This window comes from Halomonas sp. CnH100-B, from assembly GCF_024124605.1.
In the GTDB taxonomy this organism is placed as follows: Bacteria; Pseudomonadota; Gammaproteobacteria; order Pseudomonadales; family Halomonadaceae; genus Vreelandella.
In genome coordinates, this window is record NZ_JAMXRX010000006.1 from 57672 (window position 1) to 115342 (window position 57671).

A 57671-nucleotide genomic window follows, 5' to 3' on the forward strand; every position below is an offset into this window, starting at 1 on the left:
GCCTTGCCGCCACGCAAATCGATGTCCATCGCCGCGTGGTGGTGATGGATGTCAGCGACGATAACTCCCAACCGCTGGTGCTGATCAACCCGCGCTACGAGCCCATTGGCGATGCCAAAGAGCCGCTCTCTGAGGGCTGTTTGTCGATCCCTGAGTACTACGCCGAAGTGCCACGCTACCTGAAAGTGAAGCTCAATGCGCTGGACCGTCACGGGGAGCCTTACGAGCTGGAAGCAGATGGCCTACTGGCCCACTGCATTCAACATGAGTACGACCATCTGGAAGGTGTGCTGTTTGTGGATTACCTCTCGCCGCTCAAGCGCGATCGGGTGATGAAAAAAATGCAGAAGCGCCACAAGCTGATGAACGACGCCTAACCGGCACCTCATCACCTGGCCACTGGCCGAGCTGACACGCTGCCCCGCAGGCTTCTGCCTGCACGATAGCGCTGCCTCTCGGCCTTTGTGCGTTTCATAGATGGCACTTTCTCTCTTCTCTTAGGGGTTCTCCACCATGTCACCGTTACGCGTTGTTTTTGCTGGCACGCCAGACTTCGCCGCCTCCAGCCTTGCCGCCGTTCTCGACAGCGAACACGAAGTGGTGGCGGTTTACACCCAGCCCGACCGCCCTGCTGGTCGAGGCCGCAAGCTCACGCCCAGCCCGGTCAAACAGCTGGCACAAGCGCACGGCCTGCCGGTGTATCAACCCGTCAGCTTGAAAGACGCCGATGCGCAAGCCGAACTGGCGGCGCTGAATGCCGATGTGATGGTGGTGGTCGCCTATGGGCTGCTGCTGCCCCAAGCGGTGCTGGATACGCCACGTCTAGGCTGCATTAACGTGCACGCCTCGCTGCTGCCCCGCTGGCGCGGCGCGGCGCCGATTCAGCGCGCCATCGAAGCCGGTGATAGCACCTCCGGCGTCACCATCATGCAAATGGATGCGGGGCTGGATACCGGCGCCATGCTGTACGAAGTACGCACCCCGATCACCTCCCGCACCACGGGCGGCGACCTCCACGACCGGCTAGCTATTCAAGGCGCTAATGCGCTGGTGACCGTGCTCGACCAACTGGACAGCGGCAGCCTCGACGCCACGCCGCAGCCTGATGAGGGCGTGACCTACGCCGCCAAGCTCAGCAAAGCCGAGGCCGAGCTCGACTTTAGCCAGCCCGCTGAGCAGTTAGCGCGTAAAATTCGTGCCTTCAACCCGTGGCCGGTGGCTTGGTGCCCCCTGGGGAACGATCGTCTGCGGCTGTTGATGGCCAGCGTCGAACCTGGCGAGCAGCCGCCAGCCGCGCCTGGCACGCTGTTGGCACATGGCGACGAACACCTGCGCATTGCTTGCGGTGCCCAGGGCCAGGAAGTGCTGTGCGTCAGCCGTGCCCAGCTACCCGGCGGCAAAGCCATGGCAGTGCGTGATCTTTTGAATGCCCGCCAAACGCCCTTGAGCGAAGGTGTTCGCCTTGGACAGCCCTCACAGCCATCCTCGCAAGGAGCGCGCCCATGAGCGAGCGACCCGCCAAAAGCGGCAGCGGCTTGGACGTCCGCGCGGCGGCGGCCAGAAGTCTGGTGCCGGTTCTCACCGATAAAGGCTCCCTGGCCGGGCTCGATGAGCACAGCGTCATCGCCAGAGACCGCGCACTGCTCAAAGAGCTTTGCTACGGCACCTGCCGACGCTTGCCGCGTCTTCAAGCGCTGGCCAGCCGTCTGTTGAAGCAACCCTTCAAAAAGCGCGATGCAGATGTCCAGGCGCTGCTGCTGATCGGTATCTATCAGCTGCTCTACATGCGTACGCCTGCCCACGCCGCCGTGGGGGAAACCGCTGGCGCTGCGCGTCTGCTGGAGAAAGAGTGGGCCACCCGCGTGCTCAACGGCTGCCTGCGCCGCCTACAGCGCGAAGCCGACGCTCTGCAGGCCGAAGTCGACCGGGATGAAAGCGTAGTCCTGGAGCACCCACAGTGGCTGCTAGGCAAGCTGCGTAACGCTTGGCCAGATCAGTGGCGCGCCATTGCCCGGGCCAACAATGAGCCGGGACCGATGACGCTGCGTGTCAACCAGCGTCACAATGATCGTGAAGCGTACCTGCAGCAGCTCACTGAACAGGGCTTGAACGGCCAGCTCTGCTTGCACGCCCCCGATGGCATTACGCTGACTCATCCCTGCGATGTCTCGGTGCTGCCTGGCTTCGACCAGGGCCATGTCAGCGTGCAGGACGAAGCCGCACAGCTCTGCGCCGCGCTGCTTGGCCCAGCGCTCGCCCCACGGCCGGGTGCCCACGTCTTGGATGCCTGCTGCGCGCCCGGCGGCAAAACCGCCCACTTATTGGAGCAGTTCGATATTGCGCTGACCGCGCTGGATAGCGATAACCAGCGGCTGGCCCGCGTCGACGACACGCTCAGTCGCTTAGGGCTCAGTGCCGAGCTGAAACATGCCGATGCCACCACCCGCGACTGGTGGAGCGGCACGCCGTTTGACGCCATCTTGCTGGATGCCCCCTGCTCCGGCACCGGCGTGATTCGTCGCCACCCGGACATCAAAGCGCTACGCCGTAAAGAGGACATTCGCCAGCTCGCCAAGCTGCAGCAACAGCTGCTGGATAATCTCTGGCCGCTGCTACGGCCCGGCGGTACGCTGCTCTACGCCACGTGTTCGGTGCTTCCCGAAGAGAACGCGGCACAGATCGATGCGTTTTTGGCCCGTACCCCGGATGCCCACGCCACCACACCCCATGACGTGGCCTGGGGCGAACAGAGTGGCCAGGGGCGCCAGCTGTTTCCCGCTCAGAACAGTCACGATGGCTTTTTTTATGCCAGACTAGAGAAGCGACCGGCCTAGGCGTTTCGCCCTGTGCCACCTGTTCATGACACGCAAGGAGATAGCATGAGTCATCACACTTATAAGCATATCGAGCTCACCGGTTCATCCGAAAAAGGGATCGAGGACGCCGTGCAGAACGCTCTGGCGAAAGCCTCCGAGAGCGTTCACAACATGCGCTGGCTCGAAGTCACCGACACCCGCGGCCACATCGAAGATGGCCGCGTGGCCCACTGGCAGGTCACCGTGAAGGTGGGCTTCACGCTGGAATAATCCCTACCTGCTTTTCGACGGCGGCTGGTTTACACTGGCCGCCGTCTTTATTGCAGCGCACACCGCCAAGCGGCCATGCGCTGGCGCTTATAACGGAACCGATGCTCAGCGATGAAAATCATCATTCTTGGCGCCGGCCAGGTCGGCGGCACCCTTGCGGAGCACCTCGCCCGCGAGGAGAACGACATCACCGTCGTCGATACCGACGGCGCAAAACTGCGCGAACTGCACACCAAGCTGGATATCCGCACGGTGACCGGCGCGGGCTCCTACCCCATCGTGCTGCGCCAAGCGGGCTGCGAAGACGCCGACATGCTGATTGCGGTGACCAACACCGACGAAATCAACATGATCGCCTGTCAGGTGGCCCACACGCTGTTTCGCACGCCCACCAAAATTGCCCGGGTGCGCTCCACCGCCTACCTCACTCGTAAAGGGCTATTCGCCCATGAAGCGATCCCCATCGACGTGCTGATTAGCCCCGAGCAGGTGGTCACCGACCACGTGCGCCGCTTGATCGAACACCCGGGCGCGCTGCAGGTGCTGGAGTTTGCCGGTGGCTTAGTGCAGCTGGTGGCGGTGAAGGCCTTCTACGGCGGCCCGCTGGTGGGCCAGGATCTGGCGTTTTTGGGCAAGCATATGCCCAACGTGGAAACCCGCGTGGCGGCCATTTATCGCCGCAACCGGCCGATCATTCCCCGGGGCGACACGGTGATTGAAGCCGACGACGAGGTGTTCTTTTTGGCCGCCCGCCGGGATATTCGCGCCGTAATGAGTGAGCTGCGCAAAGTGGAGCGGGACTTCCGCCGCGTGGTGATTGCCGGGGGCGGCAATATCGGCGAACGGCTAGCAGAGCACTTAGAGCACAGCCATCAGGTCAAGATCATTGAGCATAGCCTGGAGCGCTGCACCACGCTCTCCGAGCGGCTGGATCGCACCGTGGTGCTCCACGGCAGCGCCACCAGCAAGCGGCTGTTGGAAGAGGAGAACATCGAAGACTGCGATATCTTCTGCGCGCTGACCAACGACGACGAAGTGAACATCATGTCGTCGCTGCTCGCCAAGCGGCTGGGGGCTAAGAAGGTGCTCACGCTGATCAACAACGCCGCCTACGTGGATTTGGTGCAGGGCGGCGATATCGACATCGCCATTTCCCCTCAGCAGGCCACCATCGGCAGCCTGCTGACCCACGTGCGCCGGGGGGATATCGTCAACGTACACTCCCTGCGTCGGGGCGCGGCGGAGGCCATCGAGGCCATCGCCCACGGCGATAAACAGTCGTCGAAAGTGGTGGGCCGTACGATCCGCGAGATCGACCTACCCGATGGCACCACCATTGGTGCCATCGTACGCGGTAAAGAAGTGCTCATCGCCCATGGTGACGTGCGGGTGGAGAGCGGCGACCACGTGATTCTGTTCGTGATCGACAAACGGCGCATTCGTGACGTGGAGCGCCTGTTCCAGGTCGGGCTAACGTTTTTCTAAGGAGCGCGCCAGCGTGATGACACAGCCACCACCGAGATCAACAGCGCTATGAGTTTGCGGGTCATTCTACGTATTTTGGGCCTGCTGCTGATGCTTTTCAGCCTGACGATGCTGCCCCCCATGCTCATGTCGCTCTGGTTTCGAGACGGCGTCTGGCACGCGTTCATGAGCGGCATTGGGATTACCGTCATGACGGGGCTGTTTCTCTACCTGCCCAACCGCCGTGCTCACAAAGAGCTACGCATCCGCGACGGGTTCATCATCGCGGCCATGTTCTGGACCGTACTCGCGCTGTTCGGCTCGCTGCCGTTGATGCTGTTTGGCGAAGGCTCGCTGAGCATGACCGATGCGGTATTCGAGTCGTTTTCTGGCCTGACGACCACCGGGGCCACGGTGATTACCGGTATCGACTTTTTGCCCGAATCGATCCTCTACTATCGTCAGCAGCTCCAGTGGCTAGGTGGCATGGGGATCGTCGTACTGGCCGTGGCCATACTGCCCACCCTCGGCGTCGGGGGCATGGCCCTGTATCGCACCGAAATTCCGGGGCCGCTCAAGGACTCCAAGCTCACGCCTCGGATTACCGAAACCGCCAAAGCGCTCTGGTACATTTACGCGACGCTCACGTTTGCCTGCATGGTCGCCTACATGCTGGCGGGGATGAACTGGTTCGATGCCCTAGGCCACAGTTTCTCCACCGTCGCCATCGGCGGGTTCTCCACCTACGATGCCAGTATCGGCTACTTCAATAGCGCCGCCATCGAGTTGATCTGCATCGGCTTCATGCTGATTTCGGCCTTCAGCTTTAGCCTGCACTTCATTGCCTGGCGGGAAAAGCGTCTGCTGCACTACTTCCAAGACCCCGAAGCCCGCTTTCTGATGCTGTTTTTAGCCGGGCTCACCACCATTACCGTGATCACCCTATGGCTCACCGACACCTACGACGACATCGTGGGGCTACGTCATGCGCTCTTCGAGGTGGTCTCGGTGGCCACGACCGCCGGCTTTGCCGTAGCAGACTTTTCCGGCTGGCCAGGGGCACTGCCGTTCCTACTGTTCGTAGCCGCGTTCGTGGGCGGCTGCTCGGGCTCTACCGCCGGGGGGATGAAGGTCATCCGAATCATCCTGATCCTGAAGCAGGGGATGCGTGAGGTCATGCGTCTGATTCACCCCAACGCGGTCATCGCCGTCAAGGTCGGCAAAGTGAGCGTGCCCGATAGCATCGCCCAGGCCGTGTGGGGATTTTTCTCCGCCTATGTGATGCTGTTCTTTTTAATGCTGGTGGGCGTGATGGCAACGGGCGTCGATCAGGTAACGGCGTGGTCTACCGTAGGCTCTGCGCTGAACAACCTGGGCCCGGCACTCGGTGAGGCCAGCAGCCACTATGGCGATTTACCAAGCCTCGCCAAATGGATCCTAGTGCTGGCCATGCTGCTGGGCCGCTTGGAAATTTTTACGGTACTGGTGCTGTTTACCCCGGCGTTTTGGCGGCGTTAAACGCACTGCTGGTGACTTTTTTTGAGATTTTTTAATGACTCACGATGACGCAACACCGCTGGCGCAAGAGAGCAGCACGCTTCCGACGACCAGCGGCCCTCTGAGAACCATTCAGGTGGGCGCGACCCGCTACACGCTCCTGGGCACTGCCCACGTCTCTGCCGAGAGCGCAGACGACGTTCGTCGGCTGATCGACAGCGGCCACTTCGATGCGGTGGCCATCGAACTCTGCGATGCCCGCCACCACAGCATGGACAACCCCGACGCCATGGGTGAGCAGGACCTGTTTCAGGTGTTCAAACAGGGCAAAGCGGGGATGGTCGCGGCAAGCCTCGCGCTGGGCGCGTTTCAGCAGCGAATTGCCGAGCAGTCCGGCATTCAGCCGGGAGCCGAAATGCGTGCGGCGGTGGAAGAGTGCCGTACCCGCAACCTGCCGCTGCTGCTGGTCGATAGGGATGTGGGCATTACCCTGAAACGGATTTACCGCAATGTCCCCTGGTGGCAGCGCTTCTCGCTGTTTTCAGGGCTGATTGGTAGCGTGCTCTCCCGTCAGGATGTCTCCAAAGAGGACATCGAAAAGCTCAAAGAGGGTGACATGCTAGAGGCCACCTTCAGCGAGTTTGCTGCCGAGTCCGAAGCGCTCTACTCTCCGCTGATCCGTGAGCGTGATCGCTACATGGCGCTGCGTTTGGCGGAGGAAGCGCCGCCTGGGCGCTACCAGAACGTGCTGGTGGTATTGGGCGCCGGACACTTGAAAGGCACGGGCGAGCACTTGGAAACACCGCTGCCGGAAAACCCCACGGTGGAGCGGGAGTCTCTCGAAGCCACACCGCCCCCTTCCAAACTGTGGAAAGCCGCCCCCTGGCTGATTACGGCGCTCGTCATTACCGGTTTCGTGGTGGGCTTTTCACGCAATACCGATCTGGGCTGGCAGCTGGTCATCGAGTGGTTTTTGATCAACGGGATTCTATCCGGCGGGGCCACCATTGCCGCTCTCGCCCACCCGGTGACGGTCATCGCGACCTTCTTTGCCGCGCCGCTCACTTCCCTCAACCCGACGATTGGCGCAGGCTTTGTGGCAGCGGGAGTCGAACTCTACATGCGCAAGCCCAAAGTGCGCGACTTTTCGACCCTGCGCCACGATGTGACGCAGCTCAAGGGCTGGTGGAAAAACCGCGTCTCTCGCACCCTGCTGGTGTTCATTCTCGCCACGCTCGGCTCGGCGGTGGGCACCTGGGTCGCGGGCTTTAGAATCGCCGGCGCCTTGTTCGGCAGCGGTGCTGCGTGAGTACGATCAAACAAGCCCCCTGGCAGGCCGATGCACTGCTCCTGCTGGTCACGGTTGTGGCCGCTGGCGGCTGGATATTTTCCAAGGAGGCGCTTGCGGGCATGCCGCCGCTGCTGTTTATCGGCACGCGCTTCTTACTCGCCGGGCTGATATTGCTGGGATTCTCTTGGCCTGCTCTGCGACGTATGCCGATACGCCGAATACGCCGCGGCCTGCTGGTCGGCGTTTTGTTCAGCGCCGCCATCGCGTTTTGGGTGCTCGGGCTGCACTACTCCGACCACCTGGGAGAAAGCGCCTTCATCAACAGCTTGGGCATTCTGCTGGTGCCCGTGGTAGCCCGGCTACTGTTTGGCGACCGCCCACCGCGCAGCACCTGGATCGCGCTGCCCATCGCATTGCTCGGCTTTGCCCTGCTCTCGCTCAATGCGGGGTTTCGAGTGGAAGCCAGCCAGCTACTCATGGTGTGCGCCGCGCTCTGTTTTGCACTGCTGATCAACGTCAATACCCGGGTGGTGCGTAACGTTCCCGCACTACCTCTCACCACGCTACAACTCATCTCAGTGGGCGTGGTGCTGACCAGCCTATCACTGGTAGTGGAACACCAGCCGCTGGCACTGAGTCCGTCGATTCTCGGCTGGTTAATGGCCAGCGTGCTGCTGGCCAGCTCGCTGCGCTTCTTTCTGCAGATCAAGGCGCAGGGCATGACGACCCCCAGCCATGCGGCGGTGATTCTCATGCTGGAAGCCGTTTGGACCGCGCTGTTTGCCGCCTGGTGGTTTGGCGAAACCATGACCTCGCTGCAGCTTCTGGGCTGCAGCCTGATTTTCGCCGCGCTGCTGATCAACCGCTGGTACTGGGTGCGCAAAGTCCTGTTACGCTGGTTGCCGGGCCAAACCCCTTAACGCTCTTACTGTTGTCTGTCTAGCAGCCGCTGCATCGCAGCGGTGGGCTCTTCGATCTTGCGATAGTAGCGGCTTTCCGCATAGCTATCGTTGAACACGTCAAAGTAGTCATCCAGCACGCTCGCCGCTGTTTCATCGCCACTTTGGCGTAGTAGCTCGATGGCCACCTCGGCGGTGCACAGATGCGCTTTCGAGGCGGGCTTGCGCAGCCGGTAGCGGGTTTCACGCTCGGTGCGCAGCGGCAGTACCGGCAGTACATCCAGGTAAGGGCTTTTGCGGAACATGCGCCGCGCCTGACGCCAAGTGCCATCTAAAATGATGAATACCGGTATGCGCGCCTGCTGCTTGGCGGCATGCACCGCGCCGATATCCACCACGCGGTCGGCGTAATCCGGCTGGTCGTCCGGGAAAATCACGAACGGCGCGTAGCGCGGGTCTGCCAGCAGCGCCGCCAGCGTGTCGTCCGGCGCGGTGCGATACCAGGTAAACACGCGGGTGTTAGTCAGCACGTCGCCAATCAAGCGCCCGGTGTTAGTCGGTTTGTAGTGTTCAATAGAGTGGGTCAGCAGCCACACCTGGGCGTCGCTCTCCGCCTTGACCTGATACGGACAGAGGCAGTTCAGCTCAGGCAAGTTGCAGCCTTCGCAGCGTTTGACGAAGCTGCCCCGCGCTTTGAATTCACGCCGAGGCGGGCGCGGATGCCCGGTGGCCGGGTCGCGGTCGGTCAATGCATCGTGCTCGGGGGGCAGCGAGGTCGCGTCAGGCATCTGCGCTCCAGTGGGTCGTCAAAGGGCGCAGAGTATAAAGCAGGCCATACATCCTGACGAATACTCCCTACAGTCAAGCACCATGGTAAACCAACATTATTCAAAAAGTTGACACCCTCAGCACAGCCCCGCTAGAGTCCTGTCAACTTTCAAAAGAATATAGGTTTACCCGTGACCGCTACCTCGACTACTTCTCACGCGGCGGATGCCGCGCCGCGCCACGACTGGACGCTTGACGAGATCAACGCGCTGTTTGCGCTGCCCTTTAACGACCTGCTGTTTCAAGCCCAGCAGGTGCATCGGGCGCATTTCGATGCCAACGCGGTGCAGGTCTCTACTCTACTGTCGATTAAAACCGGGGCCTGCCCGGAAGACTGCAAGTACTGCCCGCAATCGGGCCATTACAACACCCAGTTGGAAAAAGAGAAGTTGCTAGAAATCGAGAAGGTAGTGGCCCAGGCCCAAGCGGCCAAAGAGGCCGGTGCCAGCCGCTTCTGCATGGGGGCCGCGTGGCGCAGCCCGCGGGATAAAGATTTAGTGGTGGTGGAAGAGATGGTGCGCCAGGTGAAAGCGCTGGGGCTTGAGACCTGTATGACGCTGGGTATGGTCGACGGCGAGCAGGCCACCCGGCTGGCGGCGGCCGGGCTGGACTACTACAACCACAACCTCGATACCTCCCCAGATTACTACGGCGAAATCATCACCACCCGCACCTACAGCGACCGCTTAGAGACCCTAGCCACCGTGCGTGACGCCGGTATGAAAGTGTGCTCTGGCGGTATTTTGGGCATGGGCGAAGGCGCACAGGATCGCAGCGCGCTGCTGCAGCAGTTGGCTAAGCTCTCTCCACACCCCGAGTCCGTGCCTATCAACATGCTGGTCAAAGTGCCGGGAACGCCACTGGAGAACGTCGAGGATTTAGACCCGCTGGAATTCATCCGCGCCATTGCCGTGGCGCGCATCATGATGCCCCAAAGCCATGTGCGCCTCTCCGCAGGCCGCGAGCAGATGAGCGAACCCACCCAAGCGCTCGCCTTTCTGGCCGGAGCCAACTCCATCTTCTACGGCGACAAGCTGCTGACCACCGGCAACCCCCAGGCAGAGCGCGACCGTGCGCTGTTTGCCAAGCTGGGCCTGCACCCCGAGCGCCGCGATACCTGCGAAGACGATACACAGCGCGCCGAGCGGCTGGCCCAACAGGCGCAGCGTAACGCCCAGGCCGAACGCGCTGCGGCGCTGGCGGTGGATGCCAGTGTCTGAGGTGTGGCACCAGCGCTTAGCGGCAGCCCGCGATGAGCGCGAGCGCCAGCAGCGCTGGCGCAACCGCCGTGTCTCTGCCCACGGGGCACTCGACTTTGCAGGCAACGACTATCTGGGCCTTGCCCAAGACCCACGCGTACAGGCGGCTCAGGCGGAAGGCGCGAAACGCTTTGGCGCCGGGGCCGGCGCGTCGCATTTGGTCAGCGGGCATCTGGGCATTCACGATGCCTTGGAAGAGGCACTGGCGGAGTGGACCGGACGGGAGCGGGCGCTGCTATTTTCCACGGGCTATATGGCGAACCTAGGCGTGCTGCAGGCGCTAGCGGATCCCCACACCGCGATATTTCAGGACCGGCTTAATCACGCCTCGCTACTTGACGGTGGCGCGCTGAGCGGCGCCCGCTCGCGGCGCTACCACCACCGCGATGGCCACGACTTACAGCGTTTACTTGCGCGCAGCACGGCCACTCACAAGCTGGTGGTGAGCGACGGCGTGTTCAGTATGGATGGCGATATCGCTGACGTCGGAGAACTTGCCCACATCAGCCAGCAGCACGGCGCTTGGCTGATGATCGACGATGCCCACGGGCTCGGTGTGCTCGGAGAAAACGGCGCGGGCTGCGTGGAGGGATTTGATAGCCAAGCCGTGCCGATCTTGGTCGGCACCTTGGGCAAAGCGCTGGGCACCGCAGGCGCATTTGTGGCGGGCGACGCCGCGCTCATCGAGCACCTGATCCAGTTTTCCCGCAGCTATGTGTACACCACCGCCCAACCGCCCGCGATTGCCGCCGCCACGCTAGAAGCACTCACCATTGTCCAGCGGGAGCCGGAGCACCGCCAACGGCTCGCTCGCCATATTGACTACTTCCGCCAGCAAGCCATCGCCTTGGAGCTGCCCCTCGGACACTCCCACACGCCGATTCAACCGCTGCTGCTGGGCAGTGAGCAGCGCACCCTGGCCTGGGCGGCCACGTTCGATGAGCACGCTATCCAGGTAGGGGCGATTCGACCACCCACGGTGCCCAACGGCGAGTCGCGGCTGCGCATCACGTTAAGCGCCCGCCATACGCAACGGGATATTGACCGGCTCTTGGAAGTCGCCGCCGCCTGCCTAAACGAGGAGCAGCGATGAAGCTCATCCTACTCTCGGGCTGGGGCGTCGACCGCCGTATATGGCAGACGCTTTCGGAGTACTGGCCCGGCAATGTCGAACCCAGCGCAGTGGAGTGGCCCGGCTACGGCGAATCTCCAGCGCTACCTACCCCCACGAGCATTGACGCGCTCGCCGAGCGTATGGCACCCAAGCTACCCAGCGATGCCGTCTGGGTGAGCTGGTCGCTGGGTGGGCTGCTGGCCACGGCGCTGCTCAATCATCTGCCGCCGCCCAAGGCCCTGTTGCTACTGGGCGCAGGCAGCCGTTTTTGCAGTGACGGGGAAAATGGCGGTGTGACGAGCCAGGAGCTTACCAGCTTTCAGCGAGCCTTCCGCCGTGACCCCGTTGCCACGTGGCGGCACTTTCTGCGCTGGCAGGCCCAAGGTGAACCTAATGCCCGCGAGGCCCACCGCCAGCTACGAGCACAGTTAGGTGAGACTCCCCACGCCGATACCGACACGCTCGCGCAAGGGCTCATGTGGCTAGAGACGCTGGATAACCGGGCACTGCTTGCCACCCCTCCCTGCCCTATCCGCCGATTGGCAGGCGCCCACGACCCGCTGCTACCAAGCAGCACGCGCCAGCAAGCGCTTCGACTGGAAGCCGCAGGGCACTGCCCCATGCTCTCCCAGCCCGCCCAGCTGGCGGCACGGCTGGCCGAGCAGGCCACGCGGGCGCTACAGGAGCCGCGATGAACACACCGGTCACCTCGCTGCCACTGCTCCGCTGGCAGGAGCGTGTTGCTCGGGCTTTTTCACGGGCGGCACCACGCTACGATGCTCTCGCCAGCGCCCAGCGCGACATTGGCGAAACGCTCTGGCAAACGCTACCGGAGAGCGCCCAGCATGTGCTCGACCTTGGCTGCGGCACCGGCTACTGGACCCAGCGGCTGGCGAGCCACTACCCAAACGCCACCACCACCGGGCTCGACCTGGCGCCGGGTATGCTCGCCCACGCCCAAGCGCAGTATGGCGATGCCATACGCTGGCAACAGGGAGATGCCGCCGCGCTGCCGCTGGACGACGCAAGCGTGGATCTCGTGTTCTCTAACCTAGCGATTCAGTGGTGCCCGGATATCGGCGCGGTGCTGCGGGAGTTGGCGCGGGTGCTCGCCCCCAGCGGGCAGGCGCGCATCACCACGCTGCTGCCCGGCACGCTGAGCGAAGTTGCCACCGCTTGGCAGCGGCCCGAGGCGCTGCTGCAAACGCCGGATGCCAGCGCCGTACAGCGGGCGATTCAGCAAAGCGGCCTGCGCCTCATTCAGCACGCCTGCGCGCAGCGGCGTTTTTTCTACCCCGACCTGAACGCCGTAATGGCCTCTATCAAAGGCGTGGGTGCCCAAGTGGCCAGACCCAACGCTCGGCTGACCCGCCAAGCGCTTACCACCGCCCAGGCCCGCTATGAATCGCTACGCACGCCGCAGGGGCTGCCGGTGAGCTACCACTGCCTGACGCTACAACTGGAAAGTGCGATATGAATAACAGCTATTTCGTCACCGGTACCGACACCGACGCGGGCAAAACCCTGGCCACTAGCGCGCTGCTTTGCGCCGCCCGCCAGCGCCAGCTCACCACGCTAGGGTTAAAGCCCATCGCCTCTGGCAGCGAAGCCACGCCCAGCGGCCTGCGCAACCACGACGCCCTGGCGCTACAGGCGCAAAGCTTTCCGCCGGTGGAGTACCCAACGATCAACCCCTGGGCCTTTGCTCCCGCTATTGCGCCGCATCTCGCCGCTCTGGAAGCAGGTGCCATGCTTAACGTGGCAAGCGTTACTCAGGCGCTCAGCGACACGTTAACCGACACGCCACGGGATCTGACGCTAATCGAAGGCGCAGGCGGCTGGCGGGTGCCGCTGAACGAGGAGGAGGACTTTTCCGACCTGCCCCGCGCGCTCGGGCTGCCGGTGATTATGGTGGTTGGGCTGAAACTGGGCTGCCTGAACCATGCAAGGCTCACCGCTGAGGCCATCGCCGCCGATGGCTTAACGCTGGCGGGCTGGGTAGGCAGCGTGGTGGACCCCGCCTTTGCCGTCGATAGCCCACGCTTCGGGGCCAATGTGGCGCTGATAAAACGCGCCCTTCCCGCTCCCTGCTTAGGGATCATTCCCCACTTGGCCACCGCAGATGCGCCCAACGCGCAGCGCTACCTCTCCCTTGATGCACTGCTCCCCCTCGCCACCCAGGAGGCGACGCCATGAACTCCCCCGTTTGGCACCCCTATGCCCATCTCAAAACCCAAACGCCTGCGCCCAAGGTGGTCGGCGGCAGCGGCAGCTACTTTACGCTAGACAGCGGCGAGCGCCTGCTGGATGCCACCTGCTCCTGGTGGTGCATGATTCACGGCTACGGCCATCCGCGCCTCGTCGCCGCCATCCGCGAGCAGGCCGGGGAGCTTTGCCATGTGATGCTGGGCGGCCTGACCCACGACCCCGCCGATCAGCTGGCAAGGGCGCTGGTGCGCATTACCCCGCCGGGGCTGAACCATGTGTTCTTCTCCGATAGCGGCTCGGTGGGTATGGAAGTGGCCATGAAGATGGCACTTCAATTCCAGGTGCTGAGCGGCCACCCCGGCAAGCGCAAAATGCTCTCGCTCATGAAGGCGTACCACGGCGACACCACCGGCTGCATGGCGGTGTGCGACCCCGAAGAGGGCATGCACAGCCTGTTCGCCAGCCTGCTGCCTCAGCACCACTTTGCCCCAGCCCCCATGGCCCCCTTCGACGCGACGCCTGAGCAGGTTGAGCGGGACCTCGCCGCGCTGCGGGAGGTGCTAGCGCGCCACCACCATGAGATTGCTGCGCTCCTAATGGAGCCGCTGCTGCAAGCGGCGGGCGGGTTGAACATGACCTCGCCGGACTACCTGCGCGGCGCGCGAGCGCTGTGCGATGAGTTTGGCGTGCTGCTGATTTTTGATGAAGTCGCCACCGGCTTTGGCCGCACCGGCAAGCTGTTTGCCGCCGACCACGCGGGCGTCACGCCAGACATCATGGTGCTCTCCAAAGGGCTGACCGGCGGCTACTTGGGCCATGCGGCCACGCTGGCTACTGACCGGGTTCACGGGGCATTTATTGGAGACAGCGAGCACCACGCTTTCATGCACGGCCCCACCTTTATGGGCAACCCCCTGGCCTGCCGCGTGGCGCTGGAGAGCCTGAAGGTGTTCGAAGAGGAGCACTACCTGGAGAAAATTGCCGCGCTCAGTCAAACGTTACAGCGAGAGCTACTGGAAGACGTAGCGCTGCGCGCACATCCGGCCGTAGCGGACGTGCGCGTATTAGGCGCAACGGCGGTGATCGAAACCCACAGCAGCGAGGCGCTGAAGGGCGTTGCCGCGTTTGCCCGAGCGCGGGGCGTGTGGCTGCGCCCCATTGGCCGCTGGCTTTACACCATGCCCGCCTATATCGCGACGGACGCCGAGCTCACCCAGATTACCGGGGTGATGAAAGCGTGGTTTTTAGAGCAGCGTCATCCAACGTTATGAACAGGTCAGGTGAGGACGTAGAGAGCGATCCTGCCGCTTAAGGCAGTATCAAATTCCCCTGCTTACGCCACTGGTTAACCAGCGCTGGCACACCTTCCCCCGCCGTGGTATTGATCGCCAGCACGCCGGGGGGGCTAAGCTCATCGGCGTCGGGGTCCACCAGCGCACAAGGGGTGTCGTAATCGATATAAGTGAGCAGCGATGCGGCGGGCATCACCGCCAGCGAGGTGCCGACCACAAGCAGGAAATCCGCCTGGCTCACTAGCTCGCAGGCCTCTTCGAACAGCGGCACCGCCTCGCCAAACCACACCACGTCGGGGCGCAGCTGGCTGCCCTTATCGCACACATCACCCAGGGCAATCCCCCCCTTTAACAGCGGGTAGCGCAGCCGCGCATCCACCGATGAGCGCGCCTTTAAAATCTCACCGTGCAGGTGCAGCACGTGGCGCGAGCCTGCACGTTCGTGCAGGTCATCAATATTCTGGGTAATCACGCTGACCTTAAAGCCATCCTGCTCCAGCGCCGCCAGCGCTTTATGGGCGGCATTGGGCTTTGCACGACGAATCTGCTCACGGCGCTGGTTATAGAACGCCAGCACTCGCTCCGGGTCTTGCCGCCACCCTTGCGGCGTGGCGACCTCTTCCACCGGGTGATCCTCCCAGAGGCCATCGCTGGCGCGGAAGGTTTGAATGCCGCTCTCCGCGCTGATTCCCGAGCCGGTAAAAACCACCAAGTGCGGGGCTGAAGTCATGCTGTCCTCGGCTTACGTCGTCCAGTAAATGCCTAATGTACCAGTTGGCCCACGGTGCCCGCGAACCGCTGCTTGTTGCGATACGGGTAAACGTCAATCACTCGCCCATCCAGAATCGCCCTCTGTAGTGCCAGCCAGTAGTCCGGGTCGAACAGCTCCGGGTGCTGCTCTGTGAACAGTGCGCGCAGTTCCGGGTTGGCAAACATAAACGGGCCAAACTCTTCGGGGAAGATATCGTTGGGGCCAATGGAAAGGCTGGCCCCGCCATCCATGTAGCTGTCGTACCCCTGGGATTTGGGAATATGGCGGAAGCGACACTCGGTGAGATAGCTCACCTCGTCGTAGTCGTAGAAAATCACCCGCCCGTGGCGAGTGACGCCAAAATTCTTCAGCAGCATATCGCCAGGGAAAATATTCGCCGCCGCCATCTGCTTGATGGCGTTGCCGTAATCTTTTAGCACCATGACTCGTTCATCGGCGCTGCACTGCTCCAGGTAAATATTCAGCGGCGTCATCATTCGCTCGGTGTAGCAGTGCTTGATAATCACTTTGTCCTCTTTCAGCGACACCGTGGAGGGCGCGACCTCTAGCAGGTGGGCCAAACACTCCGGCTCGAAGTGGTCCTGGCGGACGATAAAGTTGGAGAACTCCTGGGTATCGGCCATCCGCCCCACCCGGTCGTGGCGTTTTACCAGCCGATACTTCTCCCGCACGATGGCGTGGGTGACCTCTTTGGCGGGGTCGAACTTATCCTTGATGATCTTGAACACGGTGCGGAAGCTCGGCAGCACAAACACCGCCATCACCATGCCCCGCACCCCCGGCGCGATCATGAACCGCTCTTCACGTTTAGCCACCTGCTGGTTCAGCGCGCGGAAAAATTCGGTTTTGCCGTGTTTGAAAAAGCCAATGGCGGCGTACAGCTCACCCTCGGGCTTGTGGGGCATGAGCTGCTTTAGGTAACCGACGAACTCCCCCGGCACCGGCACCTCTACCTGGAAATAGGCGCGGGTGAACGAGAAGATGATCGACACTTCATCGGTTTCGGTGAGGACCGTATCCAAATGCAGGCAGGGGTCGCCGCCCTGCTGCTCGCCGTACCCCTCGCCATGCAGAACAGGCAGCACCAGCGGCACCTGCTCGCCGCCGCCTAACATACGCCCGACCAGATACGCGCCTTTATTGCGGTAAAACACGCTGTTGAGTAGCTCCACCTGGGCATCCTCCGCCTGCCAAATCGCGGCAGGGAGCTGGGCTTCCAGCAGGCTAGCGCCGAGCTGGCTATCGCGTTCCAAACTGGCAAAGGAGGACTCAAACGGGGCTTCACTCAGCGCCCAAGCGAGTGCCCCCGCCCAGTCGCTGTTGACGTAATGCCTGCGGCACAGCTCGATGCCCGAACGGTGCGCGGCATCCTCCCGGGAGCTGTACACAAACATCCAGTCGTTGCGGATATGGCGATGCTGAAACACCGAGCAGAACAGCGAATTAAAGAAGGTTTCCGCCAGCTCGTAATCCAACCGCTGGCTGATCAATTGAGCGTAGTGCCCTCGTGCTTCCCGCCACGTCTCACAGTGGGCCAGCACCTCCTGGGCAAAGGTGCGCTGCAATCGGTCGAGCGTCTCCTCGACCTTTTCACCGTACAGGTTGATCCGCGCGGCGGAGGCTTGCTGCGCTTCACGCCAGGCGGCGTCGTGAAAACGGCGGCTGGCATCTGAGGTGATCTGCTTGAAACGCGCACGGTACTCATCGAAACCGTGCAGCACAGTGGCCGCTAGGCGATACGCGGGAGAGTGTTTCATCACGCTGGCTCACGTCGAAAGAGGGCTTCCCAGATTCTGTGAACGGCACACTACATACGAGACGACCTTAGTCCTGTAACTGTCAGCCCTGTCAGTGTCAGCCCTTTGAATAAGGCGCAATGGAGGCTATCTCCAGGCGAAACGGCCCGGCAGTGCGGTCGGCAATCAAGAAACCGAGCTGGTGAATAGAATCCGGGGCGAGAGGCGGCGCGCTGGAAAGCAGCGTGCCCCGGCGCACCGCCTCGAACTGTGCCCAGGTGAATTGATGCGTTTCCCACTGGTGAGCTGTAGGCGTGAAGGCGACGCGATAGGCGCTTGCTTCGTCCAGCGCGCTGCTTTTGAGCCGTAGCTGATAGGTGCGACCATCGCCGCGCACGCGAAGCACAATTCCTTGGCCATGGGCCAGGGTCGGCTCGAAGCCGTCAGGCTCACGGCGCACCGAGGCAAAGCCACCGCCGTTTTCCAGCGATACCTCGCCACAAAAGCAGCCAGCGCCCGCTTCCACGCAAAAGCCGCTTTGAGACACGCCGCCCATCACGCCATCGTCCACGGCGTACCAGCGCCGCTGCTCTGCCTCGGCCATGTTCGATTCGGTAAAGTTCAACATCCTTCAAGCTCCTCCTTGCCTGCCAATAACAACGCCTCTGAGCGAAAGCCCAGAGGCGCACTGCCGTGGTTCAGACTAGGCGATCTGCCGCGGTGATTACAATTTCGCGGAGGCGGCCTTCGGTGCGACAGGGTCGATATCCTCAGGTGCTGCGGTGACCAGCGCGAACTCCTCTTCTGCGGTTTTCGCGACTAAATGGTTTTTACTGTAGAGGAAGTAGTAAGCCGCTCCGGCAATGAACAGCACGATGGTGTAGTTGAAGGCGCGAGGGTCAAACGCGTAGACACCGGTCAACGCGACGAGCGAGAGCACCAGCGCGATGCCGGAGGTCACCACGCCTCCCGGCGTTTTATAGGGGCGCGGCAGGTCGGGCTGTTTCACGCGCAGCAGAATATGGCTAAGCGCCATCAGCGCATAAGAGATAGTGGCACCGACGACCGCCATGCCTAACATCAGATCGCCTTCCCCGCTCAGCGATGCGAGAAAGCCCAAAATACCGGGCACAATCAGCGCTAAGTAAGGCACTTTACGCTCGCTGGTGAACGACAGCGGTTTAGGTAAATAACCCGCCCGAGAGAGCGCGAATACCAGGCGGCTATAGCCATAAATAATCGAGAAGAACGACGCGATCAAACCCGCTAAGCCCAGCACGTTGACCAGGGTCGCCAGCGTGGGATTACCCGCCGCATTCAGCGCATCTACCAGCGGCACGCCGCTTTGGCCAATCATCTCAGCGCCCGCCGCACCGGCCAGCAGCACGACTACGAGCAGGGCGGTGAAGAGCAAAAACAGCATCGCACCAATGATGCCTTTGGGCATATCCCGGGCGGGGTCTTTCGCCTCTTCGGCTGCTAGCGGCACACCTTCAACGGCCAGGAACAGCCACATACCAAAAGGCAGCGCCGCCCAAATACCGTACCAGCCGAATGGCATAAAGGTGCTCGCCCCCGCCGCATCGGTGGGGGCAATATCAAACAGGTTGGCCGAATCGAAATCGCCAATCAGCGCCACAGCGGTGGCCAAAATGGCAAAGACCGCCAAACCGCTAATCACCATCATCACTTTCAGCGCTTCCCCCACACCCGCTAGGTGAATGCCGATAAACACCGCATAAAACAGCAGATACACCAGCGGCCCGTTAACGCCTAATAACGCTTCCACCGCCGAGCCAATAAAAATCACGATGGCCGCCGGGGCCAGCGCGTACTCGATCAATACCGCAAGCCCGGTCAAATAGCCGCCCGCAGGCCCCATGGCTTGGCGGGCAAAGCTGTAGCCGCCCCCTGCCGCGGGAATGGCGGCGGACATTTCTGCCAGCGCCAGCACTAGCGCGAGGTACATCAGCGCCATCAAACAGGCGGCAATCGCAAAGCCGCCCCAGCCCGCTTCGGCAATGCCAAAGTTCCAGCCCGCAAAGTCACCGGAAATCACGTAGGAAACCCCAAGGCCCGCGAGCAGCATCCAGCCTGCCGTACCTTTACGCAGCTGGCGCTTGGCCAGATACGCCTGATCAACCGTTGGTTGTGTCATCGTTTTGCCCTTTTCAGTGTGGAACGCAATGGGTGTCAGCGGCGTGCTGTGATCCTGGTTCCGTCTTGTTATTGGGAGAGTCGTCAGCGGTGTTATTGAAAATGTCGTTAGCGTTGTTGTTGGAAGCGTCGTCCGCGTTTTGCGCGTGGTGATCGTCAATCAGCCACAAGGAAATTCCGAGTTGAACCGCTGCCGCCCTCCAAGACGCTGTCTTCGCTGCGGTCTTTTAGCTTCACGCCGGAGAGCTTGCGCTCCCGCGCCTCGGTTAACAGCAGCAGCAAACGCCGGGCCGCCTCTTCATACGCAAGCCCGGCTGGCCGCACGTTGGAGATACAGTTACGTCGGTCATCTTTTAAACCCACTTCGGGGCCCCAGGTCATGTACAGCCCCAAACTATCTGGGGAGCTAAGGCCAGGGCGCTCGCCAACCATGACGAGCACTGCATCTGCGTTGAGCAGCGCGCCTACTTCGTCTCCAATTGCCACGCGCCCTTGTTCCACCAGTGTCAGCGGTGCGAGCTGCCATTCGTTCTTGTCGCGCCCGAGTGCGTCATACAGCGCGGTAAGAAACGGGACGCTGTTTTGCTGCACCGCCAGCGCCGAGAGGCCATCGACGATCACTACCGCCAGATCGAACCGTTGGCCGCTCTCTGCCGCCTGCTGCAGCGTCTGCCGGGATGCCTCGTTGAGGCGTCTGCCGTAGTCGGGCCGCTGCAGGTACATCGCGCGGTCGTCTGCACGGCTGTGTACCGCAAGCGGTGCGGTGCTCAAGCCAAGCGCCTGGGTCAGCTCATCGGCGAGCACCTCACACTCCAGCGGGCAGTGAACCGCATCTTGGGCCTGGGCATGGGCGAGTTGAAACGCGAGCAGCTGTTTGGTGGGCAAGCTCACTCCCGCGCGCCCCAGACCAATGCGCGCGTCGGTAAAGGCGCGCAGGCGCTCCCAGGGGTTTTCAATGACGATCGGCGCAGTGGTTTCCTGAGTGGGTTGCTTAGGCATTTCAGTCGCTCCCCTTCGGCAAATGGCGCAGGCTGTTGGCAAAGGCGGCGGGCAGCTGGTCGTTAAGACGATGGGTGCTCACATCTTGGAAGATCTGCATCTTGGCCAGCCACTGCTCGAACTCTGGCGCGGCTTTTAGCCCCAGCACCCGACGGGCATAGAGCGCATCGTGAAACGACGTGGTTTGATAATTGAGCATGATGTCGTCAGAGCCGGGGATGCCCATCACGAAGTTGCAGCCCGCCACACTCAGCAGCGTCAGCAGGTTGTCCATATCGTTTTGATCGGCGTTGGCGTGGTTGGTGTAGCACACGTCGCACCCCATCGGCACACCTAAAAGCTTGCCGCAGAAGTGATCCTCAAGGCCGGCACGGGTGATCTCTTTACCGTCGTAGAGGTACTCGGGGCCAATAAACCCCACCACCGTGTTGACCAGCAGCGGATTGAACTTGCGTGCCACGGCGTAGGCCCGGGCTTCGCAGGTTTGCTGATCGAGCCCGTGGTGGGCGTCGGCGGAGAGCGAGCTGCCTTGGCCGGTTTCAAAATACATCACGTTGCGACCCACGGTGCCTCGGTTCAACGTTTGTGCAGCGGCTTCGGCTTCCGCCAGGGTGCTCAAATCAAACCCAAAGCTGCGGTTGGTGGCTTCGGTGCCGCCAATGGACTGAAACACCAGATCCACCGGTGCGCCCTGTTCGATGGCTTCTAGCGTATTGGTCACGTGGGTCAGCACGCAGGATTGCGTAGGGATCTCGTATTTCTGGATCACGTCGTCCATCAGGCGCATTAGCTTAATGCTCTGAGCGACGTTATCGGTAGCCGGGTTGATACCGATCACCGCATCGCCGCTGCCATACAGCAGGCCATCGAGAATACTGGCCGCGATGCCGGTGACGTCATCGGTGGGGTGGTTGGGCTGTAAGCGGGTCGAAAGCCGCCCCGGCAGCCCAATGGTATTGCGAAATGCCGTGGTCACTTGGCACTTTTTGGCCACCAGCATGAGGTCCTGGTTGCGCATCAGCTTACTCACCGCCGCGGCCATTTCCGGCGTAATGCCGGGCCGGGCAGCGGCCAGCGCTTCACTGGTGGCGTGGTCCGAAAGCAGCCAGTTGCGAAAATCGCCTACGGTCAGGTGCTTCAACGGCGCAAACGCCTCTGCATCGTGGTCGTCGATAATCAGACGGGTGATTTCGTCCTGCTCGTAGGGGATCAGCGCCTCGTTCAAAAAGGTGGTAAGCGGCAGCTCCGCCAGCACCATTTGGGCGACGACCCGCTCTTCTGCCGATTCTGCCATCACCCCGGCAAGGCGGTCGCCCGAGCGCGGCGGCGTGGCTTTGGCCATCAGTTCGGCGAGCCCGCTAAAGCGATAGCGGCGGCTCCCCACCGTGGTGTGATAGGTCTGCGCCATGGGCCTTCCCTTCTCTTACCTGTTCGATACTCAAGGCGCGGTATGCGCGTTGAGGAACAAAACTTGCTTGTTCTCACAATAGCGCTATCACTTAACGGGGAGTATCGAGTTTTGGCAAAACACACCAAGGCTATAAAAACCAATAAGAAACAGCGGGTTAATAACGACAACAAGGCGTGGACGCGGTTGATTCACGCTGTCAGGAGCTGGTGATGACCTTGACGCCTACCCAAAGCGCACCAAAAAAGTGCATTCAAGAAGCGTTTGATGCCGATGAGCATGCGCAAAACCTCACCCGCTGGCAGCAGCAGTATGATCAGCTGACCCCAGGGCGGTTTTATGGGCGGCTGGATGAAATTGCGTTGCCTGCCATTCAGGTCTTCAAAGAGCACACCGGCCAAGCGCTGCGTCAGGATTGCCGGGTGTGGGAGGACTCTTTGTGGTTGGGCATTCCAACCCGACCAGCGGGCTCGCGTATCAATGGGCAGCCGCTCGACGCGCAGCAAGTGATGTGCCGCCCCGGCGGGCGCGATTTCGAATTGGTGACCCCGGAAGCCTTCGATATTTACGGGCTGGTGATACGTCTGCCAGTACTACATGCCGCCGCCGAACGCCAGGGCATCACGCTGGATGAGCAGTGGATGACCGCGCCCCGCCGACATGTGAACCCTGCCACGCTGCGCGCCCTACTGTTTCTATTGGAGCGGCTGTTAGGCCAACAGCAGGGAGCCATTGCTGAAAAGCTGCATCAGGATATTCTTTTAACCGGCCTGCTAGAGCTTTTAGATGCCCAACAGCCCAGTGGCGAGCTGCCTCCCAGCTACGCGCATCGCAAAGCCGTGGTCGACCGGGTCAAGCAGTACGTCGACGCGCATGTAGACGCCCCCATCACCATGGACGCGCTGTGTGAACTGACCCATGTGAGCCGACGCACGCTACAAAATAGCTTTACGACGATTTTAGGCATTAGCCCATTGCAGTTTTTGAGGCTGACGCGCCTTAACCGAGTGCGGCGCGCCCTGCGCGCCGCTGAACCGCCACAAACAGTGACCGAGATTGCAACGTATTGGGGATTTTGGCATTTAGGACAATTCGCCCACGACTATAAACAGCAGTTTGGTGAGTGCCCTTCGCAAACACTACAGGGGCCAGCCTAGCATCGCCGTTTATCTTATATATGAGAATGGATGCATTGACGACACTGTTTACCTTCTTAAAAAAGGGCTGCTGAGACAGCAGCCCCATAAGCCCGTTATACCTTGTGAAATATAACACCATAGTCATTCGGGTCGACGACGCCCTCTAGTCGACCAATTTGCGAAAAGTCGCCTTGCTCTAAAACACTATCGATATTGGTATCCATAAAGGCCAAGTTTTTAACGACATTGACTTTGATCGGCATACCTTTACCGTCGATATCAATGATCCACGCCAAAAAACCACCGGAAAATTTTGCAAGGCTTCCAATAGGGTAAAGCCCATAGCACTGAATATACTCGACCAAGGTCGCTTTATCATAACATTGTGGTGCCTCACTAATTAAGCGATACGCATTTAACGGTGTCAGCGGCCTAACGCCATTTCTCCCATACATCAACTTGCTCACCGCTTTAATGATAGACACTACAAGCACATTATCTGATATCTGTGACCCTTTAAGATTGAAAGGGTATCCCGTTCCATCCAATAACTCGTTGGCATGCAACATAATATCTTCACAGGTGGCACTTGGCTTCCAGCCGAGCGACAGCAGCTTACTCCTTAGGGTCACCACATGCTGCTTTAGGATCTCTTTATGTCGAGGCGACATGTTCGCTTTCAGCGTGGGCAGCTCTTCACTGACCAGCAACGGTTTGCCCATGGTATGTAACAGGGCGCCCACCACAGCCTCTCTGACGTGTATGGAATGAGGGTCCCTAATCAACAGGATATCGGCCATTTGTACTGCGACTCGGACAGCCTGCCGAACCCAGTCAGGCTCGTTGTGTAAAAACGCAAGCGCATACAAAAGCGCTTTCCTATCTTGTCTCAACAAATAGAGGATGGCGTCGGCGCAATCGTAGATCACCTTTTCAGGAAAGTGATCGCGGCTTTTTATATACATCAAAGAGTATTGAAGCTGGTGAGCCAGCTCCAAGACGCCTCTCTGCATTGGTGACTGCCTCAGGCGCTTTTTTTGTTCCTTTTCTTCACGCTGTATTGCCGCTTTTTCGACTGCGCCAGGTATAAATAAGGGAGAGTGGCCAACTACGCGATCGTTGCTACCCGAGCGGTAAGCGGCTTCTCGCTCTGCCTCATTCACGATATAAAAAAGCTCTTCTGTCTGATGAGGCTCTAAATTGACATATTCGATTCCGAGTGCTGCATATCCGTGGTTACCAAAAGGACGCATATGTCTGATGACTCCTTCGGAAAAGAAACTGGCACCATTCGGAAACTCAATGGTGACGCCAGGAAGCTGCTGACCGACGGTAATGGGGACGGTGTCTTCAATCGCGACATCTACCAAGCATCCCCCCACGGATATATTGCGTAGACTTCCCGCCACGATCAATCCATCCAGATACACCTCGACGCTCACTTTTGCCCGCATACCCAGTATGAAAGGAATACGAACGGCGCCTCGTTGCTCTAGCAAAAACACTGAGCTAGGCAGTTGACACTCTAATCGATATGTCGAGCTGTCTACTTTGACGGCCTTTGTAGGAATGTTACTAACACTATGAATATCACGCGTTAGCGCTGAGTTTTTTACTGAGCCATCTAGCGGATTTAGCGTTTCAATATCAAAACTAACTTTTCCATCTCGGACATAACTATTAAAACTTTCTCCGTGACACTCCACCTCGATAACTAAGAGGCCGGTCTCGACATTAAGATCGATGATATTCGCTTGTAAAGCATACGGCATGTCTTTCGCATATACACAAATCTCATACTGATGCTTAAGAAACGATTGTACAACATGAGCTGTTGGGTTTTGCACAGGAGCGGAAGCAGGCATAGAACCACCATTTAAGTATTTTTAATTATAATGCAGCAACCTACCACTACATTTTAATACTTAGGTGGCTAAGTGCATGTTTTATTTTGTAAACTTAAAAAGAATGTGAACAAACGTTAAATATTAAACGTATTGATCGACAATGGGGCAGGCGAGTGCTAATCACTGGTCAAAGAAAACATCACAAAAAGAATCATTTTCAAACTTCTATACGAGCCACTTATTCGCAAAATGGTCAGCGGTTAAAGGTCGGTCATAAAAGTAGCCTTGGGCTTGGGTACAGCCCATCGCGATGAGGGCCTCACACTGCTCCTTCGACTCGATGCCTTCAGCGATCGTCTGTAAGCCTAGCGCGTTGGCCATCGCAATGATCGTTCTCACGATAGCGCGATCATTTTCGCTGGTGAGCATGTCGCGTACGAATGAAATGTCGATCTTGATCTTGTCCGCAGCAAAGCGTTTCAAATACGCCAAGGAGGAATAACCGGTACCGAAATCGTCAATCGACAACCCCATCCCATGGCTTTTGAGCACTTCCGTGATGGCAATGGCATCGTCGGGATGCGTCATGATGCCGCTTTCGGTAATCTCGATACTCAACGCCTGAGGAGAGATGCCATGCGCTTGGCAACTCGCGAGGAGCGTCGTCACCAAATCGCTATCTTCGAACTGATCGGCGGCGATGTTAATGGCTAGCTGCCCTCGAAGCTCGACACCCTGGCGCTGCCAATCGGCTAACTGGCGGCAGGCTTGATCGATGACACAGTTCCCTAACGCCGCAATCATGCCTCGCTCTTCGGCAATGGCGATAAACTGCACAGGAGAGACCTCTCCCAGCTCTTCATCCCACCAACGACACAACGCCTCTGCCCCAATGAGTTGGCCACTGCGCATATCGACTTGCGGCTGAAAATGGAGGTAGAGCGACTGATGAGCAATCGCCATCGCTAGGCGCTTGGCAATATGCAGCTGCTGAGCGACGGCATGGCCCATCCAGTGTTCAAAGGTGCGCATCGTGAGTTTCTGACGCTTCGCTTGGTACATGGCAATATCAGCATGCTTCAGTAGCGCCTGAGCCGACTGGCCATGGTCGGGATATAGCGAGATCCCCACGCTGACGGACAGTTCGGACGAGTGCTGCTCTATCAACATCGGTTGATGCAGGCTGGCACAGAGGATGTCGGCCGTTTGCATGGCGCTAACATCGTCGTGAACTCCCCGGCAGATCACCACGAACTCGTCACCGCCCAGACGGGCTAAATAGTCGTCAGCAGGCAGCACGCTGCGAAAACGCTGCGCGACCTCTTTGAGCACCAAGTCGCCTACATCGTGGCCCGCGGTGTCGTTGATCTCTTTGAAGTGGTTGAGATCCAGTAGCAGCAATGCAAAAGGGGTTGGCGGATGATCATTGACGCACTCTTCAAGACACTGCATGAAGTCCGTACGGTTGGGTAACTGCGTCCCAGCATCACGAAAGGCCAGTTGACGAATACGCGCTTCATCCCGTTGGCGGCCCAGCTCGGATGCCGCTCTTGCCGCAAATATTTGCAGTACCGTGCTCACGATTTGGGTCTCGAAGAGCGGTGCCTTGAACATCACCCCAATAATTCCGATGGGGCGACCTTTGGCGTCGTCTAGCCGTCGGCCAACGTAGGCATTCACCCATGCCAGAGCACCGTTGGACTCTACTGGAAGGCGAATGCCGGCGTTTTCATGCACGATACACTCACGCTGGGTCAAAACGTCCTGGCAAGGCACTCCTGCTAGATGGTAACTAAACGCGGACTGGCGAACGCCGTTGACATAAAGCGCCAAGACATTGGCGATGTTGGGATCTTGCTCGTCTAGCGTGGCGATAAAGCCAACATCAGCGGCTAGCGCGTTGGCCATATGGTCTGTCAGCTGCGTCAAGAACGCTTCGCCGTGCTGTGCGGAAACGGCTGTGGCTACTTGCGTGACGGCATGCTGGATACGCTGTTCGGCCTTACGATGACGAAGACTGTCGATACCAAAGGCAATGTCATCGGCCAACTCGCTCAATAAACGTACCTCGGCAGCGGTCATGGGCGCATCGTCGCTCTGGTAAAGGGTGATGACACCGAGTAACTGCCCCCGGTAAATCAGCGGTAGCGCCACCAACACGGCGACCTCCAAGGCCACTAGCGTGGTATCACTGCCCGAGGCATTGGGATCGCATTGCGGTCTATACACCACAGGGGCACGGCGCGATATTGCTTGGCGGATGATATCGCGGCTATAGCCCGCTACGAGCAGTTGCTTGGGGCTCAACCAACCGAGAACGTCGGCCTCTCTATCCGCACAGGCTTGTAACACCCCCTCAGGGTTCTCCATCCCCGGCACGATGTGATGCACCCAAGCGGCCGTGTACCCTCCGACGTCCACCAGCACGCGACAAGCGGATTGAAGCAGCGATGTTTCATCACTGGCATGAAAGCGCGCGTCGTTACCTCTGCTCAACAGCCGCAGCGCCCGCTGTTTGCAGGCGATTTGCTGATCGGCCTGCTGTCCGACGAGCTGACGGGACAGCTCGACGCCTGCCAGCGAGGCAATGATGCGCATGACCTCATTGGCGTAGTTAGGCAGCTGCAGCGGACGCGAATGCATGAGCACGAGAATACCGTGACAGTGTCCCGAGGCATCGGCCATGGGCACCCCGAGATAGCTTTCCACGGACAGCGCGGCCAAACGAGCATCGTCAGGAAAGCAGGCACGTGCCTGAGAAGTGATGTGGAAGCAGGTGCGCTCCTTAACTCGCTCACACGGGGTGCCAGAAAGTGTATAGGGCGCGGCGTCGACGAATTCACCTTCCGACCACATGGCCAACGGCGTCGCAGTACCGCTACGATCGATACTGGCGACCAAAGCATGGTCGGCACTGAGCAAATGCGCCAAGGTGTGGGCTAAATGGTGAAAGAACCCGCCTTTATTGACGCGGGACAATCCTTCGGCGAGCTGTTGGAAAATTTCTGGTGCCGTCGTAGGAGACATGATATTAAGCGCCTTCGGGTTTGATAGGTCAGCCACGTTGGCAAGCCAAATGCTTTGATCAAAGCCGAATTGACCGCTGTGTGATCATCCCTGAGTCATACAGTGATTGTATCTGCTGCATGTGAGCAGCCATCTTAAAAAGCATCGCCCGTCCTTGCTACCTATGCCCATTGATGCCATTTGAGCAGCGGCGCTTAAAAGGCATGTCTTTTTTATTGCTTAACGCATGATGCACAGCTCACGCTCTCTATCTTTCAAGCAAATGCTTTAAGCAATAACGCTTAAGGCCAATAACACACGGCCTTTAAATTTTAATGAACTTAACCATAAATTTATTTTAGATGATCGATTTAAATAGATTTAACTGCACTATTTATATGCTTTTTCCGCGCGCGGCCAAAAAAACAGTTTACGCCGCTCATTATCAACCTATCAGGGTGATATTCAACCTAAACAGTCCTTCATGTCAATAGGCCGTTCCCCAACCATTCAGGGCTATATGGAGGATCGTGTGAATAAAATCGAACAGAAACGGCTAGCTAGCAACATCGGCAGAGCCATTGCCAAACAGCGAATACGCAGCCAGTTGACCCAGGAAGAGGTGGCCGAACGCCTTGGGGTTGGCAATGAAGCCGTTTCTCGAATCGAGCGGGGGCGTGTCATTCCCAACATCGTCCGCTTATTAGAATTAGCCGAGATTTTCAATTGCGAAGCCGCCGAGCTTTTAGGTCAAGCAAGTGTTCATGTCGATGATCAAACACAGCGCATTAAAACGTTATTAGCCCCCCTAAAGCCGCATGATCGACAATTGATGCTAGAACTCATAGAAAGCTTGGCCACGCGTTTTCGACAAGATTCCTCCACCGAAGAGTAACCAACACGACTATCCCGACTCTTTTGAGCTATCACTGCCTAACGTATCCGCTCCCCCCAACGCGACTGGCGGGATTGCCAGCACCTTTGGTGCTTCTCTACGGTTCGTGCTATAGGTAGTGAGCGCTGCATTCAGCATGGCAGCCCCAACACTCGACGCCGTCCTGGTGCCCAGCTCACTCCCACCTTGCGAGGCCCTATGCTGAACACGACTTCCTGGAATCGTCTTCGCTACAGCGCCTACGCGCCTCTCTACGATGCGATCGTAGCGCCCGCGTTGCGCAGACCAAGACGTGTCGCGCTCAGCCATGTGGACTGGGAACCCGGTATGCGCGTTCTCTTGGTGGGAGCAGGGACGGGGCTGGACCTCCCCTTTTTGCCCCACGAGTTAGAAATACACCTGACCGATCTCACCCCTGCGATGGTCCGGCGCGCCAGCGCCAGGGCCGAGCGCTATCAGCGTGATGTGGCTTGTCATGTCATGGACGCCACCCAACTCGTCTATCCTGATGAACACTTCGATGTCGTCATCATGCACCTGATTTTGGCGGTCATGCCTCGCCCGGAGCAGGGTTTGGCAGAGGCCTATCGCGTACTGAAACCCGGCGGACAACTGTGCGTCATGGATAAATTCCAACCCGACACCCAACCTGCCGGGTGGGGGCGCCGCACGTTGAACGTATTCACTTCGATCATTGCGACCGATATCACGCGTCAAGCCAGCCCCATGATCCAACATGCTGGCTTTCGTATTCAGCGAGACGAGCCGGTACTCATGAACGGTCTGTTTCGTGCCCTGCTCGCCGTCAAATAGCGCTGTGTAATTGCTCATCGCTTGCAAAAACCTATACAATAAAATTAATGCGTATAGCTTACGTTGCACAACCCGTGGGGCACTGGGGTTTGCCTGCTCTCTATTCGAAAACGTCAATGATGAGGACGCGCCATGCCCAAAGCCGCCGTAAAGCGCTTTCGTCGCCTGCCAGAGGACGAACAGTCTCGCGTCATCGAAATGGCCTGGGAAGATCGCACGCCTTTTGAAGCGATCGAACGGCTATTTGGTTTAGGGGAACCCGATGTGATCGAGGTCATGCGCTACCAGATGACCCCAGGCTCATTCCGCCTATGGCGCAAGCGGGTCACGGGCCGCACTACCAAACATCAGTCGCTTCGCTCGCCCGATGTGATGCGAGGCTACTGCCCTACCCAGTACAAACGTTAACGCCACTGTCTTATTGTCCCACTCTCTCTTCTAATATCTTACTCACTAGGAAGGAACAGTGAGGCGAAGACTATTTTCAGCGCCCCAATAATGTTATATTATCACATAACATATACTATGAAAGGTCTTGGCAATGTCGTTGCTTTCCCCCTTACCCGTGACCGTGCTTTCCGGCTTTTTAGGTGCCGGTAAAACCACCGTGCTCAATCATATTCTGGCCAACCGTGAAGGCCGCCGAGTGGCAGTGATTGTGAACGACATGAGCGAGGTGAATATTGACGGTGCGCTGGTGCGTGCCGGACCCGGTGAACCAACGCTGGACAGCGATGTGGCATTGAACCGCTCTGAGGAGCGCTTGGTAGAAATGAGCAATGGCTGCATCTGCTGCACCCTTCGTGAAGACCTGTTGGTCGAGGTCAGCCAGCTAGCCCGTGAAGGCAAGTTTGATTACCTGGTGATCGAGTCGACCGGGATTTCTGAACCGCTGCCTGTCGCCGAAACGTTCACCTTTGAAGATGAGAGCGGACAGAGCCTTTCCCACGTTGCCCGGCTAGACACCCTGGTCACGGTGGTCGATGGTGCGAACTTCTTGGCCCAGTACCAAGAGGCGCAAAGCCTTGCCGAAGCAGGAGAGAGCTTAGGTGAAGATGACGAGCGCAATGTCGCTGACCTGCTGGTGGATCAAATCGAATTTTGCGATGTGCTACTGATCAGCAAGACCGACCTGATCAGCGAGAGCGAACTTGAGTCACTGAAAGCGATTCTACGCTCGCTCAATCCCGACGCAGACATCGTGCCCATCACCCAAGGTGGCGTGCCGCTAGAAAAAGTGCTGAATACAGGCAAGTTCAACTTTGAACACGCGCAGCAAGCGCCCGGCTGGCTGAAAGAGCTACGTGGCGAACACATCCCCGAAACCGAAGAGTACGGCATTGGCAGCTTCGCCTACCACGCTCGCCGCCCTTTTCACCCTCAAAAGTTTCACGACCTGTTAAACGCCGAATGGTTTGGCAAAGGCCTGCTGCGCTCCAAAGGTTTCTTCTGGCTGGCCACCCGCCCTCGCTATGCGGGCCAGTGGAGCCAGGCAGGTGGCATTGCCCATCACGGCCCGGCAGGCGTGTTTTGGAAAGCCATTCCTGAAGCCGACTGGCCAGAGGACCCAGAGTATCGCCAATTCATTATGGAGAAGTGGCAAGAGCCGTTTGGCGATATGCGCCAAGAGCTGGTATTTATCGGCCAAAACCTAGATGAGGCCAGAATGCGTGAAGCGCTGGACGGCTGCCTGCTCAGCGAGGCGGAGCTTTTGGAAGGTATGAAGGTATGGCAGCAACTGCCCGATCCATTCCCAGCCTGGGAGTGAATCGACTTCACTGTCTACTATTTGATACCGCATAAAAAAGAGAGGCCTAGGCCTCTCTTTTTATAAACCGCATGCAACTTACTGCAACATACTGGGCAGCCAGGTGGCCAAGCCGGGAAAGACGATCAGCACCGCCACCAGCAACATCGAGCAGAGAATATAAGGTATCGCTGCTGAGTATATTTCACGCATGGTGGTCCCAGCGGGCGCAACGCCTTTCATAACGAAGAGCAATAGCCCCAAGGGAGGCGTCGAGAAGCTGATCTCTAACGCTAGCAAGACCACTACCCCAAACCACACTAGATCGAACCCTAACGCTTGAGCCAGCGGGAAGAAGATCGGTACGGTCAGCATCATAATAGAGATCTGCTCCATGAAAGTGCCTAGCACCAGCAGCACCGCAAACATCGCCAGCAGCATTAGGATAGGCGATAGGTCGAAGCTGGTAGCCCAGCTAATCAGCCCACCCGAAGCTCCTGAGAAACCGAGCAACTGGCTGAACGTGGCCGAGCCGAACACAATCAAGTAGGCCATCAAGGTGACTTTTAATGCCCCGGTGACCGATAGTTTGAACGCTTCCCATGTCATGCAACGGAAGATAAACGCCAAAATAATGACGCCCAACGCTCCAAACGCGGCTGCCTCAGAAGGCGTGGCAAAACCAATCAGCATCAACGCCACAATAACGACCATCACACTCAGCATCGGCAGAATATCGGTCACTATCAGTTTTAACTTAGCCTTCAGTGGTACCGGTTCAAGCTCATAGTTTGGCGCCGCCAAGGGGTCCAGCTTCGTTTGAATAAAGATAGTGGCGATATAGAAACCTGCCAGCGTCAGCCCCGGTAAGATACCCGCAATCAGTAGCGCACCGATATCTACTTTTGCCAACGTTGCTAATAGTACCGCTAGTGCAGAAGGCGGAATAATAATCGCAAGACCGCCAGTGCCCAGGATCGGCCCAATGGCCATTTTCTTTTTATACCCTCGGCGCTCCATTTCAGGCACCAGTAGCGACCCCATCAAGGCGGTGGACCCCATCGAAGAACCACTTAAAGTGGAAAATGCCGTGCCGCCCACGACCGTTACGTAAGATAAACGCCCCGGCACTTTGCCCATCAATTGGTCGACGGCATTGAACATTTTCATGCCCAAACCGGTGCGGAAGAACAGTTCACCCATCAACAAGAAAAGCGGGATCGGCACTAAGTTGAAGCTAGAGAGCGCGCCAAAACCGTTGTTGAGCATCTGTAGAATGCCCGTTTGTCCGCCCATAAAGTGCCACGCGCCAATCACATTGGCGGCTAAAAATGCCAGGGCGATGGGCGTACCAATCGCCATAAAGATCAGGATGAGCGAGAGTAAAAAGGCGAGCGCAAAGTACCATTCCATTATTCTTTAATCCCCGCTTCGCCGCTGTGAAGAATGTCATGACCGACCACAAAGCGGCCAAACTCAATCGCCATCAGTGTAAAACTGATGGGAAATACAATGGTCAAGATCCACTTAGGCACAAAGTAAGCACGCACGTCATAATCGGTACGCTCTATATTCATTAACACTAAGTCCAACCCCTTCCACGCCAGAACGCCGCAGACCACTACGCACAGTAGCGACACGCCTCGGCTGAGCACATTCAGTACGGGCGGCGGCAGCACCGATGTTAGCAATTCAATATGTACGTGGCCTTTTTGGCGCACCAACCACGGTGCTCCTAATAGCGTGAGGTAGAACATGGCGTACTCGGTGGAAAGAAAGAACCAAGCCGATGGCTGAAGCCCTAAGTTGCGAATAATCACCGAGAGCACCACTGCCACCATCAGCCAGACCAGCATGATGGCGGCCAGTAGGGCCATGCCGTTTAGCAGCAGCAGGTAGCCGCGTTGTGCGTAGCGCATAAGAAACCCTGGAAAATAGCCACACAAACGGGGCGCTCGATTACTCGGCGCCCCCTACGTTTTATAGATCGTTGAATTTTTCGATCAGCGTATCGTAGTGCTCAAGCCCCATGGGATGACGCTCCATCTGGCGACGCATGCGTTCCCAGGTGGCATCACGGGCCGCATCGGAGAAACGCTGTGCCGCTTCGCCTTCCAGTGTCACCACTTGCATACCATCGGCTTCAAGTTGCGCCTGCTGTTCCTCGGCTAGCTCAGCCAGTTTTTCAGCGCTTTCACGCTCATGCTCAATTGCCACTTCCTGAAGGATCTGCTGGGACTCTTCGCTCAGCTGGTTCCACTTATCCAGGTTGACGATAACGCCCATGTCCGTGGAGAAGAAGGCAGGGTCCACCCGGTAGTTCAGGAAACGGTCCCAGTTGAGGTCTTTCAGGCCAATCTGAGTCCAACCGGTGGCATTAACCACGCTACGCTCCAGGGCGGCATACACATCAGTGGTCGGCAAGCTAATCGGCTGCGCTCCCAGATAGTCCTGGAAGAAGGCATCATAAACAGGGTTACTGCGCAGGCGCAGGCCTGAAATACTCAGATTGCCTTCTTCGTCCATACTAGGCTCGTCAATGGTGTAGAGGTTGTAGCTGACACCGCTATCGAACCAACCCAGATAATAGGTGCCCATTTTTTCCTGGTGGATCTGGTTGAGCAGGTCGATACCACCATTTTCACGGGCATAGATGGCATTGGTATTAGACGCCACCATGGCATCGCGTTCCGGCACGGTACCGGCGTAAAAGCTGGCAGCGGTATACGCCATATCCACCACGCCATTACGCACCGCATCAGGTTGCTCGGAAAGGCCGATCACTTCAGGACCGCCACGCACGTTGATCTGTACCACCCCTTCACCGCGCTCGTTTACCTTATCAACAAACTCTAAAAAGCTTTGCGTGTAGATTAAGGAAGGCGGAAAAGCATGAACGGCATTGATTTGATCAACCGCCAATACGTGAGTCGAAGCCAAGGCGGTAAGCATGCCCAGGGTGAGTGTTACTTTTTTCATTCGTTTGTCTCCTGCACAAGGTGATCTTTTATAGCGGTTGTTGTGTTGATCTATTTTTGAAACCTGTTGATGCAAGCGTGCTGTTATTTTTTTAAATACCTAGAGTGCTGAGCTTACCCCTTGCTGATGATGTCACTCTCTGGAGGCTTAGGAATTGCCCAGGAGAACTGCTCCTCATAATCTGCTGCAAACCGACTGATCGTGTCAGCGTGCTGTCGAGTCATATCGATATCATCCCAGCCATTCAGCAGCTTGGTTCGCCACACCGGGCTAATCGTAAAGCCCACTTCCACCTCAGCAACCCGAATAATCTGTTGCTCCAAATTGACGTAGATAGTGGCAGGAGAATTGCCAAGGGCTGCCAGCAAACGCTCAGCGTCCTCCTCCTCCACGACCGCTGGCAGCAGGCCATTATTGACGGCGTTAGAGGCGAAGATATCGCCGAAACTCGGTGCCACGACGCAGCGAAAGCCGTAGTCCACCAGCGCATAGACCGCCGCTTCACGGGAGGAGCCAGCACCGAAATTACGGCGGCTAACCATCACCTCTGCGCTCTCCCCACCGGGGCGGTGCAGAATAAAATCAGAATGGGCAGTGCCCTGCTCATCATGGCGAACGTCGTACAGCAGGAACTGGCCGTAACCTACGCTGCGCGGCTCTTTCATAAAGCGCGCGGGAATAAGCTGGTCGGTATCGATATTCGCAGTGGGCAATGCTACGCCCAGAGTGTCTAATACAGTAATCGGCTTCATGAGTGCGCTCCTGTTTGCATCCGCTTGGGCACTGTTAGTTGGCGCACATCCGCTAAGTGGCCGTGTATGGCGGCAGCGGCCACCATGGCTGGCGACATCAAATGCGTACGCGCCCCTGGCCCCTGGCGACCCTTGAAGTTGCGGTTGGTGGTGGAAGCACAGCGCTCGCCGCTCGCCACCAGATCACCGTTCATCCCGACACACATAGAGCAGCCAGAGTGGCGCCACTCAAGCCCGGCATCGATAAAAATGCGGTCCAGCCCTTCTGCTTCTGCCTGAGCCTTCACCAGCGTGGAGCCGGGCGAGACCATACCGGGCACGCGGCTTTTGTGGCCCGCCAGCACCGCCGCCGCAGCACGCAAGTCTTCAATACGTGCATTGGTACAGGAGCCAATAAATACCCGATCAATGGTGATATCAGTGAGCTTTTGCCCCGCCGTTAGTCCCATATAGGACAAGCTATCCCGGGCTTGGCGCGCTTTCGCCGGATCGTTCAACTGGTCAGGATCAGGCACCGCCCGGTCGATCGGCAGCGCTTCTTCGGGTGAAACACCCCAGGTTACTGTCGGCGCAATCTCATCGGCATGCAGCGTTACCTCTAGGTCAAAGCGAGCATCCGGGTCGCTGTGCAGCGTGGACCAGTACGCACAGGCTTGTTCGAAGGCATCGCCTTTCGGACTCCAGGGGCGCTCGCGCAGATAGTCGAAAGTCGTTTGATCGGGAGCGATCATGCCGCAACGGCCACCGCCCTCAATGGAGAGGTTGCACAGCGTTAAGCGCGCTTCCATGGAGAGCGAGCGAATCGCTTCACCGGCGTACTCGATGGCGTAGCCCCGTGCACCATCGGCACCCAACCGAGCAATCCAGGTGAGCGCGATATCCTTGGCGGTAATGCCTTCGGCCAGACGGCCTTCCACCGTGATGCGCATCACCTTGGGCTTGCTTTGCCACAACGTTTGAGTAGCCAGCACGTGGGCGACTTCTGATGCGCCAATGCCAAAGGCAATGCTGCCAAAGGCACCGTGGGTAGCGGTATGGCTATCGCCACACACCATCACCATCCCGGGCTGAGTGAGCCCCTGCTCCGGCCCGAGCACATGCACGATGCCCTGGCGAGGGTCATCCAGGCCAAACAGCGTCACACCATGTTGCTGGGTATTGTGGGAGAGCTGCTCGATCATTGAGCGCACTTTGGGATCAGCAACGCCTGCCAAATCACGGGCTAGCGTCGGGACATAATGGTCAGCAATGCCAAAGGTTAAATCGGGCCGGGCAACGGGCAGAGCTCGCTCAGCGAGTTTATTGAAGGCGTGAAAGGAGCCTTCATGGACAAAGTGACGGTCAATCCACAGCAGGCTTTGACCGCTTTCACTGCGGTGGACCTCGTGGGCGCGCCAAACTTTGTCAAACAGCGTTGTTGGGGTACTCATGGTTTTCGCTCGTTGCCTCGGCCTTCGTTAGACTTGTCATCACCACCCCAATACAACTAGCGCAATCTGACAACACAGGTCAAATGTATTTTTTACAATTTTAAATCTGTATTAAATTTAATACATTAAAAATATAGCCTAATGCGCTACTCGTCTTTCCCGGCGGTGGGCATTCCACCAACCTTCGGCTCCCAATAACGAGAGTTGTCATCACCGTTTCGCTCAAGGTCGATCTGGAAGCGGTAACGATCCGGGCGATAGAGCGCATCGAGATGCTCCACCCCACGCCCCTGCTCGTCATACACCACGCGAGTGAGCGAGATCAGCGGCGAGCCAACCGCCACATCCAACGCTTGAGCGACCTCATGACTCGCAAGCGTCGCAGAAATGGATTGGGAAGCGTGATCCACCTTCACGCCACTGCGCTCCAACAGCACGAACAGTGGTGTATTCGCCAGATCCATCTCGTTGTAGTGCAGGGCGATAGTTTCCGGCACGTGGGTTACCAAATGAGAAAACGGCTTATTGTCGACCATTCGCACACGCACTGAACGCTGCACCTTTCCGCCCTGAGCCATGCCCAACCGCTCACGGATCATTTCCGGCGGCGGCACATAAGCAAACTCCAGTAGCCGCACCTGAGAGGCTTGACTCATCTTGACCATATTGGGCATCAGGTTAGACACACTGGCGGTCATCACCGTGGCATCCAACGGCTGCTCCAGCACCACCGTGCCGACCCCTGCCTTACGGGTCACTAAACCTGCGGTTTGAAGCGCTTCCATCGCTCTTCGAACAGTCACGCGTGAAACGCCGTGCTGTTCTGCCAATTTGTTTTCCCCAGGCAGCTTGCTATCGGCAGGCAGCCGTCCGCTCAAGATCGCATCTTTCAACAGCAGATAAATCCGGTGTGATTTGGTGCCGCCCACCGCAGAGGGTTGTGCCTCACTCATCCATGCCTCTCCTCAGGATGTTGTTCAAAAAAATTCGTATCAGGCTTGACGAAGGGACAATAATAGACATAAAAATGTATTACATATAATACATATCAACAGCCAATAAATAACACAATTACTGCCGCTTGAAAGCCATTATTACAGAAATCGGCAGCATGAGAGTCGACGATGCTTAACCTGCACAGTGGAACCAAAGAGCACCATGGCATTGCACAGGTGCGTGCTTTTTTAAGCGCCATGGAAGACCGCGATTTGCCCCGTGCCGAGCGCTACCTGGCAGCAACGGTCACCATCCGTTTTCCCGGCTCGCCGACCATGAGCCGACTGAGTGAAGTTGTGGAGTGGGCACAGGCACGCTATCGCCAAGTGCACAAAACATTTCACGCAGTAGACCTTTGCAGTGACCAGCAACGATGTGCCAATGCAGACCACTGCGTAGTGGTGTGCCACGGAGAATTATCAGTGGAGTGGCTGGATGGCAGCACGTCGAACGGCGTGCGCTTTATTGACCGCTTTGAATTAACCGATGGCCTGATTACCCGCCAGGAAGTGTGGAACGACTTGGCGCTCGTACGCCGCTAATACCCATCAGATGCAAACGCTTACCCAACAATGATGAGACCGCTATGACACGCCAACACCTTACGTCACCACAGGCTGCTTCTCCACAGGCTTCACACCAGCCCGCTCAACTTAAACAGCTGTTGCAGGCTCCCCCCATTGTGGTCGCTCCCGGCGTGTTTGACGCACTCGGCGCGTCACTGGCCGAACAGGCTGGGTTTGATACCGTCTACCTTTCGGGTGCCAGCTTGGCGTACACCCAACTGGGGCGGCCCGATATTGGCCTTTTGAGCATTACCGAAATTTGCACCGCCATGTCGCATATCCGCGAACGCACCAATCTTTCCGTGGTGGTGGATTGCGACACCGGCTTTGGCAACGCCATGAACGTGATGCGCAGCGTGCGTCTGCTAGAGCGCGCAGGCGCCAACGCCATTCAGTTGGAAGACCAGACTTACCCTAAACGCTGCGGCCATCTGCGTGGCAAAACGCTGGTTTCCAAGAGCGAAATGGTCGGTAAATTGCATGCAGCACTGGATGCGCGAGAAAATGATAGCACGCTTATTATTGGCCGCACCGATGCGTTAGGCGTGGAAGGCACCGACAGCGCCATCGAGCGCGCCCAGGCTTACTATGAAGCGGGCGTGGACATGCTGTTTATCGAAGGTATCCGCACCGACGACGATATCAGCAAGATCATGGCCCAGTTCAAAGGCAAAGTGCCGATCATGGCCAATATGGTCGAGGGTGGAGACACACCGCTGCAGAACGCCCAGGCGCTGGAAGCGCTGGGTTTCTCGCTGGTGATTTTCCCTGGCGCGTTGGTGCGAGCGATTACCCACATGGCCAGTCGCTTCTTTGCCACGCTGAAACAGGACGGCACCACCGACGCCTTCCGTGACCAGATGCTCGACTTTAAACAGCTCAACGACTACCTAGGCACCCAAGCGATGCTGGAGCTTGGCGAGCAGTACGACAATCGCTAATCAAACACTACCAAGGCACCATCCAGGCGCTCACCGCTTAGCCACTAACAATGATGAGTCAGGAGACAACCATGCAGACCACCGATAAAACGGCAAAAGAGATCTTTCACGACGTGATGGCCAACCCTCAGCGGGTGCCCTTTGGCTTTGGCAAAAAAGCTGTGCTGGTCAATGTAGACCCCCAGAAGGCCTACACCCGTACCGATCTCTTCAAGACCGCCTACGAAAACGACCCCAAACAGCTGGAGTATACGAACCAGTTGGCGCGCGGCTTCCGGGAGAAGGGCTGGCCGGTGGTCTGGACTCATGTCGCCTTTCTGGACTCCGCCGAAGATGCGGGCGTGTGGGGCACCCGCACCGACACTCCCGATTCACTGCAAAACATCAAGTACGGCTCCGAGCGCGCCGAATTCGACGAGCGCTGCGAAATCGACCGCAGCCGCGACGTGATCTACACCAAGCGCATGCCTTCGGCCTTTTTTGAAACGCCGCTGCAGTCCCTGCTGGTATGGCACCAGGTCGACACAGTAATCATCACCGGTGGCTCTACCTCAGGCTGCATTCGCGCCACTGCCGTGGAGAGCCTGTCCCGTGGCTACCGCACCATCGTGCCGATGGAGTGCGTCGCCGATAAGCACGAAAGCTACCACTACGCCAACCTGACCGACCTGCACCTCAAATACGCCGACGTCATGCCCGTTGCTGACGTGCTGGCGTGGCTTGAGGGCGATGCATAAGGCGAGGAGCTAGCGATGAAAGAGTCACTTGGCGTTTACGATTACTGGGCCTACGACCAGCGCCCTAAAATTACTTGGCCCGGCGGAGCAAAGGTAGCCTTCTGGGTCGCCCCTAATATCGAGTATTACGAACTCGATCCGCCGCAGAACCCGAGCCGAAAGCCGTGGCCGCACCCTCACCCATCGGTACCCGGCTACAGCATTCGCGATTACGGCAACCGGGTGGGCCACCAGCGCCAAATGGCCCTGTTGGATAAATACGGGGTTCGTGGCTCTGTATCGCTTTCCGTAGCGCTCTGCGAGCACCATCCCGAGATTATCCAGATGTGCAAAGAGCGCGACTGGGAGTTCTTTAGCCACGGCATCTACAACACCCGCTACACCTATGGGCTCAGCGAAGCCCAAGAGCGGGCAATGATTCGCGACAGTATGGAAACCATTCACCGCCATACCGGCCAGGCCTGCGCGGGCTATCTGGCCCCTGCGCTCTCTCACTCTGAGCGCACTCTGGATCTATTTGCCGAAGTGGGCGAAGAGCTATTCGGCGATAAAGGCGGGATTTATACCTGTGACCTGTTCCATGACGATCAGCCAACGCCGGTGAGCGTTCGCTCCAGCAAGCGCTTTATCTCCATGCCCTACTCGCTGGAGATGAACGACACCATCGTCTACGCGGTGAACAAAGTGGAGCCGCGTCAGTACGCCACCATGCTCAAGCGCCACTTTGATCGCCTGTATTTAGAGGGCGCGGAGTCCGGCACGGTGATGTGCATTCCCACTCACAACTATCAGGTGAGCTGCCCCCATCGCATCAAGGCGTTTGAAGAGGCACTGGAGTACATCACCGGGCACCCGGATGTATGGGTCGCCACGGGCAGAGAAATCGCCGATTACTATCTCGAACACCATTACGATGCCGCCCTCGACAGCATCCAGGCCCAGGCCGCCACCGCACGCAGGGAGGGCTAATCCTATGGCATCCAAAGACATGGCGCTCAACGACGACTACCTCGATTACCCCTTGCGCCGCCACGGCTACGACCACGACCGCTATGCATGGTCGATGCTAAGTGAACGTACACCGGTCACCTGGCCCGAGGGTAAAACCCTGGCGGTGTGGATCAATATTTCGCTGCAGTTCTATCCGCTCAACCAGCGCGGCGAGCCGTTCAAAGTACCCAACGGCATGACCATGCCCTATCCGGACCTGCGCCACTTTTCGCTGCGGGATTACGGCAACCGGGTGGGTATCTATCGCGTGCTGAAAGCGCTGGCCGCGCACAACATCACGCCTACCTTTGCGATTAACGCGCAACTAGCTGAGCAGACGCTCTATTTGGTGCAGCGCTTGAAAGAGCACGGCGGTGAATTTATCGCCCACGGCTGGAACATGGATCACCTGCACTACGGCGGCCAACCGATTGAAGAGGAAGCCGAGCTGGTCAAACGCTCCGTGGACACGCTGCGGCGAGTGACCGGCCAACCTATTCGCGGCTGGCTAAGCCCCGCCAAGCACCAGAGTTTCAACACACTGGACCTGCTGGCAGACAACGGCATTGCGTACTGCGCCGACTGGGTGAACGACGACATGCCGTATGCTTGTGACACCAACACCGGCAGATTGACCATGATGCCGTTGGCCACCGAGATTGAAGATCAGTTCGTAATGAGCCAGAACCTGCACTCGGAAGATTCCTGGGTAACTCAGGTAAAAGACGCGTTTGATTTTCTGCTGGAAGAGTCCCGCGAGCAGGGCGGGCGACTGTTTGCCTTGAACCTGCACCCCTGGTTGGTCGGCCAGCCTCACCGGATTGCTTGCCTGGAAGACGTGCTGGCGCATATCAGCGGGCACCCGGACATCTGGCAGGCCCCGGCGGGTGAAATTCTAGATGCCTTCCACCCAGCTGCGGAGCAGGCGTAATGGCGATCATTCCCTACACACACGAAGGCTTTGATGCCCACCTTCCGCTGCTGATTATCGGCGCGGGGGCCTGCGGCCTGGTAGCGGCCCTGGCCGCCCAGGAAGCGGGCGTTGAGCTGGCTGTTTTAGAGCGCGACGCCCTGCCCCGTGGCAGCACGGCGATGTCGTCGGGGTTTATTCCTGCCGCCAATACGCGCTTTCAGCATGAGTTGGGCGTCACGGACTCTGCCGAGGCCATGGCAGAGGATATTCAAAAGAAGAATGGCTTTGAGGCCGACCCGAGCATCGTCGAACTGCTGGCCAGCCAATCCGGCCCAACCATCGAATGGCTAGCGGATCAGCATGGCGTGCCCTTTGAGCTGGTGGAAGGCTTTCTCTACCCCGGCCACCGCCACCTGCGCATGCACGCCACGCCCCGGCGCACCGGGGAAGAGTTGATGGGCGCGCTACTTAACGCCGCCGAAGCGGCAGGGATCGACATTCTGACCCAGGCCCGGGTAGTGGATCTACACGTGGACAGCACCCAACGCGTGCGCGGCGTCACCCTGGAGCGCCCAGACGGCAGCCGCGAAAGCATTGGCTGCGATGCGCTGGTTCTGGCCTGCAACGGCTATGGCGGTAACCCAGAGCTGGTGGCACGTTATCTGCCCACGCTGAGACACGCGCTGTATTACGGCCACGAGGGCAACCAGGGTGACGCCTTACTGTGGGGTCAGGAAATGGGCGCGAGCACCAAAGACTTAGGTGCCTGCCAAGGCCACGGCTCGCTCGCCACCCCTCATCAAACGCTGATTAGCTGGGCACTGATGATGCAAGGGGGCATTCAGGTCAACATCAAGGGCGAGCGCTTCTCCAATGAGCACGGCGGCTACTCCGAACAGGCCGCCAAGGTGCTGGCGCAGCCAGAGCAAGTGGCCTGGAATCTTTATGATGCCCGCATTCATGAGTCTGCCCAGGCGTTCGAAGATTACCGCAACGCCCAGGAGAGCGGCGCAGTACGCAGCTTCTCAACCCTGGAAGAGATGGCCACTGGCTTGAAACTTCCCCTTGGCGCACTGCAAGCCACCTTTGCCCAAATGCAGCAGCACGCTGAGCAGCAAACGGCCGATGCGTTTGGCCGCCGCTTTGATCCCGCCAACCTGCTTAAAGCCCCCTACTACGCCATTCGCGTCACCGGGGCACTATTCCATACCCAGGGCGGTTTAGAAGTGAATCGCAAGGCCCGCGTGCTCAATACACAGGGGCAGGCGCTGCCGAACCTGTTTGCCGCAGGTGGCGCGGCGCGTGGGGTGTCGGGCTCCAACGACAGTGGCTATCTTTCCGGCAACGGGCTGCTGAGTGCGGTGGTGCTGGGCGCAGTGGCCGGCAAAAGCGCCGCCGAGCTGCTGCACTTAAAGCTCAGTTCCGCCGCACTGCCTTAACCTGCATGAATGGCACACCACTCGCTTCCCGGGTGGTGTGCGGCACATTTTGTCAAACCGATACCGCACTATCCAACCTCGGATGCGCCAACGCTTGCCAAGCGTCATAGGTGGTAAAGAACACTTGGCCGGTGAGCTCGTGGTAGAACGCCGTGTGCGTTAGGCGATCCATCACCGGGCCTTTCACTTCGGCCAAGTGGAGCATGGCACCGGCGTCTTTCAGCCGACCGTTGATCGCCTCCAGGCTCTCCAGGGCCGAAGCATCGATGACATTCACTGCCTGACAGGTGAGCACAATGTGCTTGATCGACGGCGAGCGGGCGGCCAGCGCCATGACGGTATCTTCAAGATAGCGGGCGTTGGCAAAATAGAGGCTTTCATCGATGCGCAGCATGGCGACATGATCGTCGGTTTCGACCTGATGGCGCTTCACGTTACGGAAATGCTCGGTGCCCGGTACCCGCCCTACCACCGCACTATGGGGCTGGCTGGTGCGGTAAAGGTGTAGCCCCAGCGAGAGCACCACCCCGCTGATAATGCCCACTTCCACGCTGTGCAGAAGGGTCAGCAGCAAAGTAGCGACCATCGCCACCCCGTCGCTGCGGGAGTATTGCCAGGTCCGCTTTACCGCAGGCAAATCAATCAATGTCCCCACTGCCACGATAATCGTGGCGGCCAGCGTGACGGTGGGTAAAAAGGCCAGTAAGTCAGTGAGTAGCAGCGTGGTCAACACAATCCCAAGCGCGGTAAACGCCCCCGCCAGCGGCGTTGCTGCCCCGGCTTCAAAATTGACCACCGAGCGCGAAAAACCGCCCGACACCGGCGAGCCGCCGCTAACGCCAGCGCCAAGATTCGCCATGCCGAGCGCAATCAGCTCTTGGTTAGGGTCAATACGCTGACGGCGCTTGGCGGCCAGGGTCTGCGCCACGGACACCGACTCTACAAACCCTACCAAACTGATCAGCAGCGCCGCCGGGAGCAGACCGAGCCACAGCGATTGATCCAGGCTCGGCAGCGTCATGGCAGGCAGGCCACTAGGCACAAAGCCCACCAAATCGACCCCGCGCTGCTCTAGTTGGAAACCCCATGCCAACAGCGTGGTCACTACCACGGCCGAAATAGGCGCGGCTTTCACCATTAACCCTGCCCAACTAGCAGGTATTCCCAGCTTGGTCAGCCAGCCATTCAGGTGCTTGCGACACACCCATAGATACGCCCAAACGCCAAGGCCAATGAGCAGCGTTATGACATTCACCTGCTGCCACTGGCCCAATAGCGCTTGCAGCAGTTCCACCACGTTATGGCCGGATGCTTCGACCCCAAAAAGGTGCTTCAACTGGCTGATCGCGATCAAAATCCCCGAGGCAGTCACAAACCCGGAGATCACCGGATGGCTGAGAAAGTTGACTAAAAAGCCCAGCCGAAGCACGCCCATGGCGATAAGGATCAGTCCAGAGAGCGCGGCCAGCACCAGCGCCGCACCGATATATTCCGGGCTGCCCGGCGCGGCAAAACTGCTCAGCGCCGAGGCCGTCATCAGTGCTGCCACCGCCACCGGCCCTACGGCCAAACTCGCGCTGGTGCCAAAGACGGCGTACAGCACCAGCGGCAGCATGCTGGCATAGAGCCCCATTTCCGGCGGCAACCCTGCCAGCATGGCGTAGGCCAGCGCTTGCGGCACCAGCATCAGCGTGACGATGACTGCGGCAAGCACATCCCGCGTGAGCAAGCCCCGATGATACGTTCGCAGCCAGCCGATTAGCGGCACCCAGCGCTCAATGATCATGATGCAGTCTCATAATAGGTATCTGCTGATACGGGCCTTCGTATTAGGATTTCACGCGTCTTCGCTTTTTATTGAACGCTCCGTTCAAGGCCATGGCGCTGATCTTCCAAGTCCACCCCTGCCGCATGGGCCGCCGTAAACAGTTCCGCCAAATCGCACTGCTCGTGCTGACGCTTGGCGTAGGCCCACAGGTGCGTGGCCCGCTTACCTGAGCGGCAAAACGCCAAGAGAGGGCGCGGCAGCTGTTGGAGCGCTTCAGCAAAGGCGCGGATGTCAGCTTCGCTGTACTCGCCTGGCTTCACGGGGATATGCACCCAGGCAAGGCCAAGCTGCTCGGCCTTTTCGCGGTAGCGCGCCTCGTCGGGAAAGTCCTCGCTCTCACCCTCGATGCGGTTACACACCACCGCGTTGAAACCACGGGCTTTTACCTCTTCCAACTCACCCACCACCAGCGCTGAGGTGATCTCAACGCCTGGCTCCAATGGCTTCGTTTGCATGACCACACCTCCTCTTGGTTTGGATAACATCAATCCCAGGCCGCACCTTCCAGGGCATCCAGGGGAATTTTTAGATAGCGCTTGCCGTTGGCTTCTGGTTCCGGCAAACGGCCACCGCGAGTATTCACCTGCAGCGCGTGCAAAATTAGCTTGGGCATGGGCAGCTCGCTATCCCGCTGGTGGCGCAGGGCGATGTACGCCTCCTCGCTTTTGCCAACCAAGTGCGGGTTGTTGGCTCGCTGCTCATCGACGCTGCTCTGCCACGTTGGCTCACGGCCATCGGGCATATAGTCGTGGCCGGTGAACAGCCGCGTATCGCCCGGCAGCGTGAGAATCTGCTGAATGGAGTCCCATAGAGACTTGGCATCCCCACCGGGAAAATCGGCGCGCGCCGTCCCAAAATCAGGCTGAAACAGAGTGTCATGCACTAAGGCGGCATCACCGATGACGTAGGTAATGGAGGCCAGCGTATGACCTGGCGAGTGCAGCACGCGAGCGCTGAGTTCACCAATGGCAAACGTATCGCCCTCGACAAACAGCGTGTCCCACTGGCGGCCATCGGTGGGCATCTCTGGCCAGTGATAAATCTCCTTCCATAGTGCCTGCACTTGGGTGACGTACTGGCCAATCGCCGTCGGTGCGCCAGTTTTCTCTTTTAGGTACTGGGCTGCTGAAAAGTGGTCCGCGTGGGGGTGCGTATCCAGAATCCACGCCACTGTCAGTCCCTCTTCCTCGATATATTTCAGCAACGCATCAGCGCAGAAAGTCGCCGTGGCGCCGGATTTCTCGTCGAAATCCAGCACCGGGTCAATAATCGCGCACTGTTTGGTAGCGGGGTCGCTGACGATGTACTGAACGCTGAAGGTGCGCGGATCAAAAAAGCCCGCCACGTCGGGTGACCCCGCACCGGTGCTTTGAGATAGGGCGAAGGTCTTCATGCTTATCTCCTAGATACGTGAGTATGTATGCTTGACGCCTACGCGCCAATTATTGTTATAAAGATAGCTAATTATGGAATATAAGCAATCACCACCACAAAAATGCCGCCTCCCTGACAACAGGGGGCGGCAATCCATAAGAGTACTAGTGGCGCAATCGATACGGGCTAAAACGCCTTCTCCAACGCAAAGCGCGGTTGAGTGTTCCCCTCTTTCGTCACGCTCTCCGTAAACATCGCTAGCGGGCGCACCCAGAGGCCGTAGTCGCCGTAGAGCGCGCGGTAGACAACTAGCGGCTCTTCGCTTTCGCTGTGCTGGGCGGTGCCCACCACTTCGTACAAGCTGCCTTTGTAGTGGCGGTAAATACCGGGAACGGGAGTGGTCATTCGTTTTCCTCTTGGGTAGCTTGAGTGGCGGCGGGCTGATTCGCTTTCTTAGCGAGGCGCTCCAGCACTTTGGAGGCGGCCACGAAGCCAAAGGTGCCGGTGAGAAAGGTCGCCGCACCAAAGCCGGAGGCGCAGTCGAGCCGTGTAGCCTCGCTGCTGCCGGGCTTTTGCAGGCACACTTCGCCGTCGGCACTGGGGTAGACCAGCTGCTCGTCGGAGTAGACGCACTCCACCGAGAAGCGCCGCTTGGGGTTGCGGGAGAAGCCGTAATCCCGGCGCAGCCGCGAGCGCACTTTGGAGAGCAGCGGGTCGTGCTCGGTGCGGGTCAAGTCCGCCACTTGAATACGCGTAGGGTCGGTTTGCCCGCCCGCTGCGCCGGTGACGGTAATGGGGATTTTGCGTCGCTTGCACCAGGCGATTAGCGCCGCCTTGGCAATCACGCTATCAATGGCATCCACCACATGGTCGGCATCCTCAGGAATGCGCTCGGCCAAGTTGGTGGGCGTGACGAAGGCGGCATCCGCGATGATCTCGATCTCAGGGGCAATCAGGCGGCAGCGCTCGGCCAGCACGTCTACTTTGGGCTGGCCAATCGTGCCATCCAGTGCGTGGAGTTGGCGGTTGACGTTAGAGACACACACGTCGTCCAGATCGATCAGCGTGAGTTTGCCGATGCCCGAGCGGGCGAGCGCCTCGACCGTCCAGCTACCCACGCCGCCAACCCCAACCACCACCACATGGGCACGGCGAAATGCCTGCGCCGCACGCTGGCCGTAAAGGCGCCGAATACCGCCAAAGCGGAAGTCATAATCGCTAGAAGACATCGTGGATTCATTCAATGACATGGGCTGGCTCACAGTGCTTGCAGGGCAGAAGGCGTGGCAATGGGCGGCGTTCGCACGCTATCTAGAGGTAAATGCCCCTGCCAGCCAAACTGCTCGAACAGATTTTTCATCGTCTCATCCACGGCGCAGCTGAGCTGAATGCGTTTATCCAGCAGCGGGTGATCAAACGCTAAATAGGTTGCGGCGAGCAGCAGCCGCGGGGCGGCCAGCTGCTCGGCAAAAAAGCGGTTATGGACACTTTTGCCGTGCTTGGCGTCGCCAATGATCGGGTAGCCACGGCGGGATAAGTGGCGGCGAATTTGGTGCCGTCGCCCGGTCAGCGGCCGTGCTTCCACCAGCGAGTAGCGCGCCACCGGGTAGCGGTCTACCTGCACCGGCAGCTCTACGCTATCCAAGCGGCGAATATCGGTCATCGCGGGCATGGCGGGCATTTCCGCCTTGGGGCGCGTGCCGTCCTCCTCCCGTAACGGGTAATCCAACCGCTCCTGCTCCGGTGCTTTGCCGCGCACCACCGCTAGGTAGCGCTTCTCTACCTGGCGTTCGCTAAACCCTTCGCTCAGCAGAGCGGCGGCCTCGGAGGAGAGGCCAAACACCATCACGCCGGAGGTCGGCCGGTCCAGCCGGTGCACCGGGTAGACCCGCTTGCCGAGCTGGTCGCGCAGGCGCTGAAGCAGGAACTCGGTTTCCCCACGCGCCAGCGCTGAGCGGTGCACTAACAGGCCTGACGGCTTATGCACCGCTACAAGATGCTCATCCTGATAAAGGATGTTGAGTGGCTGCATGGAACTCCTTGATACATAGGCAGAGCATTTGGACATGAAACAGAAACGTGAAAAAGGGGCATAAAACAGAGATGTGGAATCGCGGGCTATTGTCGCGACTTAGCGCGCTAATGTCATCCACTGGGTAAATGAGAATGACATTCACAAACCTACCCAAGCTAATCGTTACGTTATAAAATAACTTTTTAAACCCATCAGGAGTTCCTTATGAAGCGCGCCTTCGCTGCGGGGGTTACCCTACTGCTTGCTTTGCCGACCGCCTCTTCGCTTTGGGCGGCTGACCAACGGCTGGATATCGTCGCCCCTTGGGAAATCAAGAGCGCCGACCCGGCCACCTCCGGCTACGTGTTTGGCCGTATGCGCGTAGCGGAAACCTTAGTGGATACCGATGCCGACGGCCAGCTTGCCCCGGGGCTTGCCACTGAGTGGCAGGTTTCTGATGACGGTTTGTTGTGGCGCTTTACCCTTCGCGAAGGCGCGACGTTCCATGACGGCAGTGCAGTCACGGCTGACGCGGTGCTGACAAGCCTGGAAGCCGCGCTGGCCAAGCCCGGCATTCTCGACAGCGCCCCCATTCGCCACATGAGCGCGGATGGTCGTGACGTGGTGATCGCGCTTGATAGCCCCTTCTCGGCGCTGCCTGCGCTGCTGGCCCACTCGACGGCGCTGATTCTCGCGGAAGCTGCGTTCGATGCGCAGGGCGATGTCGTCGCGATGATCGGCAGCGGCCCTTACCAAGTCGAGGAGCTAAGCCCGCCCCAACGCCTGACCGTGACGCGGTTTGATAACTACTGGGGCGGCGCGCCCGCCATTGCCAGCGCCAGCTATCTCGCCGTGAGCCGTGGCGAAACCCGCGCGTTAATGGCGGAGAGCGGCGATGCGGATATCGTGTTTACCCTCGACCCCGCCAGCCAAGCGCGGCTCTCCCGCAATGCCCGCTTAACGCTGCATAGCGAACCGCTGCCGCGAACGATCATGCTGAAGCTCAACGCCGGACACGCGTTACTGGACGATGCCCGCGCCCGCCAAGCGCTGAGCATGGCGATTGACCGGCAAGGCATTGCCGCCGGCCTGCTGCGCACGCCAGAGGCTGCCGCGGCTGAACTCTTTCCAGCCAGCCTAGGGCCGTGGCACCTGGGCCTAGAGGCCAGCACTGCCCAAGATGTAGAGGGCGCCAAGGTGCTGCTAGCAGAACTCGGCTGGCAGACGGGCAGCAACGGCATGCTGGAGCGCGATGGCGAGCCTTTCGCGCTAACCCTGCGCACCTACGCCGACCGCCCCGAGCTTCCGCTAGTGGCCACCGCCCTGCAAAGCCAGTGGCAGGAGATTGGCGTGGCGCTGGAAGTCGCTGTGACCAACGCCAGCGAGATTCCCTCTGGCCACCACGACGACAGCCTGGAAGTGGGTCTATCGGGCCGCAACTATGGCTTGGTACCGAACCCGCTGGGCTCGCTGCTAGACGATATTGGCAGCGACCCAGACGCCATGGGCGGCGACTGGGGCACCATGAACTGGCGCGATGAAGACGTTGCTCAGTGGCTCGACACCCTTCGCCAAGCCACCGATGAGCAAACGCTTACGGATCTCGCGCCGCTCGTGGCCGAACGCCTGCATCAAGAAATGCCGCTCATTCCCATCGCCTGGTATCAGCAGACGGCGGCGGTGAACCAGCAGTTGGAGGGCTTCTCTATCGACCCGCTAGAGCGCAGCTACCGCATTGACCAACTGGAGTGGGCAGAGTGATCTCACGCGCAAACCAAGGGCTTGGCCACCTGCTGCTGTCGCGGCTTTTTCAGGCGGGGTTAGTGGCGTGGCTAGTTGGCACGCTGACCTTCGTTCTCACCCGCACCCTACCGGGGGATATGGCCTACCGCATTGCGGCCGGGCGCTATGGTCACGACATGGTAGACGGAGCGGCGGCGGAAGCCGTGCGGGCGGAGCTGGCGCTCGACCAGCCGGGGCTGAGCGCGTATGCAGGCTGGCTGTGGGACTTGCTGCAGCTGGATTTAGGCCGCTCGCTGGTGAGCGGCCGCCCGGTGATCCAGGAGCTTTCCCACCAGCTAGGCCACTCGCTCAGCCTGGCCGTGATCGCGGTACTGCTCTCGCTGCTGATTGGCCCACCACTAGGCCTAGCCGCAGGGCGCAAACCCGGTGGCGTATTGGATCGCGTGAGTGAAGTGGCCGCCAGCGTGCTGCGCGCCCTGCCCGCTTTTGCCGTGGGGCTGTTACTGATCATGCTGTTTGCGGTCACGCTGGGCTGGCTACCCGCCGCAGGCCATGACGGTGCCGCACACACCCTGCTGCCTGCGCTAACGTTAGCGCTGGGTTTGGCTGCCGTTTCCAGCCGCGTGGCGCGCAACGCCATGGCGGACGTTTCGCATTCCGCCTACTACGCCTTTTCTCACACCAAAGGCCTCAGCGCACGGCAAAGCTTTTGGCGCCACGGCTTGCGCAACGCCTCGGTACCCGTGGTGGCGTACCTGGGCGTGCAGTTCGTTTACCTGATTGAAGGCGTCGTGGTGGTAGAAACCCTGTTTGCCTGGCCGGGCATCGGCCACGCCCTGGTTCACGCCATCGTGGCCCGAGATGTGCCGATGATTCAGGGCACCGCGCTGGTGATGGGGCTGCTGTTCGTGCTGCTCAATACGGCGGTGGATATGACCTGCTACCTACTCGACCCACGGAGACGCCGCGCATGATGCCTGCTTTCTCATCTTCCACGGCGTCGCGTAAGGCGTCATCACCCTTAAGCCGTTACTGGCCATCCCTCACCGCGCGTCAGCGGTGGGGCGCGGGCTTACTTCTATTGCTACTGGCCTTTGCCTGGCTGGTGCCCTGGTTGAGCGATGCCGACCCTGCCCGCCAGCAGCTCACGCGCATTTTGCAGGCACCTTCGCTGGCCGAGCCTTTCGGCACCGACCATTTGGGTCGCAGCATGCTGGCACGTCTGGCGTCAGCCATTCAGCTATCGCTGGGCATGGCGCTACTGAGCGTGGCCACCGCCGCCATTCCTGGCGTTCTGTTGGGTGTCATGGCCGGTTGGCGAGGCGGCTGGTGTGACCGCGTGCTGGGCAGCATCGCGGATGCCTGTCTCGCCCTGCCCGGCCTGCTGCTAGTGCTTCTGCTGGTGGCCATTGCGCCCGGCAATTTCTGGGCGCTCTATGTGGGTATTTCACTGGTGCTGTGGATCGAGTACTTCCGCGTGGTGCGTGCCCGTACCCAGGCGCTGGTGAGTTCGCCACAAATCGAAGCGAGCCGTCTTCTCGGCTTTGGCACGGTGATGCTGTTCCGCCGCCACTTGTGGCCAGAGCTAGCCCCCCAGGTATTCACCTTAGCAGCCTTTGGCGCCGCCAGCGCCATTCTCGCTATGGCGGCGCTTGGCTTTGTGAGTGTCGGATTGCGCCCACCCACCGCCGAGCTTGGCCTGATGATGATCGAACTGCTGCCCTACTACCACGAAGCCCCCTGGGCCATGGCACAGCCGATCATCGTTCTGTTCGTGGTGGTACTGAGCTTAAACCTCCTGGCTGGGAAGGGCCCGCGATGACATCGATGACCTTAACCACCACGCTGCTACAAGTGAACGAATTAGCGATCAGCGGGGACGGCGTCACCATTGCCCCGATCAGCTTTACCTTGGAAGCCGGTCAGCGCCTAACGCTACTAGGCGAAACCGGCTCCGGTAAGAGCCTGATTGCTCAAGCCATCATGGGCACGCTACCTGCCGGGCTGAGCGCCCAAGGCACGCTAGACATCGCCGGTCAGCGCTTTGCAGCGGCAGAGTCTGAGACACGCCATGTCCTATGGGGGCGAACCCTGGCGCTACTGCCCCAGGAACCCTGGCATGCCCTCGACCCCACCATGCGCGCACAGGCGCAAGTCGCGGAAACGCATCGCTTCGTGGCGGGAAAAACAACACCAGCCGCCAACGAGTCCGCCAGCGTGGAGTTGAGCCGCTTGGGCTTAGCCCAAGCGCTGAACAAGCTGCCGGGGGAGCTTTCCGGCGGCATGGCCCAGCGGGTGGCGTTTGCCGCTGCCAGTGCGGCGGGCGCGCCCATCGTGATTGCCGATGAGCCTACCAAGGGCCTGGATGCCCCGCGCCGGGACGAAGTGGTCGAACTGCTTGCCCACACGCCCAACCAAGGCGGCGCACTGCTGACGATTACCCACGATATCGAGGTCGCCAGGCGGCTAGGGGGCGACGTCATCATCCTGCGTCAGGGCCAGGTCGTCGAGCGTGGCCCGGCGGACGTGCTGCTCGATCAGCCACAAACGGCGTATGCTCAGCGCTTATTAGGGGCGGAGCCCAGCCGCTGGCCGGACTCGCCCTCTTTCACGGGCAGCGCCAAGGCACCGGTGATCCGTGCGGATGCGCTGCGCATGGCGCGAGGCGGGCGCGAGCTGTTTCGCGACCTTTCCGTCAGCGTGCGCCCCGGCGAAATCGTCGGTGTCGTCGGCCCCTCCGGCTGTGGCAAGAGCACGTTGGGCGATATTCTACTCGGCGTGACACGCCCCATCTCTGGCCGCGTGGATGTCTCTCGCGAGATGCCGAGGCTTGGCCGCCAAAAGCTCTACCAAGATCCGCCCGCCGCTTTTTCACCCCACTGGAGCCTGACCCAACTGCTGGAGGATTTGCAGCGCCGCCACCGCTTCGAGCAGCGCGCGATTGCCCCTTTGATGCAGCGCTTGGGCCTCAACGAGCAGCTGTTGAGCCGTCGACCGGGTGAGATCTCCGGTGGTGAGCTGCAGCGCTTTGCCATTCTTCGCGTGCTGCTGCTCAAGCCGCGCTTTCTATTTGCCGATGAGCCTACCTCGCGGCTCGACCCTGTCACCCAGCAGCAGACGCTCGGCCTGCTGGTGGAGCTGGCCCGGGAGCAGGCCTGCGCGGTGATGCTGGTCAGCCACGACCCGGCATTGATCGAGAAAGTGTGCGACCAGACGCTCACGTTGGCGGGTTGAGCAGCGGGCAGCTACGCTGTAATAGCGCCCCTTTTTAGGGCTTCCATGGATAAGGAAAGGAGCAACCAAGATGCGCTATTCACTACCCCTTACCGGTATTGCCGCGAGCATGCTGTTGGCCACGGCGGTTCACGCTAACGAGTCGCTGGATGTCGAGATGCATAAGGTCAGCGCCGACGGTGTGGAGGAGTCCATTGGCACGGTGGCCGTTGAGCATACCGAGCACGGCGTGCTGCTCACTCCCTCACTCACCGGTTTAGAGCCGGGTGTTTACGGCTTTCACGTCCACCAAAATGCTAGCTGCGAACCTGCCGACAACGACAGCGGAGAGATGACCGCTGCGCTGTCGGCCGGTGGCCACTACGACCCAGAAGAGGCGGGCACCCACCAAGGCCCCTACGGTGACGGCCACTTGGGTGACCTGCCCGTGCTCACTGTCAATGACGATGGCGAAGCCAACCTACCGGTACTGGCTCCGCGCCTTAGCATGGAAGACATGCCGGGCCGCAGCCTCATGATTCACGCCGGGGGCGATACTTACGCGGATGAGCCCCACCTGGGCGGTGGCGGTGCCCGCATGGCCTGCGGCGTTGTCTCGTCTTAATGCTCTATTGATGCTGTTTTTGCCACCGTTTCAAACCGGGCAGCCTCATGGCTGCCCATTTTTTTGCTGACGGATCAGCGACTAACGTCGCGGGCCACTAAAGTCGTAAAGCACTTATCGGCACGTCTCTGTACATTCACCCCGGCTAAATAAGCGCGGCTTGCTGTATGGCTGTCCGCTTGACACCCTCCCTGACCAGTTGAGTGCTTTCTATGATTACGTTCATTCTCTCGATAGTGCTATTAGTCGTGGGTTACTTTACCTACGGCAAGTTTGTCGAGCGCGTGTTTGTCGCGGACCGCAAGCGACAAACACCGGCGTTCAGCATGCGCGACGACATCGACTACGTGCCGATGAATACCACGCGCAACTCGCTTATTCAGCTGCTCAACATTGCCGGCGTGGGGCCGATTTTTGGCCCTATCCTGGGCGCTCTCTATGGCCCGGTGGCGTTTGTATGGATCGTGATTGGCTGTATTTTCGCAGGCGCGGTTCACGACTACCTGACCGGCATGATCTCCATCCGTAACCACGGCGCCCACCTGCCCCAGTTAGCGGGTAAATTTCTGGGCAAAACGATGAAGCACGTAGTGAATGGCTTCGCGATCTTGCTGCTGCTGTTGGTCGGTACCGTATTCGTGACTTCTCCGGCGGCCCTGTTGGCCAACATGACGTCGCTGTCGCTCACGTTGATCATCCTGGCTATTTTTGCCTATTACCTGATTGCCACGCTGCTACCGATCGATAAAGTCATTGGACGTATTTACCCCTACTTCGGCGCGCTGCTACTGTTTAGCGCCGCTGGCATCGGCATTGGCTTGGTCGTGACGGGCGCGCCTATTCCCGAGCTGTCGTTCCAGAACATGCACCCGGATAACGCGCCGATCTTCCCGCTGCTGTTCCTGACCATCTCCTGCGGTGCGCTTTCTGGCTTCCACGCCACCCAAACGCCGATCATCTCGCGCACGACGGAAAACGAAACCAACGGCCGCAAGATTTTCTACGGCATGATGATCGCCGAGGGTGTGATCGCCATGATTTGGGCAGCGGCGGCCATGAGCCTGTTCCAGGGTGAACAGTCGCTTTCCGATGTATTGGCAGCGGGCGGCCCGGCCGCTGTCGTGAGTGAAGTGTCCACCACGATGCTGGGCGCGGTTGGCGGCACGCTAGCCGTGCTGGGCGTCATTGTGCTGCCCATCACCTCGGGTGATACCGCTTTCCGCAGTGCACGGATGATCATTGCCGACTATTTGAAAGTAGAGCAAAAGCCCATCGTCAAGCGTATCTTGATTGCGCTGCCGCTGTTCGTGATGTCCTACGCGCTCACCCATATGGACTTCACGCTGCTATGGCGCTACTTCTCCTGGGCCAACCAAACCACCGCCGTGATTGCGCTCTGGACCGGCACGATGTATCTGGTGCTATCGCGCAAGCCCTACCTGATCACCTCGATTCCGGCGGTGTTTATGACCATGGCAACCTTCACCTACCTCGCCTACGCGCCAATTGGCTTTAACCTGCCGCTGCAAACCAGCTACATCGTCGCCGCACTCGGCACGCTGATCTGCATTGCGTTGTTTATGAAGCGCGTACGCCGCCTCAGCCGCGCCACCTTTAGCGTGGATGAGCCGGTGCCTGGTGCGCTGGATCAAGAAACCACGCTGGCCACGAGTAGCCGGTAGCGTTCAGGCCACGACGTTGCACTGAAACGCAAAACGGGCAGCCCCTTGGGGCTGCCCGTTTCTATTCGCGCGTTGACGCGTGGCTGGATCGCTGACTTACTCTTCGTCAGTGGCCAGGGCCATGTGCTTTTGCAGGTAGTTCTGAATACCCACCTGATCGATCAGTTTGAGCTGCGTTTCGATATGATCGATGTGGCCTTCTTCGTCGGCCAGCAGATCGCGAAGCAGATCACGCGTCACGTAATCTTTGACGCTTTCACAATAAGTGATGGCTTCGATGTAGTCGTTACGGCCGTCATGCTCGATCTTGAGATCGCACTCGAGCATCTCTTTGACGTTTTCACCGATGTGCAGCTTACCGAGATCTTGAAGGTTCGGGATGCCCTCCAAGAACAGAATGCGTTCGATGAGCTTGTCAGCGTGCTGCATCTCTTCGATGGACTCATCGTACTCCCACTTGGCTAGCACTTTGAGGCCCCAGTCTTTATACATCTTGGCATGTAAAAAGTACTGGTTGATCGCCACGAGCTCGTTGCCAAGCGCGATATTGAGATGCTGAATTACTTTCGGATCGCCTTTCATGCCGTCACCTTTTTTAGCGTATTGCCCTATAAAGTACTGTTTTGCACCGTACTCTTACGTTAATCAAGGAGTATAGGCCATAAAAGGCTAACTCCCAACGGTGTTGAGAGTATCAGCCATGGCGATAAAAATTCAAGTAAATCAATTATTTGCTAACGATAAGCCTAACAAGAGTGATTCGCGTCATACGGCGTAAGCGAGACTCATATCAGACTCGGCGCGTACGGCCTGAACGGCCTCGCGGGTGAGGGATTTGGCGAAGCAGGCGCATTTGCCACACTGGGTGCCGCAGCCAGTGGCTTCGCGGACTTCCCGCCAGCTGCGCGCTCCGTCGCTAACCTGCTGGCGAATCTGATGATCGGTTACTCCCTTGCACACACACACGTACATGGCGACACCTCATAAAAATCATGAGGTGAATGTAAATGATTCGCATACATCTTTTCAAGTAGAAAACGTTGTTCTTTAGTATCGATTCGCCTTAAGGCAATTCAGACATGCAATAACCCGTTGGTTAGCAGGCTATTTCCGTGGGCACCGCTCTCCCATTATTTTTTCGGCAGCACCACGGTCTCTGTCTTGGAGGCGATGTCAGGCCAGCTTCTGCGCTGCCCATCAAACAGTACCCACCAGTAGCCAATACCGAACGCCGCCAGCGAGAGCCACGCGGTTGCGCAGCGAATCAGGCTCTGCTTCAGCGTGATCGCGTGGCCATCCAGGGTTTGCACCCGCAGCCGCCACACCTGCATACCCAGCGTCATGCCACCCCGGCGCCAGGAGTACACGAAAAACAGCGTGACGAAAAACAGCAGCATGAGCCGCAAGCTCCAGATATCGAAAGCCGTAGTGCCAATCTCCTCGGCGGGCTGGCCGAGCACGAAGCGGAAAAAGGCCAAATGCGCCACGGTCACGGCGATCCAGATGGCCGTGACCAAAAAGCCATCGTACAGCATAGCTCCCAACCGTCGGCCCAGCCCGGCGGGCCACACGTCATCCAATTGAGTAAAGCGTCGTGTCGTCACTGTTCTTGTCTCCTGGTTCGCGTCTTCGCGGCGCTTAGCCATTTCGCCGTAAGAAGTAGATCCCTACCGCGGCACAGGCAAGGGTCGGCACCAGCACCGCCCACACGGGGGAAAAGCCAAAGATGGTGGACGCCGGGGCGAGCAAATCCTGTACGTACTTGAACACCAGACCGGTGACCACGCCATAAAAGACCCGCGTGCCTGCCGCCACTGACCGCAGCGGACCAAACACGAACGAAGCGGCAATCAGTACCAGCGACCCCATGGTGAGCGGCATCAACACCTTCTGCCAAAAATAGAGGAGCGGTTGGTCTGCCTGCAGGTTCTGGCTTTGGAGGAAGTTGGCGTACGCCCACAGCTCGCTAGGCGCTTGGCTTTCAATATCCCG

At 59.0% G+C, this 57671-nt stretch carries 56 protein-coding genes (2 of these 56 cut by a window edge); 31 read left to right on the forward strand and 25 right to left on the reverse strand.

Annotated features, from left to right (window positions below; all coding sequences use genetic code 11):
- The 8 genes from def to NH398_RS14095 all read left to right on the forward strand — a co-directional run.
- Positions 1-377: the 3' portion of a peptide deformylase gene (def, locus tag NH398_RS14060; protein ID WP_159341172.1), read on the forward strand. Its footprint begins 136 nt before the window's first position; the window shows 377 of its 513 coding nt (coding positions 137-513); its start codon lies off the left edge, out of view; its stop codon occupies positions 375-377.
- 136 nt (positions 378-513) lie between these two features.
- Positions 514-1506, forward strand: a complete 993-nt coding sequence (gene fmt / locus NH398_RS14065; protein WP_253019036.1) for a methionyl-tRNA formyltransferase — start codon at positions 514-516, stop codon at positions 1504-1506.
- Positions 1503-2834 carry a 16S rRNA (cytosine(967)-C(5))-methyltransferase RsmB gene (gene rsmB, locus NH398_RS14070; RefSeq protein WP_253019037.1) on the forward strand — a complete coding sequence of 444 codons (1332 nt, stop codon included), beginning with the start codon at positions 1503-1505 and terminating at the stop codon, positions 2832-2834. The genes fmt and rsmB overlap by 4 nt, the downstream gene beginning before the upstream one ends.
- Before the next feature lie 45 nt (positions 2835-2879).
- Positions 2880-3086: a dodecin gene (locus tag NH398_RS14075; protein ID WP_159341169.1), complete on the forward strand. Its 207-nt coding sequence runs from the start codon at positions 2880-2882 to the stop codon at positions 3084-3086.
- Positions 3087-3197: 111 nt separating this feature from the next.
- Positions 3198-4571: a Trk system potassium transporter TrkA gene (trkA, locus tag NH398_RS14080; protein WP_159341168.1), complete on the forward strand. Its 1374-nt coding sequence runs from the start codon at positions 3198-3200 to the stop codon at positions 4569-4571.
- Positions 4572-4619: 48 nt separating this feature from the next.
- On the forward strand, positions 4620-6068 hold the full coding sequence (locus NH398_RS14085) for a TrkH family potassium uptake protein (RefSeq protein WP_159341167.1): 1449 nt from the start codon (positions 4620-4622) through the stop codon (positions 6066-6068).
- 34 nt (positions 6069-6102) lie between these two features.
- Entirely contained in the window at positions 6103-7356 is a 1254-nt protein-coding gene (locus NH398_RS14090) for a TraB/GumN family protein (protein ID WP_253019038.1), read from the forward strand.
- The gene (locus NH398_RS14095) at positions 7353-8258 is read left to right on the forward strand and encodes a DMT family transporter (protein WP_253019039.1); all 906 of its coding nucleotides are present in this window, start codon (positions 7353-7355) and stop codon (positions 8256-8258) included. Before NH398_RS14090 ends, NH398_RS14095 begins: the two co-directional genes overlap by 4 nt.
- Positions 8259-8263: 5 nt before the next feature.
- Here the strand turns inward: NH398_RS14095 and NH398_RS14100 are convergent, their stop codons facing one another.
- Positions 8264-9025: a DTW domain-containing protein gene (locus tag NH398_RS14100; protein WP_253019040.1), complete on the reverse strand. Its 762-nt coding sequence runs from the start codon at positions 9023-9025 to the stop codon at positions 8264-8266.
- A gap of 171 nt (positions 9026-9196) precedes the next feature.
- On the opposite strand from NH398_RS14100, the gene bioB reads away from it, so the two are divergent.
- From bioB to bioA, 6 genes are read left to right on the forward strand one after another with little or no spacing between them, the layout of a single operon-like run.
- Positions 9197-10285, forward strand: coding sequence for a biotin synthase BioB (gene bioB / locus NH398_RS14105; protein ID WP_253019041.1), 1089 nt, complete (start codon positions 9197-9199; stop codon positions 10283-10285).
- Positions 10272-11417, forward strand: coding sequence for an 8-amino-7-oxononanoate synthase (bioF, locus tag NH398_RS14110; protein WP_253019042.1), 1146 nt, complete (start codon positions 10272-10274; stop codon positions 11415-11417). The genes bioB and bioF overlap by 14 nt, the downstream gene beginning before the upstream one ends.
- Positions 11414-12133, forward strand: coding sequence for an alpha/beta fold hydrolase (locus NH398_RS14115; protein WP_253019043.1), 720 nt, complete (start codon positions 11414-11416; stop codon positions 12131-12133). Before bioF ends, NH398_RS14115 begins: the two co-directional genes overlap by 4 nt.
- Complete coding sequence (locus NH398_RS14120) at positions 12130-12915, forward strand: methyltransferase domain-containing protein (protein WP_253019044.1); 786 nt, start codon at positions 12130-12132, stop codon at positions 12913-12915. Before NH398_RS14115 ends, NH398_RS14120 begins: the two co-directional genes overlap by 4 nt.
- Positions 12912-13634, forward strand: a complete 723-nt coding sequence (gene bioD / locus NH398_RS14125; protein ID WP_253019045.1) for a dethiobiotin synthase — start codon at positions 12912-12914, stop codon at positions 13632-13634. Before NH398_RS14120 ends, bioD begins: the two co-directional genes overlap by 4 nt.
- Positions 13631-14917: an adenosylmethionine--8-amino-7-oxononanoate transaminase gene (bioA, locus tag NH398_RS14130; protein WP_253019046.1), complete on the forward strand. Its 1287-nt coding sequence runs from the start codon at positions 13631-13633 to the stop codon at positions 14915-14917. Before bioD ends, bioA begins: the two co-directional genes overlap by 4 nt.
- A gap of 37 nt (positions 14918-14954) precedes the next feature.
- On the opposite strand, the gene NH398_RS14135 is transcribed toward bioA, so the two are convergent.
- From NH398_RS14135 to NH398_RS14160, 6 genes are all read right to left on the reverse strand, one after another.
- Positions 14955-15668, reverse strand: coding sequence for an NAD-dependent deacylase (locus NH398_RS14135; protein WP_253019047.1), 714 nt, complete (start codon positions 15666-15668; stop codon positions 14955-14957).
- Positions 15669-15700: 32 nt separating this feature from the next.
- Positions 15701-17467: a bifunctional isocitrate dehydrogenase kinase/phosphatase gene (aceK, locus tag NH398_RS14140; protein WP_253019048.1), complete on the reverse strand. Its 1767-nt coding sequence runs from the start codon at positions 17465-17467 to the stop codon at positions 15701-15703.
- Positions 17468-17564: 97 nt separating this feature from the next.
- The gene (locus NH398_RS14145) at positions 17565-18074 is read right to left on the reverse strand and encodes a CIA30 family protein (RefSeq protein WP_253019049.1); all 510 of its coding nucleotides are present in this window, start codon (positions 18072-18074) and stop codon (positions 17565-17567) included.
- Between the two features lie 96 nt (positions 18075-18170).
- A complete protein-coding gene (gene eat / locus NH398_RS14150; protein ID WP_253019050.1) occupies positions 18171-19604 on the reverse strand; it encodes an ethanolamine permease in 1434 nt (477 codons plus the stop codon).
- Between the two features lie 155 nt (positions 19605-19759).
- A complete protein-coding gene (gene eutC / locus NH398_RS14155) occupies positions 19760-20602 on the reverse strand; it encodes an ethanolamine ammonia-lyase subunit EutC (protein WP_253019051.1) in 843 nt (280 codons plus the stop codon).
- 1 nt (position 20603) lies between these two features.
- On the reverse strand, positions 20604-22010 hold the full coding sequence (locus NH398_RS14160; RefSeq protein ID WP_253019052.1) for an ethanolamine ammonia-lyase subunit EutB: 1407 nt from the start codon (positions 22008-22010) through the stop codon (positions 20604-20606).
- Between the two features lie 212 nt (positions 22011-22222).
- Here NH398_RS14160 and NH398_RS14165 point away from each other — a divergent pair, with 212 nt between their 5' ends.
- On the forward strand, positions 22223-23167 hold the full coding sequence (locus tag NH398_RS14165) for a helix-turn-helix domain-containing protein (protein ID WP_159341151.1): 945 nt from the start codon (positions 22223-22225) through the stop codon (positions 23165-23167).
- A 95-nt stretch (positions 23168-23262) separates the two neighbouring features.
- Here the strand turns inward: NH398_RS14165 and NH398_RS14170 are convergent, their stop codons facing one another.
- Positions 23263-25014 (reverse strand): PilZ domain-containing protein, encoded by a 1752-nt coding sequence (locus tag NH398_RS14170; protein WP_253019053.1) that lies wholly within the window; start codon positions 25012-25014, stop codon positions 23263-23265.
- Between the two features lie 207 nt (positions 25015-25221).
- On the reverse strand, positions 25222-28023 hold the full coding sequence (locus NH398_RS14175) for a GGDEF domain-containing protein (RefSeq protein ID WP_253019054.1): 2802 nt from the start codon (positions 28021-28023) through the stop codon (positions 25222-25224).
- 511 nt (positions 28024-28534) lie between these two features.
- Between NH398_RS14175 and NH398_RS14180 the strand changes: the two genes are divergently transcribed.
- From NH398_RS14180 to zigA, 4 genes are all read left to right on the forward strand, one after another.
- On the forward strand, positions 28535-28897 hold the full coding sequence (locus tag NH398_RS14180; RefSeq protein WP_167520870.1) for a helix-turn-helix transcriptional regulator: 363 nt from the start codon (positions 28535-28537) through the stop codon (positions 28895-28897).
- A gap of 198 nt (positions 28898-29095) precedes the next feature.
- On the forward strand, positions 29096-29710 hold the full coding sequence (locus NH398_RS14185; RefSeq protein ID WP_159341147.1) for a class I SAM-dependent methyltransferase: 615 nt from the start codon (positions 29096-29098) through the stop codon (positions 29708-29710).
- Between the two features lie 132 nt (positions 29711-29842).
- On the forward strand, positions 29843-30118 hold the full coding sequence (locus NH398_RS14190) for a TIGR03643 family protein (RefSeq protein ID WP_044630516.1): 276 nt from the start codon (positions 29843-29845) through the stop codon (positions 30116-30118).
- 133 nt (positions 30119-30251) lie between these two features.
- Positions 30252-31478 (forward strand): zinc metallochaperone GTPase ZigA, encoded by a 1227-nt coding sequence (gene zigA / locus NH398_RS14195; protein WP_253019055.1) that lies wholly within the window; start codon positions 30252-30254, stop codon positions 31476-31478.
- A gap of 78 nt (positions 31479-31556) precedes the next feature.
- Here the strand turns inward: zigA and NH398_RS14200 are convergent, their stop codons facing one another.
- The 6 genes from NH398_RS14200 to NH398_RS14225 all read right to left on the reverse strand — a co-directional run bounded on the left by NH398_RS14200 (position 31557) and on the right by NH398_RS14225 (position 37571).
- Positions 31557-32870, reverse strand: coding sequence for a TRAP transporter large permease (locus NH398_RS14200; RefSeq protein ID WP_159341144.1), 1314 nt, complete (start codon positions 32868-32870; stop codon positions 31557-31559).
- On the reverse strand, positions 32870-33376 hold the full coding sequence (locus tag NH398_RS14205; RefSeq protein ID WP_253019056.1) for a TRAP transporter small permease: 507 nt from the start codon (positions 33374-33376) through the stop codon (positions 32870-32872). Before NH398_RS14205 ends, NH398_RS14200 begins: the two co-directional genes overlap by 1 nt.
- A gap of 61 nt (positions 33377-33437) precedes the next feature.
- Complete coding sequence (gene dctP, locus NH398_RS14210) at positions 33438-34436, reverse strand: TRAP transporter substrate-binding protein DctP (RefSeq protein WP_253019057.1); 999 nt, start codon at positions 34434-34436, stop codon at positions 33438-33440.
- Positions 34437-34549: 113 nt separating this feature from the next.
- Entirely contained in the window at positions 34550-35188 is a 639-nt protein-coding gene (leuD, locus tag NH398_RS14215) for a 3-isopropylmalate dehydratase small subunit (protein ID WP_159341142.1), read from the reverse strand.
- Positions 35185-36618 carry a 3-isopropylmalate dehydratase large subunit gene (leuC, locus tag NH398_RS14220; protein ID WP_253019058.1) on the reverse strand — a complete coding sequence of 478 codons (1434 nt, stop codon included), beginning with the start codon at positions 36616-36618 and terminating at the stop codon, positions 35185-35187. The genes leuD and leuC overlap by 4 nt, the downstream gene beginning before the upstream one ends.
- A gap of 146 nt (positions 36619-36764) precedes the next feature.
- A complete protein-coding gene (locus tag NH398_RS14225) occupies positions 36765-37571 on the reverse strand; it encodes a GntR family transcriptional regulator (protein WP_253019059.1) in 807 nt (268 codons plus the stop codon).
- 171 nt (positions 37572-37742) lie between these two features.
- Between NH398_RS14225 and NH398_RS14230 the strand changes: the two genes are divergently transcribed.
- The 6 genes from NH398_RS14230 to NH398_RS14255 all read left to right on the forward strand — a co-directional run bounded on the left by NH398_RS14230 (position 37743) and on the right by NH398_RS14255 (position 43200).
- On the forward strand, positions 37743-38156 hold the full coding sequence (locus NH398_RS14230) for a nuclear transport factor 2 family protein (RefSeq protein WP_253019060.1): 414 nt from the start codon (positions 37743-37745) through the stop codon (positions 38154-38156).
- A gap of 44 nt (positions 38157-38200) precedes the next feature.
- Positions 38201-39121 (forward strand): oxaloacetate decarboxylase, encoded by a 921-nt coding sequence (locus NH398_RS14235; RefSeq protein ID WP_159341138.1) that lies wholly within the window; start codon positions 38201-38203, stop codon positions 39119-39121.
- 71 nt (positions 39122-39192) lie between these two features.
- Entirely contained in the window at positions 39193-39858 is a 666-nt protein-coding gene (locus NH398_RS14240) for an isochorismatase family protein (protein WP_253019061.1), read from the forward strand.
- A 15-nt stretch (positions 39859-39873) separates the two neighbouring features.
- Positions 39874-40827, forward strand: coding sequence for a polysaccharide deacetylase family protein (locus tag NH398_RS14245; RefSeq protein WP_253019062.1), 954 nt, complete (start codon positions 39874-39876; stop codon positions 40825-40827).
- Positions 40828-40831: 4 nt separating this feature from the next.
- Positions 40832-41779 (forward strand): polysaccharide deacetylase family protein, encoded by a 948-nt coding sequence (locus tag NH398_RS14250; RefSeq protein ID WP_253019063.1) that lies wholly within the window; start codon positions 40832-40834, stop codon positions 41777-41779.
- Positions 41779-43200, forward strand: coding sequence for an FAD-dependent oxidoreductase (locus NH398_RS14255; RefSeq protein WP_253019064.1), 1422 nt, complete (start codon positions 41779-41781; stop codon positions 43198-43200). Before NH398_RS14250 ends, NH398_RS14255 begins: the two co-directional genes overlap by 1 nt.
- Before the next feature lie 52 nt (positions 43201-43252).
- On the opposite strand, the gene sulP is transcribed toward NH398_RS14255, so the two are convergent.
- From sulP to NH398_RS14285, 6 genes are all read right to left on the reverse strand, one after another.
- A complete protein-coding gene (gene sulP, locus NH398_RS14260; protein WP_253019065.1) occupies positions 43253-44986 on the reverse strand; it encodes a sulfate permease in 1734 nt (577 codons plus the stop codon).
- 68 nt (positions 44987-45054) lie between these two features.
- Positions 45055-45483: a TIGR01244 family sulfur transferase gene (locus NH398_RS14265; protein WP_253019066.1), complete on the reverse strand. Its 429-nt coding sequence runs from the start codon at positions 45481-45483 to the stop codon at positions 45055-45057.
- A gap of 29 nt (positions 45484-45512) precedes the next feature.
- Entirely contained in the window at positions 45513-46421 is a 909-nt protein-coding gene (locus NH398_RS14270) for an MBL fold metallo-hydrolase (RefSeq protein ID WP_253019067.1), read from the reverse strand.
- 167 nt (positions 46422-46588) lie between these two features.
- Positions 46589-46807, reverse strand: a complete 219-nt coding sequence (locus NH398_RS14275) for a DUF1653 domain-containing protein (protein ID WP_188637605.1) — start codon at positions 46805-46807, stop codon at positions 46589-46591.
- Positions 46804-47652, reverse strand: a complete 849-nt coding sequence (tcdA, locus tag NH398_RS14280) for a tRNA cyclic N6-threonylcarbamoyladenosine(37) synthase TcdA (protein WP_253019068.1) — start codon at positions 47650-47652, stop codon at positions 46804-46806. The genes NH398_RS14275 and tcdA overlap by 4 nt, the downstream gene beginning before the upstream one ends.
- Positions 47653-47660: 8 nt before the next feature.
- Positions 47661-48434: a pseudouridine synthase gene (locus tag NH398_RS14285; protein WP_159341120.1), complete on the reverse strand. Its 774-nt coding sequence runs from the start codon at positions 48432-48434 to the stop codon at positions 47661-47663.
- Between the two features lie 207 nt (positions 48435-48641).
- On the opposite strand from NH398_RS14285, the gene NH398_RS14290 reads away from it, so the two are divergent.
- The 6 genes from NH398_RS14290 to NH398_RS14315 all read left to right on the forward strand — a co-directional run bounded on the left by NH398_RS14290 (position 48642) and on the right by NH398_RS14315 (position 55679).
- The gene (locus NH398_RS14290; RefSeq protein WP_253019069.1) at positions 48642-50177 is read left to right on the forward strand and encodes an ABC transporter substrate-binding protein; all 1536 of its coding nucleotides are present in this window, start codon (positions 48642-48644) and stop codon (positions 50175-50177) included.
- Positions 50174-51133 carry an ABC transporter permease gene (locus NH398_RS14295; protein WP_339118188.1) on the forward strand — a complete coding sequence of 320 codons (960 nt, stop codon included), beginning with the start codon at positions 50174-50176 and terminating at the stop codon, positions 51131-51133. Before NH398_RS14290 ends, NH398_RS14295 begins: the two co-directional genes overlap by 4 nt.
- The gene (locus NH398_RS14300; RefSeq protein WP_253019070.1) at positions 51130-51981 is read left to right on the forward strand and encodes an ABC transporter permease; all 852 of its coding nucleotides are present in this window, start codon (positions 51130-51132) and stop codon (positions 51979-51981) included. Before NH398_RS14295 ends, NH398_RS14300 begins: the two co-directional genes overlap by 4 nt.
- Positions 51978-53393: an ATP-binding cassette domain-containing protein gene (locus tag NH398_RS14305; protein ID WP_253019071.1), complete on the forward strand. Its 1416-nt coding sequence runs from the start codon at positions 51978-51980 to the stop codon at positions 53391-53393. Before NH398_RS14300 ends, NH398_RS14305 begins: the two co-directional genes overlap by 4 nt.
- Positions 53394-53463: 70 nt before the next feature.
- Positions 53464-53997, forward strand: coding sequence for a superoxide dismutase family protein (gene sodC, locus NH398_RS14310; protein WP_159341112.1), 534 nt, complete (start codon positions 53464-53466; stop codon positions 53995-53997).
- Positions 53998-54209: 212 nt separating this feature from the next.
- Positions 54210-55679 carry a carbon starvation protein A gene (locus tag NH398_RS14315; RefSeq protein ID WP_253019072.1) on the forward strand — a complete coding sequence of 490 codons (1470 nt, stop codon included), beginning with the start codon at positions 54210-54212 and terminating at the stop codon, positions 55677-55679.
- Between the two features lie 96 nt (positions 55680-55775).
- On the opposite strand, the gene bfr is transcribed toward NH398_RS14315, so the two are convergent.
- The 4 genes from bfr to lptG all read right to left on the reverse strand — a co-directional run.
- Entirely contained in the window at positions 55776-56261 is a 486-nt protein-coding gene (bfr, locus tag NH398_RS14320) for a bacterioferritin (RefSeq protein WP_159341108.1), read from the reverse strand.
- 183 nt (positions 56262-56444) lie between these two features.
- Complete coding sequence (locus NH398_RS14325; RefSeq protein ID WP_159341106.1) at positions 56445-56651, reverse strand: (2Fe-2S)-binding protein; 207 nt, start codon at positions 56649-56651, stop codon at positions 56445-56447.
- Between the two features lie 158 nt (positions 56652-56809).
- Positions 56810-57283, reverse strand: a complete 474-nt coding sequence (locus tag NH398_RS14330; protein WP_253019073.1) for an RDD family protein — start codon at positions 57281-57283, stop codon at positions 56810-56812.
- Positions 57284-57317: 34 nt separating this feature from the next.
- Positions 57318-57671, reverse strand: the end of a protein-coding gene (lptG, locus tag NH398_RS14335) for an LPS export ABC transporter permease LptG (RefSeq protein WP_253019154.1). It continues 711 nt past the right edge of the window; 354 of the gene's 1065 nt are visible here — the last part of the coding sequence; its start codon lies off the right edge, out of view — the gene reads right to left on this strand; its stop codon occupies positions 57318-57320.

Coding starts and splice junctions, on each gene's coding strand:
- fmt (WP_253019036.1), top strand. CDS start 514: ATGTCACCGTTACGCGTTGTTTTTGCTGGCACGCCAGACTTCGCCGCC.
- rsmB (WP_253019037.1), top strand. CDS start 1,503: ATGAGCGAGCGACCCGCCAAAAGCGGCAGCGGCTTGGACGTCCGCGCG.
- NH398_RS14075 (WP_159341169.1), top strand. CDS start 2,880: ATGAGTCATCACACTTATAAGCATATCGAGCTCACCGGTTCATCCGAA.
- trkA (WP_159341168.1), top strand. CDS start 3,198: ATGAAAATCATCATTCTTGGCGCCGGCCAGGTCGGCGGCACCCTTGCG.
- NH398_RS14085 (WP_159341167.1), top strand. CDS start 4,620: ATGAGTTTGCGGGTCATTCTACGTATTTTGGGCCTGCTGCTGATGCTT.
- NH398_RS14090 (WP_253019038.1), top strand. CDS start 6,103: ATGACTCACGATGACGCAACACCGCTGGCGCAAGAGAGCAGCACGCTT.
- NH398_RS14100 (WP_253019040.1), bottom strand. CDS start 9,025: ATGCCTGACGCGACCTCGCTGCCCCCCGAGCACGATGCATTGACCGAC.
- bioF (WP_253019042.1), top strand. CDS start 10,272: ATGCCAGTGTCTGAGGTGTGGCACCAGCGCTTAGCGGCAGCCCGCGAT.
- NH398_RS14115 (WP_253019043.1), top strand. CDS start 11,414: ATGAAGCTCATCCTACTCTCGGGCTGGGGCGTCGACCGCCGTATATGG.
- NH398_RS14120 (WP_253019044.1), top strand. CDS start 12,130: ATGAACACACCGGTCACCTCGCTGCCACTGCTCCGCTGGCAGGAGCGT.
- bioD (WP_253019045.1), top strand. CDS start 12,912: ATGAATAACAGCTATTTCGTCACCGGTACCGACACCGACGCGGGCAAA.
- bioA (WP_253019046.1), top strand. CDS start 13,631: ATGAACTCCCCCGTTTGGCACCCCTATGCCCATCTCAAAACCCAAACG.
- NH398_RS14135 (WP_253019047.1), bottom strand. CDS start 15,668: ATGACTTCAGCCCCGCACTTGGTGGTTTTTACCGGCTCGGGAATCAGC.
- aceK (WP_253019048.1), bottom strand. CDS start 17,467: ATGAAACACTCTCCCGCGTATCGCCTAGCGGCCACTGTGCTGCACGGT.
- NH398_RS14145 (WP_253019049.1), bottom strand. CDS start 18,074: ATGTTGAACTTTACCGAATCGAACATGGCCGAGGCAGAGCAGCGGCGC.
- eat (WP_253019050.1), bottom strand. CDS start 19,604: ATGACACAACCAACGGTTGATCAGGCGTATCTGGCCAAGCGCCAGCTG.
- eutC (WP_253019051.1), bottom strand. CDS start 20,602: ATGCCTAAGCAACCCACTCAGGAAACCACTGCGCCGATCGTCATTGAA.
- NH398_RS14160 (WP_253019052.1), bottom strand. CDS start 22,010: ATGGCGCAGACCTATCACACCACGGTGGGGAGCCGCCGCTATCGCTTT.
- NH398_RS14165 (WP_159341151.1), top strand. CDS start 22,223: ATGACCTTGACGCCTACCCAAAGCGCACCAAAAAAGTGCATTCAAGAA.
- NH398_RS14170 (WP_253019053.1), bottom strand. CDS start 25,014: ATGCCTGCTTCCGCTCCTGTGCAAAACCCAACAGCTCATGTTGTACAA.
- NH398_RS14175 (WP_253019054.1), bottom strand. CDS start 28,023: ATGTCTCCTACGACGGCACCAGAAATTTTCCAACAGCTCGCCGAAGGA.
- NH398_RS14185 (WP_159341147.1), top strand. CDS start 29,096: ATGCTGAACACGACTTCCTGGAATCGTCTTCGCTACAGCGCCTACGCG.
- NH398_RS14190 (WP_044630516.1), top strand. CDS start 29,843: ATGCCCAAAGCCGCCGTAAAGCGCTTTCGTCGCCTGCCAGAGGACGAA.
- zigA (WP_253019055.1), top strand. CDS start 30,252: ATGTCGTTGCTTTCCCCCTTACCCGTGACCGTGCTTTCCGGCTTTTTA.
- NH398_RS14200 (WP_159341144.1), bottom strand. CDS start 32,870: ATGGAATGGTACTTTGCGCTCGCCTTTTTACTCTCGCTCATCCTGATC.
- NH398_RS14205 (WP_253019056.1), bottom strand. CDS start 33,376: ATGCGCTACGCACAACGCGGCTACCTGCTGCTGCTAAACGGCATGGCC.
- dctP (WP_253019057.1), bottom strand. CDS start 34,436: ATGAAAAAAGTAACACTCACCCTGGGCATGCTTACCGCCTTGGCTTCG.
- leuD (WP_159341142.1), bottom strand. CDS start 35,188: ATGAAGCCGATTACTGTATTAGACACTCTGGGCGTAGCATTGCCCACT.
- leuC (WP_253019058.1), bottom strand. CDS start 36,618: ATGAGTACCCCAACAACGCTGTTTGACAAAGTTTGGCGCGCCCACGAG.
- NH398_RS14225 (WP_253019059.1), bottom strand. CDS start 37,571: ATGAGTGAGGCACAACCCTCTGCGGTGGGCGGCACCAAATCACACCGG.
- NH398_RS14230 (WP_253019060.1), top strand. CDS start 37,743: ATGCTTAACCTGCACAGTGGAACCAAAGAGCACCATGGCATTGCACAG.
- NH398_RS14235 (WP_159341138.1), top strand. CDS start 38,201: ATGACACGCCAACACCTTACGTCACCACAGGCTGCTTCTCCACAGGCT.
- NH398_RS14240 (WP_253019061.1), top strand. CDS start 39,193: ATGCAGACCACCGATAAAACGGCAAAAGAGATCTTTCACGACGTGATG.
- NH398_RS14245 (WP_253019062.1), top strand. CDS start 39,874: ATGAAAGAGTCACTTGGCGTTTACGATTACTGGGCCTACGACCAGCGC.
- NH398_RS14250 (WP_253019063.1), top strand. CDS start 40,832: ATGGCATCCAAAGACATGGCGCTCAACGACGACTACCTCGATTACCCC.
- NH398_RS14255 (WP_253019064.1), top strand. CDS start 41,779: ATGGCGATCATTCCCTACACACACGAAGGCTTTGATGCCCACCTTCCG.
- sulP (WP_253019065.1), bottom strand. CDS start 44,986: ATGATCATTGAGCGCTGGGTGCCGCTAATCGGCTGGCTGCGAACGTAT.
- NH398_RS14265 (WP_253019066.1), bottom strand. CDS start 45,483: ATGCAAACGAAGCCATTGGAGCCAGGCGTTGAGATCACCTCAGCGCTG.
- NH398_RS14270 (WP_253019067.1), bottom strand. CDS start 46,421: ATGAAGACCTTCGCCCTATCTCAAAGCACCGGTGCGGGGTCACCCGAC.
- NH398_RS14275 (WP_188637605.1), bottom strand. CDS start 46,807: ATGACCACTCCCGTTCCCGGTATTTACCGCCACTACAAAGGCAGCTTG.
- tcdA (WP_253019068.1), bottom strand. CDS start 47,652: ATGTCATTGAATGAATCCACGATGTCTTCTAGCGATTATGACTTCCGC.
- NH398_RS14285 (WP_159341120.1), bottom strand. CDS start 48,434: ATGCAGCCACTCAACATCCTTTATCAGGATGAGCATCTTGTAGCGGTG.
- NH398_RS14290 (WP_253019069.1), top strand. CDS start 48,642: ATGAAGCGCGCCTTCGCTGCGGGGGTTACCCTACTGCTTGCTTTGCCG.
- NH398_RS14300 (WP_253019070.1), top strand. CDS start 51,130: ATGATGCCTGCTTTCTCATCTTCCACGGCGTCGCGTAAGGCGTCATCA.
- NH398_RS14305 (WP_253019071.1), top strand. CDS start 51,978: ATGACATCGATGACCTTAACCACCACGCTGCTACAAGTGAACGAATTA.
- sodC (WP_159341112.1), top strand. CDS start 53,464: ATGCGCTATTCACTACCCCTTACCGGTATTGCCGCGAGCATGCTGTTG.
- NH398_RS14315 (WP_253019072.1), top strand. CDS start 54,210: ATGATTACGTTCATTCTCTCGATAGTGCTATTAGTCGTGGGTTACTTT.
- bfr (WP_159341108.1), bottom strand. CDS start 56,261: ATGAAAGGCGATCCGAAAGTAATTCAGCATCTCAATATCGCGCTTGGC.
- NH398_RS14325 (WP_159341106.1), bottom strand. CDS start 56,651: ATGTACGTGTGTGTGTGCAAGGGAGTAACCGATCATCAGATTCGCCAG.